Genomic DNA, 44,625 nt, shown 5'->3' with positions numbered 1-44,625 from the left:
CCAAGGTCGACGCCGCCCACCACCTCCACCACGCCACCAAAAACCTGAACCTCGCCCACTTCGTCCTCTACTCCTCCGCCGCCGGCACCCTCGGCAACCCCGGACAAGCCAACTACGCCGCCGCCAACACCTACCTCGACGCCCTCGCCCACCACCGCACCCACCACGGCCACCCCACCACCAGCCTCGCCTGGGGCTACTGGCAACAAACCACCAGCCTCACCAGCCACCTCACCACCCACCAGCAGAACCGCACCGGCACCCCCCTCACCACCGACCACGCACTCCACCTCCTCGACACCGCCCTCACCACCAACCAACCCCACCACCTCTGCACCCCCCTCAACCCCAGCACCCTCCGCACCACACCCCACCTCCCCCCACTCCTCCGCGACCTCGTACCGGCCCACCGCCGCATCGCCGCGCGGACGCACGGTGCGCAGCCTTCGGGGACGGGCCTGGCCGCCCGGCTCCAGGCGCTGCCGTCGGAGGGGCGGCAGAAGCTGCTGCTCGACGTCGTGTGCAGCGCCGTCGCCGCGGTCCTGGGGCACGGTGGCGCGGACGCGATCGATCCGTACCGCCCCTTCAACGAGCTGGGCTTCGACTCACTCACCGCCGTCCAGCTCCGCAACCGCCTCACCGACGCCACCGCGCTCCGCCTGACCTCCACGCTGATCTTCGACTACCCCACGCCGAACGATCTGGCCCGGTACATCGGCGAGAGCATCGGCATCGACGAGGTGAGCGCAGAAACCGCCTTCCTGGCGGAGATCGACAAGCTCGAACTGACACTGATCGAACGTTCCGCAGAGGACGCCGGGCGAGTGAAGGTGATGCGCCGACTCCAGGCACTCCTCACCCGCCTCAACGAGACCGCACGCACGGCGCCGGACGGCGAGGACATCGAGACGAAGCTCCGTTCCGCGTCCAACGACGAACTCTTCGACCTGCTCGACAGCGATCTCGACCTTTCCTGACCCCGGCGGCGCCCTCGCCGCCCCAGCAATTCCGTACAGAGGAGCGACGACCAATGTCGGACGAAGCCAAGCTTCGGGAGTACCTGACCCGCGCAGTCGCCGAGCTGCACCAGACGCGGCAGCGCCTGCAGGACGCCGAGACGGCAAGGCAGGAGCCGATTGCGATCGTTTCGATGGCCTGCCGGTACCCGGGCGGGGTGCGTTCGCCCGAGGATCTGTGGCGGCTGGTCGCCGAGGGCACGGACGCGATCTCCGGGTTCCCCGGAAACCGCGGCTGGGACGTCGAGAACCTCTACGACCCGGACCCCGACCACACCGGGAAGAGCTACGCCCGTGAGGGCGGTTTCCTGCACTCTGCAGACGAGTTCGACCCGGAGTTCTTCGGGATGAGCCCGCGGGAGGCCACGGCCACGGATCCGCAGCAGCGGCTGCTGCTGGAGACGGCCTGGGAGGCGTTCGAGCGCGCGGGCATCGACTCCCACTCTCTCAAGGGCAGCAAGACGGGAGTCTTCGCCGGGGTGATGTACGACGACTACACCGGCCGACTCATGCACCAGATCCCGGAGGGCTACGAGGGCTTCCTGGGCAACGGCGGTGCCGCGAGTGTGGCGTCGGGTCGGGTGGCGTACACGTTTGGTCTTGAGGGTCCGGCGGTGACGGTGGACACGGCGTGTTCTTCGTCGTTGGTGAGTATGCACTTGGCTGCGCAGGCGTTGCGTAATGGTGAGTGTGAGCTGGCTCTTGCCGGTGGTGTGACGGTGATGGCGACGCCGGGTGTGTTCGTGGAGTTCTCGCGGCAGCGGGGGCTGGCGCCTGACGGCCGGTGCAAGCCGTTCGCCGATGCGGCGGACGGCACGGGCTGGGGCGAAGGCGTCGGCCTCGTCCTCCTGGAGCGCCTCTCCGACGCCGAGCGGAACGGGCACGANNTCCTTGCGGTGCTGCGNGGNTCGGCNGTCAACCAGGACGGCGCNTCCAANGGNCTNACNGCNCCNAACGGNCCNTCNCANCAGCNNGTNATCGANCAGGCNNTGGCNAGTGCGCGGTTGAGTGCGGGTCAGGTTGATGCGGTTGAGGCGCACGGTACGGGTACGACGCTGGGTGACCCGATCGAGGCGCAGGCGTTGTTGGCCACGTACGGTCAGGCGCACACCGAGGAGCGCCCGTTGTGGCTGGGTGCGGTGAAGTCGAACATCGGGCACACGCAGGCCGCGGCGGGTGTCGCCGGTGTCATCAAGATGGTCGAGGCGATGCGCCACGGGGTGCTGCCGCGCACCCTGCACGTGGATGAACCCTCCAGCCACGTCGACTGGAACACCGGCCATGTCGCCCTGCTCACTGAAGCCCAGCCCTGGCCGGAGACGGGTGAGCTACGGCGCGCGGCGGTCTCGTCGTTCGGGATCAGCGGCACCAACGCGCACGTGATCCTGGAAGCCGGTCCCCAGCCCGGGCAGCCGGCCGGGCCCGGGCAGTCACCGAAGCTGGTCGACAAGTCGACCCCGGTGCCGGTGGTGGTCTCGGCCCGTTCGACGGCCGCGCTCACGCAGGTCGCGGGCCGGCTGGCGGACTACGTGGAGGAGCACCCGCAGGTTGAGGTGGGCGCCTTGGCGGCGCGACTGTGGTCTGGCCGGGCGAAGCTGGAACACCGGGCCGGTGTCGTCACCGCTGACCGCGACGAACTCCGCGAAGCGCTCACCGCTCTGGCCGCCGGTGCTACGCACCCGGCGCTGGTCACCGGCCCGGGGCCGGCCGATGCCCAACCCCACCACCTCTGCACCCCCCTCAACCCCAGCACCCTCCGCACCACACCCCACCTCCCCCCACTCCTCCGCGACCTCGTCCACCGTCCGGCCCGGCGCGCCGCCGCCGCTGCGGCGTCGGGCGCGGCGGGGCGCACCGCGCTGGCGGAGCAGCTCGCGGCGCTTCCCGAGACGGAGCAGCGGCACAAGGCCGTTCTCGACATCGTCCGCAGCAACGTCGCCGCGGTCCTGGGTCACAGCACCGCGGATTCCGTCGACCCCCACCGCCCGTTCAAGGAGCTCGGCTTCGACTCCCTGACGGCTGTCCAGCTCCGCAACCAGCTCACCACCGCCACCGCACTGCGCCTCCCCGCAACCCTGATCTTCGACCACCCCACCCCCGAGGCGCTGGCCGGCCGGATCCTGACGGACCTGATGCCGGAGACGGTCAGTGCGTCGCGGCGGGTGATTGCGGAACTGGACGCGCTGGAGCTGGAGTTGAAGCAACTGGCGGCGGACGAGTCGGAGCGCTCGCGGATCACGCTGCGGCTGCAGACGCTGCTGTCGAACTGGAATGAGGCGCGGCCGGAGCCGGCCGAGGATGTGAGCAGCAAGATCCAGGAGTCGTCCACGGAGGAGATCTTCGACTTCATCGACCAGCAGCTTGGTCGTACGGACGGCAACGAGGGGGCAGCTTCGACGCCCGGGCAGTGACAAGCCGGTAAAGAACGAACCGCCCGCCGTGGTCACGGCGGGCGGTTCCTTTGTTGCTTTGTTTTCAAAGAGCGTCGGCTTTTTCTACGTCGCCGCCGCCCGCAGCACCGCCGCCTCCGCGTCCTTCAGCGGCGCAGCCGTCAGCGGCGGCCGGGCCGGCTGCCGCAGCGCCGCCAGGAATTCGGGCGTCTCCAGGCTGCCCAGCGGTGCGGTGAGCGTGGTGACGGCCGTGAGGGCATCGCAGACGCGCTCGTTGCCGAGCGAGGCGCTGGTGACCAGGTCGGCGAACCCCTGCCGCTGCGCGGCCTGGGTGGTCAGGCGGGGGTCGCTGACGGAGGCCCTGTTGGCGGGGTAGCACAGGTCCTGCGAGGCGGAGAGCAGCCATGGCGCGTCGGCGACGGCGGCGATGGCCTTCTGCGCCGTGCCGGCCAGGCCGGGCTTCAGTCCGCCCGCGCGGCTCAGGCAGGTCTCCAGGGCCTGGGCGGACTGGGCGGCGAGGCTCATGCCGTGGCCGTGGATGGGGTTGAGGGACGCCACGCAGTCGCCGAGCGCGACGAGCCCTTCGGGGCGGTCGGCGAGGCGGTCGAGGTGCATGCGGCGGTTGAGGGTGCTGCGGGTGGTGCGTACGGGCGTCAGGGGCTCCGCGGCGTAGATCAGGTCGGCGACGACGGGGTCGCGCAGGCTGCGGGCGAACGCGGCGAAGCGCTCGTCGTCGGCCGTCGGTTCGCCGCCGCGGGTGCCGGAGAGGGTGATGATCCAGCGGCCGTCCTCGATGGGCAGGAGCAGGCCGTTGCGTCCGGGCTGGCCGGTGCGGTGGTCGGCGTAGACGCTGACGACGGGGAAGGGCCGGGGGGCGCCGGCGGGGGCGCGGAAGACGCGGGTGGCGTAGGTGAGTCCGGTGTCGACGCTCTCCTCGGTGGCGGGCGGCAGGCCCAGGTCGGTGAGCCAGTGCCGCAGGCGGGAGCCGCGGCCGGTGGCGTCGACGACGATGTCGGCGCTCAGCTCGCGCGTGGCACCGTCGGAGGCGCGTACGCGGACACCGGTGACCGACTTGCGGTCGCCGAGCAGCCCGTGCGCCTCGGTCCGCGTCAGCACCTCGGTGTCCGGGTGGTTCAGCGCGGCCTCGCGGACGATGTGGTCGAGGAGGGGGCGGGTGCACGTGAGGGCGTAGTGGGAGCCGGGGAAGCGGTGCTGCCAGCCGTAGGCGCTGTAGAGGACCATGTCCTCCTTGACGCCGATGCGGTGGGCTCCGGCGGCGCGCAGCCGGTCCAGGGTGCCGGGGAGCAGCGCCTCGATGGCTTCGGCGCCGCCGGACCACAGGATGTGCGCGTGCCGGCCCTGCGGGACGCCCTTCCGGGGCTCGGGCAGGTCCGGGTAGGTGTCGCGTTCGACGACGGTGACGTGGTCGACGTGGTCCCGCAGGGCTCGTGCGGCCAGCACGCCGGCGAGGCCGCCCCCGAGTACGACTCCGTGAACTCGGGTGTTCGGGCCACGGGTTGCTTCCGCCATTGCTTGTTCCGCCCTTTCCGCATGGTCGGTGCCGGGCGGTTGCCGTATGCCGCCCGGTTCACCATGCGGGCTCCGGCTTGGGGGTGACTTGCCGGTTTCTAAAGCCTTTTCCGGCTACGAAGGCGGGCATGAATGGCCTTACGCTCGGGCCGGTTCAACGGATCCGAGTTTCCGGGAAGGATGCCCTCATGCGGGATTCCTCCATGCAGGTCGAGACCGAGATCGGGCGGTGCGTGTCGTCCGGCATGTGCACGCTCCTGGCCCCGCAGGTCTTCGACCAGGATGAGGTGACAGGTCAGGTCGTCGTACGGGAAAAGCACCCCGCCGAGGACCAGTGGGAGGTGGTGGACGAGGCCGTGCGTTCCTGCCCGGGGCAGGTCATCCGGTTCGAGGAGACGGCCCGGTCGGCCGAGGCGCCTTAAGCACGCCCAAGTCCGCCTTAAGGCCGTGAGCCGAGGGTGGACGCAAAGGCGTGGACCGGCAGTGCCGGCCCCGCGGCTTCGCATGCGGAGGAAGGAAACGCGTCATGTCGGACACGCTGTCCACGCCGCCCCGGCGGTTGCCGACCGAGCGCCCGCGCCCGCTGGACCCGCCGGAAGTGCTGGGCCGGCTGCGTGCCGAGGAGCCGGTGAGCCCGCTGCTGTATCCGGACGGGCACGTGGGCTGGCTGGTGACGAGTCATGCGGCGGCCCGGAAGGTCCTCAGCGACCAGCGGTTCAGCGCCCGGGGCGACATCAAGAAGGTGCCGTTCGAGGTGCCGTCCGGCAGCCGGCCCTGGGAGAAGGTGCCGCCCGGCTTCTTCATGCACATGGACCCGCCGGACCACACCCGCTACCGGCGGCTGCTCACCGGCCAGTTCACGGTGCGGCGGATGAAGGCGCTGGAGCCGCGGATCGAGGAGATCACCGAGCAGCACCTGGACGAGATGGAGCGGCAGGGGCCGCCCGCGGACCTGGTGCCGGCGTTCGCGCTGCCGATCCCGTCGCTGGCCATCTGCGAGCTGTTGGGCGTGCCGTACGGAGAGCGCCGGCGTTTCCAGGACCACTCGACGACGGTGATGCGCATCGGCTCGTCCGGCGAGGAGGTGGCGGCGGCCTTCGCCGCGATCTACGGGCTGATCCACGAGCTGGTGCAGCTCAAGCACAAGGAGCCCGAGGACGACCTGCTGAGCGGACTGATCGCCACCGGCGAGCTGGACGACGCGGAGCTGACCGGCATCGGGATGCTGCTGCTGATGGCGGGGCACGAGACGACCGCCAGCATGCTGTCGCTCGGCACGTACGCGCTGCTGCGCCACCCCGAGGAGGTCAAGCGGCTGCGCGAGGACCCGACGCTGTTCGGCAACGCCGTCGAGGAGCTGATGCGGTACCTGACGATCGCCCAGTTCGGTGTTCCGCGCACCGCGCTGGAGGACGTCGAGCTGGAGGGCAAGCTCATCAAGGCGGGCGACGGGGTCACGGTGTCCCTGGCGGCGGCCAACCGTGACCCGGGGCGCTTCGGGGACGCGGACAGCTTCGACGTCGGCCGCTCCACCTCCGGGCACATGGCGTTCAGCTACGGCATCCACCAGTGCCTGGGCCAGCAGATGGCCCGGGTGGAGATGCGGATCGCGTACTCGGCGCTCTTCCGCCGGTTCCCGGACCTGCGGCTGGCCGTCGACCCGGACGAGGTGCCGCTGCGCGCGGAGGCCACGATGTATGCCGCGAGCCGGCTCCCGGTGGCCTGGTGATCACGTGCTCGTTCTGAACCCGGAGCGCGACCTGCGGGTCGCCGGCCTCGGCACGGCGTCCCCCGGCCCGCTGATCGACAACGCCACGCTCGGCCGCCGTATGGGCCTGGGCCCGATGTGGGAGCAGTGGGCGGAGGCGTTCGTCGGCACGAAGTCCCGCCATCTCGCGGTGGATCTGGAGACCGGTGAGCCGCGGTTCTCGCTCGCCGACCTCGGTGAGACGGCGGGCCGGCGGGCGCTGGCCGCGGCCGGCCTGGAGCCGTCGGACGTCGACGTGATGGTGATGGGCACCGCCATGCCCGACATGCTGATGCCGACGACGGTGAACGTCGTCGCGGACCGGCTGGGCATCGACCAGGTGCCGACGTACCAGATGCAGTCCGGGTGTTCGGGCGCGGTGCAGGCGCTGTCGGTGGCGGCGGGGCTGCTGCTGTCCGGCAGCCACCGCACGGCGCTGGTGCTCGGCGGCGACGTCTCGGCGAAGCTCGTCGACCCGGACATGGACGCCGCCGCGCTGCCGCCCGCGCAGTTGGTGAACCTCATGCTCTTCGGGGACGGTGCCGGCGCGCTGGTGCTGACCGCGGAGCCGTCGCCGGGGCCCGCGCTGCGGGCGGTGTTCACGAAGCTGGTGGGGCTGGGCCGCGAGCCCGGGCAGACACTCGACTGGTACGGCGCGAGCCGCCGGTTCGACGGCCCGCCGGTGAGCGAGGACTACAAGGCGATCGAGGCGGCGGTGCCTGAGATGGCCGCGGAGTCGGCCGAGGAGCTGCTGCACGAGCTGGGCTGGAAGCCGGACGAGCTGGCGTACGTGCTGCCGCCGCAGTTGTCGGGGCGGATGACGGCGCTGATCCGGGAGCGGATGGGCTCGCCCGAGGCGCAGGAGGTCTCCTGCGTCGACGAGACCGGCAACAACGGCAACGCGCTGGTGTTCTTCCAACTGGAGCGGCTGCTGCCGAAGCTCGCCGCGGGCGACCGGGCCCTCGGCGTCGCCATCGAGTCGAGCAAGTGGATCAAGTCGGGCTTCGCCCTGGAGGCGACCGCCTGACGGGATCGCAGAAGTCCAGTACGGGTGCCGCGCGCCGCTGTTCACGCAGCGGTGCGCGGCGCATCCGTGCACAGAAGGTCCCGGTGGGGGCGTCCTTCCAGGGGCGTACGGCAGCGGCGCAGGCGCGTGTGCGCCCACGTCCCGGCGCTCCCTCTGCCCGGCCGCGCCCGCCTCCGCGGCTTCGTCCGACCGCTTTAGCCGCCTCCAAGACCCCGTCAAGCCCCGCTGGCGAGGCTGAGGGCGGTCCGCCCGCGCCCCCTGTCGCCGCGACGTCCGGCGGCCCGCCGCGATGGTCCACCAGGAGGTGTGAGATCCGTGTCCGCTGCCCCCGCTCCCCCGCCCTCCGCGCCCGATCCCGTCGCGGAGCTGCACCGGTCCCAACGGCTGGTCGCGGAGTACCCGAGACTGCCCGCGCTGCTGGGTCAGCTCGGCCCGGACGAACGGCAGCGCGCCGGGCGGCTGCTGTCCCGCCTGTCCCCCGACGAGGTACTCGCCAGCCACCCCGGCATTCCAACCGTGTCCGTCGCGGTCACCGGGCACGGCACTACCGCCGGCATCGTGCCGCCGCTCACCATGGAGCTGTCCCGGCACGGCATGCTGCTGCGCCCCCACGTCGCGGACTACGGCGGCTGGCTGTTCGACCTGGCAGACCCCGCCAGCGAGGTCTACGCCGCCGGCACCGACCTCGTGGTGTGTCTGCTGGCCGCCGGGATCGTCTTCGACGAGGTCCCGCGCCCGTGGCGGCCCGAGGACGTCGAGCGGGTGCTGACCGAGAAGGTGCACCTTCTCGACAAGCTCGCCGCCACCCACGGCTCCTCCGGCTCCGGCACCCTCGTCTACACCACGATGCCGCTCCCCCGGGAGTTCACCGCCCAACTCGTCGACCACCGCTCCCGCGCCCGGCTCGGTGCCGTCTGGCGCGAGGGCAACGCCCGGCTGCTCGGGCTGATGGACGACCACCCGGGTCTCGTCGTCCTGGACCTCGACCCGGTGCTCTCCGGCCCCGCCGCACTGGCCGAGGCCCGTCTGGCGACCTACGCCGGCACGCCCTTCGGGTCCGAGCTGACCGCCGCCGTCGCACGCGAGGTCGCGCACCTCGCCCGCGGCCGGTCCGGGCGGGCGAAGAAGGTGCTCGCGGTCGACCTGGACAACACGCTGTGGGGCGGCGTGCTCGGCGACGACGGCCCGGAGGGCATCGAGGTGGCCGACGGCCGCACGGGGCACGCGTTCCAGCACATGCAGCGGGTGGTCAAACAGCTCGCCTCGCGCGGGGTGCTCGTCGCCGCCGTCAGCAAGAACGACGTGGATCCCGTACGCGAGGTGCTGCGCACCCACCCCGAGATGACCCTGCGCGAGGACGACTTCGTCCGGGTGGTCGCCAACTGGTCGCCCAAGCACGACAACCTGCGGGCGCTGGCGGCGGACCTCAACCTCGGCCTGGACTCCTTCGTCTTCGCCGACGACAGCTCCTACGAGTGCGGCCTGGTGACCCGCGAGCTGCCCGAGGTCACCGTGCTCCACCTCGACGGCGACCCCGCGCTGCACGCCGAGCGGCTGCTCGCCGACGGCTGGTTCGACGTGCGCGACCTCACCGAGGACGACGTCCGGCGCCCCGAGCGCTACCGCGAGGAACTGGTCCGCAAGGACTTCCTCGACTCCTTCTCCTCGCTGGACGACTACCTGCGGGAGCTGGACGTACGGGTCGAACTGGCCGCCGCCGCCGAGGCCGACGTGCCGCGCGTCGCCCAGCTGACCCAGCGCACCAACCAGTTCAACCTGACCACTTGGCGGCTCCAGCAGGACGAGGTCGGCTCCCGGGCCGGCTCGCCGGACACGCTGGTCCTGGCCATCCGCTCCGGCGACCGCTTCGGCGACAACGGCCTGGTCGGCGCGGTGTTCGTCCGGACCGACGAGCCCGTGTGGCACATCGACAACTTCCTGCTGAGCTGCCGGGTCTTCGCGCGCGGCATCGAGCAGGGCTGCCTCGCCGCGCTCCTGGCGCACGCCCGGGACAAGGGGGCCGAGGCCGTTACGGCGCGGTACGTGCCGTCGCCGAAGAACGGCAAGGTCAGGGACTTCTATTCACGGAACGGCTTCGACACCCACGAGCACGCCGAGGACGGGACCACCGGCTTCCGCCACGATCTGCGGCAGATCGACGCGGTGCCCGGTCACCTCGCCCTGACCGTGCGCTGGGAGCAGGAGGGATCACGATGAACGACGTCACCGAACTCAAGGAGTTCGCCCTCGTCCACGCCAAGGCGCTGCAACTGCCTGCCGAGCGCTACGAGAAGGTGCTCGACCGCATCACCAACGACGAGGACGGCGCCCCCGGCTCGTGGACGGCGGAGTGGTCGGCGGAGGCTGCGGAACTCGACGGCGACGGGGAGTTGCTGCGGGCGTTCCTGTGCTACACCATGGCCCGCTTCCCCGTCGTGGACGGGCCGGCGCGGCAGGCGGCGTACGAGAAGTGCCGGTCGGTGTTCGACCGCTGGCGCGCCGGTCAGGCGGGCATCGAGCGGGTCACAGCGCCGCTGGCCGACGGCGAGGTGGTGGCCTGGGCCGGCGGGCTGTCGGCCGCGGAGCCCCGGCCGGTGCTGCTGGTGACCGGCGGGATCGTGAGCCTCAAGGAGCAGTGGGCGCCGGTGACGCTCCAGGCGGCGGCGCTGAACATGGCCATCGTCGTCACCGAGCTGCCGGGCGTGGGCGAGAACACTCTGCCGTACGACCGGGAGAGCTGGCGGATGCTGCCCGCCGTGCTGGACGCGATCGCGGACCGGGCGGACGTGGCCGACACGTACGCGCTCGCGAACAGCTTCGGCGGGCACCTGGCGCTGCGCTGGGCCGGGCACGACGCCCGGCTGCGCGGCATCGTGACGTCGGGTGCGCCGGTGAGCGGGTTCTTCCGTGACGCCGACTGGCTGCGCGGTGTGCCGGGGATCACCCGGCACACGCTGGCGCGGCTGACGGGCACGGACGAGGGCGAGGCGGGCGGCGATGACGCGCTGCACAAGACGCTCGCCGACTGGGCGCTGACGCCGGAGGAACTGGCGGCGCTGGAGATACCCGTCTGCTACTCCGCCAGCCTGCGCGACGAGATCATCCCGCCCGGGGACCCGGCGTTCCTGCGGCAGCACGTCAAGCGCGTCAGCATGAACGAGTTCGACGACGTGCACGGCGCGCCGGCGCACGTGCAGCGCACCGTGGACTGGACGTTCGGGTCGCTGCTGGCGATGCGCCAGGGTCTCGCTCCGCGCTGACGCCGCCCGGCCGTTCACGCCCCTCGCGCTTCGCACGCCCCTCAACCCGCCTCCCCCGTCCAGGTCTGTCCGCCGGAACCCCGCTGCCGGTCCCGTGGTGCACCAGTGGTGTGCCACGGGACCGGCAGCGTCCGTTGTGCGGTCACCGGGACCGGACGGGCACATCCCGGTGCCGTCGGCGCTCGGATATCGGGCAGTGGATACGTCGCGGTGAATACCGGGCATTTGCCGGAACGGCGGATGATCACGGCGCCGGGGCGAGGGGCGTGAATGCCCCGCACACGCCCCCGGCCGGACAACGCAATACCCCGTACAGCACATAGGGGGGACTTAGGGGTGGGTAGGGGTTTCGGCACCCCCTGTGCCCTCCATTAGCCTGCAAAGGTCTCTACAGCATCGCCGCGTGACACACAAGCTCCCCTGCCTGAAGCGGCGGGAGAAATTGAACAAAAGTGCAATGAAAACTGAACACTTCGGTCAAGAAAAATTCATCGGGGGTTGAAAAGTGCAGTACGAAATACTCGGACCCGTCCGGGTGGTGGACAACCGCGGCAGCAGATTCGTGAGCGCCAAGAAGATGCAGGTGCTCCTCGTCCTGCTCCTGATCCGCGCCCGCCAGGTGGTCTCGATCGACGAGGCCATAGCCGAAATCTGGGGCCAGAACCCGCCGCGCCGCGCGACCGCGGGCATCCATGTCTACATCTCCCAGCTCCGCAAGTTCCTCGGCGAGCCCGGCAGCCGGAACAACCCGATCCTCACCCGGCCGCCCGGCTACCTCCTGCACCTGGAGGACGACGAGTTCGACGTGGACCGCTTCCAGGAGCTGCTGCACCGGGGCCGCCTGCACCTCAAGGAGGGCCAGCCGGAGCAGGCCGTGACCGCCTTCAAGAGCGGGCTGTCCCTGTGGCGCGGCCCGGTCCTCGGCGACCTGTGCGACGGGCCGGTCATCGCGGGCTTCGCCACGTGGCTGGAGGAGACCCGGCTCGAGTATCTGGAGTGGCTGGTGGAGGCGCAGTTGAGCCTCGGGCTGCACCGCGAGCTGATCGGCCGGCTGTCTGCACTGACGGCCGAGTATCCGCTGCGGGAGACGTTCTACCGCCAGTTGATGCTGGCCCTGTGCCGGTCGGAGCGGCAGGCCGACGCACTGCGTACGTACCAGCAGGCCAGAAACCGGCTCAACGAGGAACTCGGCCTGGAGCCCTGCCGGGCGCTGCGTGACCTGCAGCAGGCCATCCTCGTCGCCGACGAGCGGCTGGAGCTGCCCGCGGCGGTGTGAGGGGCCGCCCCGGTTGAGTGCGACGAGGGGCGGGCGAAGCCACCGGCTTCGCCCGCCCCTTCGGCTTGCCCGCCGCCGCGCCCGCGGCGAGCGAGCCGCGCCGGCTTCAGGCCCGTACCGGCTGCCGCAGCCGCGCGGTCATCTCCGCCAGAACGTGCGGGCCGCTCTGGTCGCCGTGGACGAAGAAGTGGTCGCCCGGTACGACCAGCAGCTCGAACCCGCCGTCCGTGAGCGGTCGCCAGCCGTCGGCGTGCTGTACGGCGACCACCGGGTCGTCGGCGCCGTGGAACGCGGTCACCGGCACCCGCAGCGGCGGCTCCGCCGGGTCGTGCCGGTAGCTCTGCACCACCCGCAGATCCGCGTAGCCGGCGCCGTCCATCGCCACGTCCGCCTTGCCCGCCAGGTGCTCGCCCAGCTCCGCGCGCAGCGCCGTGCCGTACAGCCGCGGCTGCTCCCGCCGGACCCGCGCCAGCTCCTCGTGCTCCGGCATCTGCTCGAAGCCGAGCCGCTGCGTCACCGCGCGCAGCCGGGCGCCGAGCGGGTTCTCCCCACCGGTCGGCGCGCTGAACGCGCCGACGAACAGGTGGCGCAGCAGATCCCCGTACTCCGCGCCCAGCCGGTGGGCCAGCCGGTACGCCAGGAGGGCGCCCATGCTGTGCCCGTAGAAGGCGAACGGCCGGTCCAGGTACGGCTTGAGGGCCTGCGCGACGGCGTCGACGGCGTCGACGGCGTCGACGAGGCAGCGCTCGTCGGCACGCTCCTCCCGGCCGGGAAGCTGTATGGGGAGCACCTCGACGCCGGCGTCCGCGCGGCCCGGCCAGTCCCGGTACAGCGAGGCGCCGCGGCCGCCGTACGGCAGGCAGAACAGCCGGACGGCGGCGTCGTCCTGCGGCGTGGACGGCAGCCAGAGCCTGCCGTCCACGTCGTACGGGCGGGGCGCGGCCGGCTCGTCGCCCGCGACGGACCCCGCGAGGCGCTCCACCACCTCATCCAGCGAAGGCCCGGCGATGAGCAGGTCGACCGGGAGGTCGACGCCGGTCTCGGCCCGTACCCGCTGCCGCAGCTCCAGCGCGGCGAGGGAGTCCAGGCCCGTCTCGGCGAGCGGCCGGCTGCCGGGGACCTCGGCGCGCGGCAGTTGCAGCAGTTCTGCGACCATGCCGGTGAGCAGGTCCCGCAGCGCGGCGGCGCCGTCCGCGCCGCGCCAGCGGCGCTGTGCCGCGTCGTCGCGTACGCCGTCGGCGGGCGTCTGGTACGTGCCGGCGCCCGGGCTGATGACGCTGATCTCGGTGCCGCGGCCCCAGCCGACCGCCGCGCCGTCCTCAGCGCACAGCAGGTGCTCGCCGACCAGCAGGTCGCCGACCGGCGCGGTCAGCCGCACATGGCACCACAGGGCGCCGTCCGCCGGGGCGCCGAAGCCCACCTCGCCGAGGCGGGCGGTCATGAACAGGTCCCGCTCGGCCAGTTGCGGGCCGGCGGCGAGCGCATAGAGCTGCACGCAGGCGTCCAGCATCCCGGCGGGCACGGGGAGTTCGCGGTCCGGCCGGCCGGCGGCGGCGCCGGTCTCGGCTGGTGCCGGCGGACGGAACCTCGCCAGCACCTCGCCCTCGCCGAGCCACGCCTCGTCGACCCACTCGACGGACGGGCCCAGCGGGACGCCGCGTTCGGCCATCTGCCGGTAGAACTCGGCACCGTCCACGTGCACGGGGCAGCGCTCACGGATCTCCGCCCGCGCCGCTGCCGGCAGCGTGCCGGCCGCCGCGCTGCCGTCGGGGCGCAGCCGGCCGGCGGCGTGCCGGTGCCAGCCCTCGTCGCCCGGCTGCCCGGCTGCCGGTGACGCGTCGCCGGCCTGTCTGCTGTGTACGGAGAACTCCGCCCAGCCGTCGCCGTCCGCCGGGCCGAGAACCAGGTGCACGGTGCGCTCCTGGCCGCGGGAGAGCGTCAGGGCCCGCTCGAACCGCACGTCGTCCAGCCGCAGCCCGGTGCCGGCGCGGGCCGCAGAGGCCAGCAGCTCCTGGTAGTAGCCGACGTGCAGCACCCCGGCGGTGTCGGCGAGTTCGGGCAGGACCGCGCGGCTGACGGCGGTGGTGTACTGGCGCTGCGCGAGCGGCGAGGCGACCTGCCGCAGTGCGAGCGCGCCCACGGGTGCACCGGCCCCGGACGCCGCGGGAGCGGCATCGACGAGTGCCGCGGCGTCCGGGCGGTGCCCACGGCGTCGGAACGTCTGGCCCGGCAGGTCCAGCCGGGAGCGTTCGTAGCCGTCGTCGACGGCGGACCAGTCGACGTCCTGGCCCGAGACGTGCCGCTCGGCCAGCCAGTCGAGGAGTTCGTGCCAGATGTCGCCGCCGGGCAGCCCCCGGATCTCGCCGGTGGCGGGCCGCGCCGAGGGGCCGCCGACGTGGACGAGGGTGTCGTAGCCGTGCGCGGCGAGGGCCGCCGCGGCGGCCTCCGGCCGGACGCTGGCGCCGGGGCGCAGCCAGAACGCGGGGTCGGCCGCCTGGTCCGCGCGCGCCTCGCCGGCGTCGGGTCCGTGCAGCAGCCGCAGCGCGCGGGGGCGGGCCGGCGGTGCGGGCGGCGGTGCCGCGGCGCCGTGGCGGGCCGCGAGCAGGGCGCCGGCGGTCGCGGCGTCGAGGGCGCCGCTGAGGACGGTGGCGGCGAGGTCCCCGGGGGCGGCGCCGCCCGCGACGGCGCCGGCGGTGATGCCCCAGTCGGCGAGCGTGCGCACCAGGGCGATCTGGCCGGCCACGGTACGGACGTCGGCGGCGAGAGCGGTGTCGCCGCCGACGTCGGACTCCGCGGCCGGGGGCCGCAGTTCGGCCGTGCACCTGTCGAGGTGTGCACGGAAGCCCGGGTGCGTGGCGTACAGGGTCTCGGTGATGCGCTCCGCGGCGGGCGCGGTGGCGTCGAGGAGGAAGGCGACCGGCGGCGCGGGGGCCCGGTCGCGGGCGCTGACCGCTTCGGCCGCGGCGGTCTGCCGCCGTCCCGCGGCCGGTTCCGGTCCGTCGCTGGCGGCGAGCGCCGTGAGCCGGCGTGCCAGGTCGTCGCGGGAGTCGGTGACGAACGCGGCGCGGTGGGCGAAGTGCGCGCGGCGGGCGGTGGCGGTGTGGCAGAAGTCCGCGAGCGTCGCATCGGGGTGCGTCGCGAGCCACTGGCCGTGGCGGGCGGCGGACTCGCGCAGGCCCTCGGGGTCGCGTGCGGAGAGCGCGAAGACGTGGGCGGGGCGCTCCGGCCCCGCGGTGCGCGGCGGTGCGGCGTCCGGCTCGGTGAGGACGACGTGCACGTTGGTGCCGGAGAAGCCGAAGGAGCTGACGCCCGCGGTACGGGGCCGGCCGTCGCCGCGGCTCGGCCAGGGCGCCGTCCGGTCGCACAGCGCCACCGGCAGCCGCTCGACGCCGAGCCGCGGGTTGGGCTTGTCCAGGTGCAGCCCGCCGGGGATCTCGCCGTGCCGCAGCGCGAGTACGGTCTTGATCAGGCCGGCCACCCCGGCGGCGGCCTCCAGGTGCCCGATGTTGGACTTGACGGCGCCGATGCGCAGCGGCGCCCCGGGGTCGCGGCCGGCGCAGAGCACGTCGGCGGCGGCGCGTACCTCGATCGGGTCACCCAGCGGGGTGCCGGTGCCGTGCGCCTCCAGGTAGTCCACAGCCCGCGGTTCGACTCCGGCCGCGGCGACGGCGTCGGCGATCAGCTCGCGCTGCGCGCGGCCGTTGGGGACGGTGAGCCCGCTGGTACGGCCGTCGTGGTTGACGGCGGAGCCGCGGATCAGGGCGAGCACCGGGGCCCGTACGGCGGCGGCGTCCGAGGCGCGCATAAGGGCGACCATGCCGCTGCCCTCGGAGCGTACGTAGCCGTCGGCGGCGGCGTCGAAGACCTTGCACTTGCCGTCCTCGGCCAGCGCCTCCATCCGGCACAGCGCGACCATCACGGCGGGCGACATCATGGCGCTGACGCCGCCGGCCAGGGCGGCGGTGCACTCGCCGCGGCGCAGGCTCTCGACCGCCAGGTGCACCGCGAGCAGCGACGACGAGCACGCGGTGTCCAGCGCGAGGGCCGGTCCGCGCAGCCCGAAGGTGTGCGCCACGCGGCCGGCGGCGACGCTGATCGCCGAGCCGGTGGCGGTGTACGGGCCCGCCTCGCGCGGCGACCGGGGCAGCAGGGTGTTCTCGGAGCCGGAGACGCCGACGAATACGCCGACGCGCCGCTCCGCCCTGGTGCCCGACAGCAGCCCGGCGCTCTCCAGCGCCTGCCAGCTCGTCTCCAGCAGCAGCCGGTGCTGCGGGTCCATGTCGCGGGCCTCGGCGTCGGTGATGCCGAAGAACCCGGCATCGAACGCGTGGGCGCCCTCGGCGAGGAACCCGCCGCGGCGGGTGTACGAGGTCCCGGGCTCGCTCCGGTCGGACGAGTACCAGCCCTCGACGGGCCACCGGTCCCGCGGTACGTCCACGACGCCGTCGCGGCCCTCGCGCAGCAGCTCCCAGAACCGCTCCGGGCCGTCCGCGCCGCCGGGGAAGCGGCAGCCGAGGCCGACGACGGCGATGGGCTCCGCGGCCCGCGCGCGCAGCTCGTCCACCTGCTCGCGCAGGGCGCGTACGGCATCCAGCGAACGCCTGAGCAGTGCCTTGTCCGTCATCACCGTTTCCTCTCCCCCGCGTGCCGTGTGCTAGAGCCCCAGCTCGGCCAGGACGCCCTTCAGCTCGATCTCCACCGTCGAATCGCCCGTCGCGGCGGCGGACACGCCGCCGGTCGCGGTGGCCGCCCCGGGTTCCGGCTCCCCGGCCCCGGCCGCCGGCGGCTCGATCCGCAACACCCGCTGCAGCTTGTCCCGTTCGGCGTGCACCACCCCGAACTCCGGCCGGGCGTGGTGCAGCGCCGCGTCGAAGGCCGCGGTGCCGACCGCGTTCTCCAGCGGCGTCAGGCCCAGGCGGCGGCGTACGAAGCCTTCGGTGGCCTCGTCGACCCGCATGCCGCCGTCGCGCCAGAACGGCCAGACCAGGGCGATGCTCGCGCCGGACCGCTCGCCCGCCGCGCACAGTTCGTCGCGGCGCCGGCTGAAGGCGTTCAGGAAGCGGCTGGCGAAGGCGTAGTCGACCTGGCCGGGGTTGCCCGCGAGCGCGGCGAGCGAGGAGAAGACCATGAAGAAGTCGAGATCGTCGCCGGCGGTCGCCGCGTCGAGGTGGACGGCGCCGTCGACCTTGCCGGCGAGCACCGTGCCGATCTCGTCGGCGGTCTTGTTGGGCAGCAGCCCGTCGCGCAGCACGCCGGCGGAGTGGATGACGCCGTGCACGCCGCCCCACCGGTCGCGGGCGGCGGCCAGGATCCGTTCGACGTCGCCGCGGTCGGCGACGTCGGCGCGCTCGTAGTGGACGTCGGCGCCGAGGGCGCGGATGTGCTCCAGCGTCTCCCGGCGCTCACCAGTCAGCGCCGAGCGGCCGGCGAGCAGCAGGTTCACCCGGGCCTGGCGGGCGAGGTGTTCGGCGAAGAGCAGGCCGAGGCCGCCCGCGCCGCCGGTGATGACGTACGTGCCGCCGGCCCTGACCGCGACGCCGGCCGGTGCCTCGGGGCGTACCGCGGGCAGTTCGCGGAGCCTGCGCACCCGGCGGCCGTCCGCGTCGTGGCGGACCTCGGCGTCGGCGCGGGCGTCCGCGGCGAGTTCGGCTTCGCAGGCGCGCAGCAGGGCGTCCGCGGGCTCCTCGCCGGTGGCGGTGCGCACGGCCACGGCCTGTTGGACGAGCCGCGGGTTCTCGTGGTCGACGCTGCGGGCGAAGCCGCCGAACGCCTCCGCGAGCGGATCGGGCCGGGCGCCGGCGTGGGCGTGGACGCGCAGCAGCCGTACGGGGGCGCGCAGGCCCTGCCGCAACAGCGCCTGGCTGAGGTGGAAGACCGAGGTGAGCGCGGTGCGCGGGTCGCTCCAGGCGTGCAGCACGGTGACGGGCGGGGCGTCGAGGCCGGCGAGGAGCGAAGCGTGGTCCTGGGCGGATTCGGCGCGTACGGTACGGCCGTCGCCGGCCACCTCGTACGCCTCGCCGGGCCGGACGCCGACGACGGGCGCGGCGCCGGTGTGCCGGCCGCGTACCCGCTCGGCGAGGGCGCCGTCGTCGTCGAAGACGAGCACGGGGCCGGTCAGCCACGAGGCGGGGCCCTCGGGGGCGGCGGCCGGCTCCCAGTCGGCGGTGTAGTGCACGACCTGCGGGGCGTCGGCGGAGTCGGGCTCCGGCGGCGCCGCGGCGAGGTCCGCCGGTGCCGTCGGGTCCGCCGGCGCCGGGGCCGCCGGGGCGGGGACGTCGTCGAGACTCAGCTCGTCCAGCAGGTAGGTGGCGAGGTCGTCGATGCACGGGTAGTCGAAGACCACTCCGGCGTACAGGACCAGGCCCAGCGCCTCTTCCAGCAGGTTGCCGAGGCGTACGGCCATGACCGAGTCCATGCCCAGCTCGAAGAAGCCGCGCTGCCGGTCCGGCGGGCTGTCGGGCGGGAACTCCAGCAGGCCGCCGAGGGTGTGCTGCATCCGCGCGGCCAGCAGGGTGTGGCGCTCGCTGGCGGGCGCGGCGGCCAGCGACGCCAGCAGGTCCGTCGCGGCGGCAGCCTCCGCCGCCGGGGCCGCCGCCGGGGCCGCCGGCTCCGGGGCGGTCCGCGGCGCGGGGACGGGGGCCGGCACGGCCGGTGCGGTCGGCCGTGCCGGGTTCGTGGCGCTCGGCTCCAGCCAGTAGCGCTCCTGCGAGAAGGGGTACGTCGGCAGCGACACCCGGCGTCCGCCGGTGGTCCTGGCCGCCCAGTCCGCCTCGCCGCCCGCCGCCCACAGCGCCGCGGCCTGCTCCGGCGCGGCGTCCGCGGGCACGGCGGGCGCGGCGCCGGACCGGCCGGGGCGGCGGCCGACGCTGACGTGCCCGTCGGCGTCGTCGCCGGCGGCCACGCGCGCGAACCGCTCGGCGGCCTCGGCGAGCGTACGGGCCGCGAACGCGGCGCGGTGCTCCATCGCCTCCCTGCCGTGCTGGAGCGTGTACGCGACGTCCGCGGGCCGCGGCGTCTCCGGGTCATCGGCGCCTGGCTCCGCGGGCAGCGCGCGCAGGAACGCCGCCATGCGGGCCGCGTACGCCCGCAGGTTCTCCGGCGTACGGGCGGACAGCGGGAAGACCAGCGGCCGGCCGGCGCCGGCGGCCGGGGCGGGCCGGGCCGGGGCCTCCTCCAGGATCAGGTGGACGTTGACCCCGCCGGCGCCGAAGGAGCTGACGCCGGCTCGGCGCGGCCCTGCGACTCCGCCGCCGGGCCCGGGCAGCACCGGCCGCTCCCAGGGCGCCCGTTCGCGCTGCACGGCGAACGGGGTGCTGTCGAGGTCGAGGTTCGGGTTGAGCTCCGGGGTGTGCAGCAGGGAGGGCACGAGCGTGCCGTGCCGCAACTGCAGGACCACCTTGGTGACCTGGGCGATGCCGGCCGCCGCCTCGGCGTGGCCCATGGTGGCCTTCACCGACCCGATGGCGCACGCCGGCCGGCCGTCGCGGCGGTGCGGGGCGACGGCGTCCGCGTACGCCTCGGTCAGGCCGCGGACCTCGATGGGGTCGCCGAGGCTGGTGCCGGTGCCGTGCGCCTCGACGTAGCCGATGGTGCCGGCGTCGACCCCGGCGTCGGCGAGTGCGGCGCGTACCAGCTCGGCCTGGGCGACGGGGTTGGGCACGCCGTAGCCGTAGGTGCGGCCGTCGCTGTTGACCGCCGAGCCCTTGATGACGGCGTGGATCCGGTCGCCGTCGGCCAGCGCCCGCTCCAGCGGCTTGAGGAGCACCGCGCCGACCGCCTCGGCCGGTACGTAGCCCGTGCCGCCCTCGGCGAAGGCGCGGCACCGGCCGTCCTCGGCGAGGAACCCGGCCTCGGCGAGCATCACGTACTTGCTCGGATGCAGCGACAGGTTCACCCCGCCGGCCAGCGCCATGGCGCACTCGCCGCGGCGGATGGCGGCGACGGCCAGGTGGACGGCGTAGAGGGAGGAGGAGCAGGCGGTGTCCAGGGTCAGGCTGGGGCCGCCGAGGTTGAGCAGGTGGGAGACGCGGTTGGCGATGGAGAAGGTCTGCGAGCCGACGATGCGCCAGACGCCCTCGTCCAGGTCGCTGCCCGCGTACATCTGGTAGTTGTTGTACGTCACCCCGGCGAAGACGCCCACCGAGCCGCGCTCGTCGCCGAGTCGGGGGTCCGCCAGCGAGGCGGGGGTGTAGCCGGCGTCCTCCAGGGTCTCCCAGGCGGTGGTGAGAAAGAGCCGCTCCTGCGGGTCGAGCAGCCGGGCGTCGCGCGGCGAGATGTGGAAGAACTGCGGGTCGAAGGCGTCGATGTCGTCCAGGAAACCGCCCCAGCGCGGCCACTTCTCGCCGAACCTCTCGCGTGCCAGCTCCGCGAAGCGGCGGTAGCCGGGGCGGTCGAGGGGGATCTCGTCCACGCAGTCGTCGCCGCTCAGCAGCCGCTCCCAGAAGTCCGCCAGCGTGGGGGCCTTGGGGTAACGGCCGCTGATGCCGACGATGGCGACGTCCCCGTTCCCGGCACCCGCGGGGACGGGCCGGGCGGCGGAGGCCGCAGGCGTCGTCGCGGCGCGCAGCTCCGTGGCGGGTATCACCGCGGCAGGCGTCGTCGCGGCAGGAATGGCCGCGGCGGGAACAGCCGCGGCGGGCAGGGTGCGTGCGCGGCCGGCCATGTGCCGGGCGAGCGAGTCGAGGTTCTTGTACGTGAAGAGCGTGGCGCTGTCGACCGGCCCGTAGTGCTCCTCCAGCCGTCGGCGCAGCTTCTCCACCAGCAGGGAGCTGAGCCCCAGGTCGTCGAAGCCGGCCCGGGGGTCGATCTCCTCCGGCCGCCACTTCAGCTCCTCGGCGAACAGCCGCACCAGGTGCGCCAGTACGGCGTCCTGCGTCGCTCCCGCACCGCTCGGCAGCGCGGCCGGCGCCGCGGCGGGGGCCAGGGCCGTGACCACGGGCGGCGCGGCGAGCGCCGGCTGCGCCCGGCCGGGGACGAGCGGGACGAGCGGCACGAGGTCCTGCGGGCGGATGCGGCGGCGCTCGAAGGGGTACGTCGGCAGGGGCGTGCGGCGCAGGGGACGGCCGCCGCGCAGCAGCGCCCAGTCGAAGTCCGCGCCGGCCGCCCAGAGCCGGGCCAGGGCCGCGGTCTTGCCCGCGGCGGCGAGGGCGTCGAGGTACGTGCTGCCCTCGGGGCCGGCGAGCAGCGCGCGGGACAGGTCCGCGGCGCCGGCGGCCTGCCCGCTCCACCAGGTGTCGCCCTGGCCCTCGCCGCGCAGGAAGTGCACCAGCGCGTCGTACAGTTCGTCGGCGTCGGCCGCGACGACCGCGAGCCGTGCCGCCATCGGCTCCCGGCCGAGCTGGAGGCTGTCGGCGAGCGCGGTGAGCGCGAAGTCGGCGGTGCCCTCTGCGGGCGCGTGCAGGTCGAGGTGGCGGGCCAGCTCGCGGGCGTAGTCGCGCAGCGCCTCGGGCGTACGGGCCGACAGCGGGATCAGCAGCGGAGCGCTCGGCGCCTCGTCGGCGGCGGGCTCGTGCGCGTACTCCTCCAGCACGACGTGCGCGTTGCTGCCGCCGAATCCGAAGGAGCTGACGCCGCAGCGGCGGGGGGTGGCGGGGCCGTCCTGCGGGGTGGGCCGCGGCCAGTCGCCGGCGCGGTCGCCGATGCGGAAGGGGCTGCCGTCCAGGCGGATGTACGGGTTGAGCTTCTCGAAGTGGCGCAGGGCGGGCAGCTTCCCGTACCGCAGCGCCTGCACCATCGTGACCAGGCCGGCCAGTCCGGCTGCCGCCTCCAGGTGCCCGATGGCGGTCTTGACCGAGCCGAGGGTGCAGTGCGGCGCCGCCGGGGCGTCGTGGCCCCAGGCCGCGTAGAGGCGGGCGAACGCCTGCTTGAGCCCCTCGATCTCGATGGGGTCGCCGAGGCTGGTGCCGGTGCCGTGGGTCTCCACGTGGGTCGCGGTCGCCGGGTCGAGTCCGGCGGCGCGCCAGGCGTCGACGATGACGTCGGCCTGCGCCTCGGGGCTGGGTGCGGTCAGCGAGGCGGCGCGGCCGGAGTGGCCGACCGCGCTGCCGCGTATCACGGCGTGGATGTGGTCGCCGTCGGCCTCGGCGGCGGCCAGCGGCTTGAGTACGACGGCGACGACGCCCTCCCCGCGTACGTAGCCGTCGGCGGACTGGTCGAAGGTCTTGCAGTGGCCGTCCGGGGCGAGCATCCCGGCCAGCTCGAAGCACTCGAACGGGGTGGGGCTGAGCATGAGGTTCACGCCGCCGGCGATGGCGAGCCCGCACTCACCGGCGCGCAGGCTGCGGATCGCGCGGTGCACGGCGACGAGCGAGGAGGAGCATGCGGTGTCGATCGCCTCGCTGGGGCCGCGCAGGTCGAGCTGGTACGAGACCCGGTTGGGCAGCACGGCGTGGGAGAGCCCGGTGGCGGTGTGCGCCTGGGGGCCCGCGGTGCTGTGGCCCAGCACCTCGGCGTAGTCCATCGAGCTGAGCCCGACGAACAGGCCGGTGCGGCTGCCGGCGAGGGCGTCGGGGCGGCGGCCCGAGTCCTCGACGGCCTTCCACACGGTCTGCAGGAAGAGCCGCTGGTGGGGGTCCATCAGCTCGGCCTCGTGCGGCGAGATGCCGAAGAACGAGCAGTCGAACGCATCGACGTCGTCGAGGAACGCGCCCCGGGCGCGGGCGGCGCGCTCGGGTCCGGCCCAGTCGCGCCAGCGGCCCTCGGGCACCGGGGTGACGAGTTCGTCGCCGGCCAGGAGGCGCTGCCAGAAGCCCTCCAGGTCCGCCGCCCCGGGCAGGACGGCACTGAGGCCGACGACGGCGACGGGGTACGGGTCCGGCAGCGGGGCGTCGTCCTCGGGTGCGCGGCCGGCGCCGCGGAAGACGGTGCGCGGGGTGTCGTCGCCGGCGTCGGGGTAGCGGGCGGAGACGAGGTCGTGGTGCTCGGTCAGCAGGTGGCGCGCGAACGCCTCCAGGGTGAAGTGCTCGAAGAACACCGACGGGGTGAGGTCGACGCCGAGGTCCCGGCGCAGCAGGTCGGCGAACTCGATCAGCCGGATCGAGTCGAAGCCCAGCTCGCTCAGCTCCGTCTCGCCGCGGACGACGGCGGGTTCGACCTTCAGCACCTGCGCGACGGTGGTGCGCAGGTCCTTCAGGAGTGCCTGGTGCAGTTGGACGGCCGGGGTGCCCGCGGGCCGGGCGCGGTCGCGCTCGGGGCGCCGCAGCCGCAGTTCGCCGCCGGTGTCCTCCGCCGGGTGGGGAGCCGGCGCGGCCTTCGCCGCTTCCGCCGCCTGAAGGGCACGGCGCTCCTCGTCGCGCCGGGTGGCCTTGATCAGCCCGCGCATGGCCCGGCCGGGCCCGACGGGTTTGATGTCCGCGACCCCCAGCGCGATGAGGTAGCGGACGGTGTCGGTCCAGCGCACCGGGTGGTCGAGCTGGCGCACCAGGGCGGCGGCGACGTCGTCCGCGTACGGCAGGGCGGTCACGTTCGAGATGACGGGCACACGGGGCGGCGCGAGGGTGAAGCCGGTCAGGAACTCGGCGAACTCCCCCTGGATCTGCGACATGTACGGGGAGTGGAACGCGCCGCTGACGCGCAGCACGGTGAACAGGCCCGCGCCGGCCTCCTCGAAGGCGGCGCGGGCGCCCGCCACGTCCTCGCGCGGGCCGGCGACGACGATCTGCGTGGGGTTGTTGTAGTTGGCGATCGACAGGTTCTCCAGGCCCGGGCGGGCCAGGAGTCCGGCGACCTGCTCCGCCGTCAGCCCGACGACCGCGGCCATGCCGCCGTCGGCCACCCGCGACATGAGTTCACCGCGCTTGGCGACCAGCCGCAGCCCGGTGGCGAAGTCGAAGGCCCCGGCGGCATGCAGAGCGTTGTACTCGCCGAGGCTGTGGCCGGCGAGATAGTCGGGCTCCGTGCCGCCGTCGGCGCGGTGGGCCAGGTGGCTCAGTGCGTTGACGACGAAGAGCGCGGGCTGCGTGTACTCGGTGTTCTGCAGCCGCCCGCCGGCGTCGTCGCGGCACAGCTCCTCGATCGAATAGCCGAGTATCTCGTCCGCACGGGCGACTTCCTCCGGGAACCTGCCGAAGAGCTGCGCACCCATCCCTTTGTGCTGCGAACCCTGACCTGGGAATGCGAGCGCAAACATCTCGAGTCGTTCCTTCAGTATGCGTCGGTGAAATCCCGGTTCGGGACCGCGGGTACTTTATGGCCACGCTGCCCTGGCTGCGCAGCACTATTCTGCCGTTACATCGTGATTGAGCGGACTAAGAGAGCTCTAGTGGCCCGCTAAAGCCTGGACCTGGGAATACCCGACTTGACGCGGCAGTTGCCCGCCGCCCATCATGACCCTACCTCAGCCAGCCCATAAAATGCCGCGACCGCGGCAGTCAATTCGGGGGTATGGAATGACAATTGCCGTTTCGACGACCGACGAAATCCACGGGGACCGCGCGGGATTTCAGCCCGACGCGGATCCGGCCCCGGTCGCGATGACGTCGGCGGCCACCATCGGTGCGGCACTGCTCGAGCTGGCGGACGGCGACCCCGACCGTCCGCTGGCGTACGTCGAAGGCTCCGGGGATCCGGTCCGGCTGACCGCGGCGGAGCTCGCCGAGCGCGCGGGTGCCGCCGCGACGACCCTCGCAGAGCACGGCGTGCGGCGCGGCGACCGCGTCGGTGTCTGCATGGACACCAGCGCCGACGCCTACGCCACGCTGCACGGCTGCTTCCTGCTGGGCGCCATCCCGTTCGTCAGCGAGCCGCCGCTGGCGACGATGCGCCGGCAGCGCTGGGCCGACCGGCTCCGGCTGCTGATCAGCCGCGCGGAGCCGCGCGCCGTGGTCGTCGCGCCGGAGTTCCTCGAGGCCGTGACCGAGCCGTGCAAGGAAGCGGGTGTCGCGATCGTCGAACCGCCCTTCGAGGGCGGCCTGGACCTGGCCACCGCACAGGCCAAGCCCGACGACATCGCGCTGCTGCAGTTCACCTCCGGCACCACGGGCGACAGCCGCGGCGTGACGCTGACCCACGAGTCGATTTTCGCCAACGCCACGGCCATCGGCGAGCGCTGCTACCGCCGCGGCGACCTCATCGTGAGCTGGCTGCCGATGCACCACGACATGGGCCTGATCGGGCTGAACCTCGCCCCGCTGCTGCACGGGCTGCCGGTGGCGAGCATGCCGCCGATGTCGTTCGCGGTACGGCCCGAGCGGTGGCTGTGGGCGATGCACCGCTACCGGGGCACGTTCACCTCGGCGCCCAACTTCGCGTACCGCATGTGCGCCTCGAACATCCCCGACGCCAAGCTCGCGGGCCTCGACCTGAGCGCCTGGCGGGTCGCCGGCAACGGCGCGGAGGTCGTCCAGGCGGGCACCCTGCGGCTGTTCGCCGAGCGCATGGCCGCGTACGGCTACCGCGAGCACGCGATGATGCCCTGCTACGGCATGGCGGAGATCACCCTCGCCGCCACCATGTGCGTACCCGGCGAGCCGCTGACGACGCTGACCGTCAGCCGCGACCGGCTGGCCGCCGACGGCGAGGCTGTGGCGGCCCAGCCCGGCGCCGCCGACGCGCAGGAGCTGGTCTCCTCCGGCACCCCGCTGACGGGGATGGAACTGCGCGTCGTGGACGACGCGGGCGCCGACCTGCCGGACCGCAAGCAGGGCACCATCCTGCTGCGTACCGCCTCGATGATGTCCGGCTACTACCGCCAGCCCGAGGAGACCGCGAAGGTCCTGGGCGACGACGGCTGGCTGAACACCGGCGACCAGGGCTTCACCGACACCGGGCAGACGTACGTCACCGGCCGCATCAAGGACGTCGTCATCATCGCCGGGTCCAACTACCACCCGTACGCCTTCGAGTCGGCCGCCGCGGCGGTGGAGGGGCTGCGGGCGAACGCCATCGCCGCGGTCGGCTGCCCCGACGAGGAGCGCAGTACGGAAGCGCTGGTGCTGGTGGTGGAGTCGAAGAGCCACGCGGACGCCGACGCCGTCGCGGAGATCCGCGAGGGCGTCATCCAGGCCGTCTCCGCCGAGACGGGACTGCGTCCCGACCGGGTGGAGGTGGTGCCGCGGGGCACGCTGCCGAAGACCCCGAGCGGCAAGCTCCAGCGGCGCCATGTGGTGGCCGCGCTCGTCAACGGCACACTCCCCACCAGCCACTGACACCGGCGCTGGAACACCGGCACGACGCCACGCCCCAGCAGGGGTCACGCACTCGGCCGGCCGGGCCGCGGGGAGCCGCCCAGCCGGCCGAGCAGCATGTCGTCGGCGTACGGGCCGTAGAGGCCGACGACGGTTTCCAGCTCCATCCCGGCCAGCGGTTCGATCGGCACCACATAGCGCCCGGTGACCAGGCCGACGAGCAGCGAGGCGACCAGCGCCGCGCGCAGTTCGGGGTCGGGGGCGGGGATGCGGCGGGCGAGGGGCAGCAGCAGTTCGCCGCCGGCGACCTCGCGGAAGAGCCGGGACGCCTCCGGGTGCTCCATCGCGGAGCGGAAGACCACGAGGAGCGAGGGACGGGTGGCGGCATCCTCCCAGCGGGTGAGGAAGCCGCGCAGCAGCCGGCTGCCGGGCCCGCCGGGGCCGGTGCCGTCCGCGGCGGGGTCGTCGGCGCTGTCGGTGTCGGCGACCTCGTCGAGCAGCCGGGGCAGTTCCGGCAGCAGTTCCCCGGCGCGCATCGTCTCCCGGATCACCGTGGAGAAGACGTTCTCCTTGCTGCCGAAGTGGTACATCACCAGCGCCGGGTCCACGCCGGCGCGGTCGGCGATGGCGCGCACGGTGGTGCCGCGGTAGCCGTGGCGGGCGAACAGCTCGACCGCGGCGAGCCGTATCAGCTCGCGGCGGTCCTGCCCGGCGTCCGGCAGCGGGTCGGCCGGCCGGTCTGTGGGCGCGTCGTGCCGCGCCATCAGGCCGTCCGGCCCGCAGCGGCCGGGGCCGGAGCCACGGCGGCCTGGGGCACGATGACCATCAGCGGACGGAAGGGCTTGATCCGCTCCCTCACCAGCGTGAGGAGCCAGGCGGCAGCCGCCCACAGCAGCAGCGTGAGCAGCGGTCCGCCGATGGCGTTGCCGTCGAAGTACAGCACGCGGCGCAGCAGCGTGACCGCGCTGCCCATGGGCAGGTACTCCGAGACGGCGCCGTAGAAGGCGGGCTGGAAGTGCGGGTCGACGACGCCGCCGGAGGAGGCGAGGCCGAGCGGGAGGACGAGCAGCGCGCCGACGGCGATGCCGAGCGCGCCCAGGAGCGCCTGGCAGGCGGCGACGACGCCGACGACGGTCAGCGACAGCAGCGTGGTGATGCCCAGCAGTTCGAGGAAGTGGCCCTCCAGGGTGCCGGTGACCGGCCCGGCGAAGAGCGCGCCGGCCAGACCGGCGAGGACCGCGTAGCCCACGCAGATGAGCCAGCGCCTGGCGGCCGGTGCGTGGGCGGCGACCAGGCTCAGGAGGAGCTGGAAGATCAGTGCGCCGATGGTGAGGGCGACGCACAGCAGCACGGCGCTGACCCCGCGGGAGTCGTTCTCGGGCAGCGGCGCGACGTCGTCGACCCGCGGCGGGGTGCCGAGTTGCTCGGTCAGTTGCTCGTACGCGGTCGTGGCCGCGGTCGTCGGGGGGTCGCCGGCGGCGCTCGCGATGAGCAGGCCGGGCGGCTCCTTCGGCGACGGTCCGACGACGATGGCGCCGAGCACGTCCTGCTCGCGCAGGGCGGTGCGGGCCTCGGCCTCGTCCGCGTACCGCGTGACCGCGAAGACACCGGGGGCGGCGGCGTCGAGCTGCGCTTCGACCTGCGCGACGGCCGGGCCGGGGCCGGCCAGGCCGAGCGGCATGTCGCTGGGGGTGGGGTTGCGCAGCCCGGGCATCATCAGCCCGGCGAACGCGAGGACGAGGAAGAGCCCGACCACCAGGGGACCGAACAGCACGCCGTTGCCGCCGGAGGGGCCGGCTGGCGTAGGTGGCCCGGTCTGCGCCGGGCCGTCGGGGGACTCTGTGGCCGGTGTGGTCACGATCTGCTCCTTGCCACTCGCAAACAGAACACTTCTGTTCAACGGACGTTGAGGATCCAGTCTGGCGCGGCTCCGGCAGCGCCCGCAACTCCCCCCGGCGCACTCGCGGTTCACCTCACGGAAAGAGCAGCTCGGCGGCCTTTTGGCGGGAATTTAGGTGGTGGCACCAGCCTGTCGGCGCACGCCTGACGCGCGGTTTCCGACGGATATCGCGGTCATGCCCTTGACAACTCCGTTCCACCGTCGCCGAATGATCGAATGGGCCTGATGCACGGAAGACTGCTGGCCGTCAGCGACCTTCACGTCGCCTACCGGGAGAACCGCGACATCACCGCCGGGCTGCGCCCCACCGCGCCCGGTGACTGGCTGATCGTCGCCGGCGACGTCGGCGAGCGCGTCTCGGACATCGAGTGGGCTCTCGGGCTGCTCAGCGAGCGGTTCGCCAAGGTCGTCTGGGTGCCGGGCAACCACGAGCTGTGGACGCACCCCGACGACCCGGTGACGCTGCGCGGCGAGGAGCGCTACCGGCACCTGGTCGGCATCTGCCGCCGCCTGGGCGTCGTGACCCCCGAGGACCCCTATCCCGTCTGGCGCGGGGAGGGCGGCCCGGTGACGGTCGCGCCGCTGTTCGTGCTCTACGACTACTCGTTCCGCGCGCCGGGCGCGGCGACCAAGGAGGAGTCGCTGCGCTTGGCCCACGAGGCCGGCGTCGTCTGCACCGACGAGTACTTCCTCCACCCCGACCCGCACGAGTCGCGCGACGCCTGGTGCCGGGAGCGGGTGGCCCTGACCGAGCGGCGGCTCGCGGAAGCCGACCCGGCGCACCCCACGGTGCTGGTCAACCACTGGCCGCTGGTGCGCCAGCCCACCGACGTCCTGCGCTATCCGGAGTTCGCGCAGTGGTGCGGGACCACGCTGACCGCCGACTGGCACCACCGTTTCCGCGCCGCCGCCGTCGTCTACGGGCATCTGCACATACCCCGCGTCACCTGGTACGACGGGGTCAAGTTCACCGAGGTCTCGATCGGTTACCCGCGGGAGTGGAAGCGCCGCCCGCCGCGCGAGCCGCTGCGCACGGTCCTGCCCCCGCCGGCGACGGCCGCGCTGACTTCCCCGGCTGTCCAGGCTGTCCCGGTTGACGTGACGGCCCTGGCGGCGCAGCCGCAGCAGGCCGCGGCTGCCGAACCGGCCCTGCTGCTCCGCGAACTCCTGCCCGGCGCGGTCGCCGCGGCCGAGACGTACACCGACCCGCCCGAGCCCCCGGCAGAGCGGCTGTACCCCGAGGAGGCCGAGGCCGTCGCCCGGGCCGTACCGCACCGGCAGGCGGAGTTCGCCACCGTACGGCAGTGCGCGCGCCGTGCCCTGGGCACCCTCGGCGTCGAACCGGCGCCGCTGCTCCCCGGCCGCCGCGGCGCTCCGCAGTGGCCCGCCGGTGTCGTCGGCTCCATGACGCACTGCGCCGGCTACCGGGCCGCCGCCGTGGCCCGCCGCGGCGGGGACCCCGGCGGCGATCCCCGCGGCATCCTCGGCGTCGGCATCGACGCCGAGCCCAACGAGCGGCTCAAGGACGACCTCCTGGAGGCCATCGCCCTTCCCGAGGAGCAGGAGCAGGTACGCGCCCGGCTGCGCGGCACGGCCGGCGTCTGCTGGGACCGGCTGCTGTTCAGCGCCAAGGAGTCGGTCTTCAAGGTCTGGTATCCGCTGACCAGCAGGGAGCTGGACTTCCACGAGGCCAGCATCGACATGGACCCGGAGAAGGGGACCTTCACCGCCCGGATACTCGTCCACGCGCCCACCGTCGACGGCACCTCCCTGGCGCGCATGACCGGCCGCTGGCTGTGCCGCAGAGGCCTGCTCGTCACCGCGGTGGCGCTGACCGCGGGAGCCGGCGGGCGGGCCGGGGACGGCGGGTAGGTGCGGTCGGAACGGGGGCGGGCCACGTGGCAGGCCGGGTGTCCCGGTCCTTACCGTACGCGCCGGGCGACGGCGTGAGCACGGTGGGCAGGGAGCGGATGGTGGGCGTCCTGTACGACGAGGGGTCGGCCGGCGCCGCGGAGGTCGCCGCTGCCGCGCGCGGCTGCGGTGCGGAGCTGTTCCTCGTCGTGGACCGGGCCTCGGACCATGTACGGGAGCTGCTGCCGGTGCTGCGGCGGCGGTTCACGCTGTGCGACATCACCGGGCTGAACGTGCAGGACGCGGCGCGCGCGGTGGCCGGGTTCGTACCGGACGGGCTGCTGACGTTCAGCGAGCAGCGGATGGAGATCACCTCCGCGATCGCGGCGGACCTCGGCATCCCGTACTGGCACTCCCCCGCGGTCACCGGGCGGCTGGTGGACAAGCTGCAGCAGCGCAGGACGTTCGCCCAGGCGGGCCTGGACGACCTGCCGTTCGCACCGGTGGCCGACATCGCGGACCTCGACGCCGCGCTGGACGCGGTGGGCCTGCCCGCGGTGCTGAAGCCGCGGCGCGGCGCCGGCAGCCGGCTCGTACACCGGCTCGACAGCGTCTCCGGGGCACGCGCCGCCGTGGCGGCGTGCGCGGACGCGGCGCCCGGCGCGGACCTGCTGGTCGAGGCGCTGCTCCCGGGCTCCTCGGCGGCGGCCGGGCCGCAGTGGGGCGACTACGTCTCCGTGGAGACCGCCGTGCACCGCAAGGAGTGCCAACCGCTCTGCGTGACGGGGAAGTTCCCCCTGGTCGAGCCGTTCCGGGAGCGGGGCTCCTTCGTCCCGCACACCCTCGACGCGCCGCTGGCGGAGCGCGCGGAGGACCTGGCGGAGGCGGCGATAGAGGCTCTGGACATCAGCGACGGGATCGTGCACACGGAGCTGAAGCTCACCGCGGACGGGCCGCGGCTGATCGAGGTCAACGGCCGCCTCGGCGGCCTCGTCGGCGACATCGTGCGGCGCGGGTCCGGCTTCGACATGGTGACGGCGGCGATACGGCTGGCGCTGGGGCTGCCCGTGCCGGACACGCCGCGGTTCGAGCAGGTCACGTACCGGTACACGCTGCTGCCGGCGGTCCGCGTGACCGCTGCCGCGCCACCCGGAGGCACGCCGGACCTGTCCGCCCGGCTCGACGCCCTGCGCCACCTGCCCGGCGTCGACCTCGCCGACGTGCCCACCGGCGCCACGCCACCGCGCGACCCCCGGGACGGGGCGGGAGGGCGCCTCGGGCATCTGCACGGACGTACCGCGGACCACGCCGAACTCGCCCGGCTGGCAACGGCGATCGACGAGCTGTGCCGCCCCGTCCTCGGCGTCGTGTGACCCGCCGCGGCCGGGGACCCCTACCGGCGGGGGCGGGATACAACAACAGGATGAAGCGAACGGTGATTCCGGCAGCGGCGGTCGTCCTGGCCCTGGTGGGCGGCTGTGCCGGGGAGGCGAGCAGTTGCGACGCCGCATACCGGCTGTCCGACGTGAAGGGCACGAAGCGGCCGGTGCGCATCGAGCCGAGCACGCACCACCCGGGGCTGCTCGACCGCGAGCTGGAAAAGGCCCTGCCGTCGCCGGACTTCGAGGCGGAGACGAACGAGAAGGTGCTCAACCATCTGCGCCAGGAGACCGTGCGGATGGCCGGCGTCATGGGCGAGACCGGCCCCGGCCGGTGCGCGGGCGAGGTCGACCGGCCGCGCGGCGAGACCGTCCGCTGCACCGTGACGTACGAGGGCGTGACCGTGCCCTGGCTGGTGACGAGCAAGGGCACGACGTCGGGCAGCGCGGGCGCGTTCAGCCAGGACTTCGTCTACACCGCCCGGCCGCTGAAGAGCGTGCACACCGCCCGGTCCGTCTACGACCGGTACGCCTGGGAGACGGGCAAGAACGGCACGACACAGGGCCCGCTGGCCCCCGTCGACCCCCGGTGCGACCGGCTGCCGGAGGTGTTCCTCGCCGAGCCCGGCGAGGAGACCGGCTACTACTGCCAGGACGTCTCGGTGACCTGCACCGACGACGTCCAGCACCTGGAGTGGGGCGACCATCCCATCCGGGCCGAGAAGAACGGCGACCTGTCGTTCCTCGCCTGAGGAACGCCGCCGGGCGGGCGCGGGGGCACGGTGGCGCGGTGGTGCGGAAGACCGCCGTCGCCGGCCGCGCCACCGTGCCCGCGGCTTCAGGAGTGGAGCGTCCACTTCTGGTTCGCGGCGCCGGTGCAGGTCCACAGTTGGGTCGGGGTCCCGTTCGCCGTCGCGCCGTCCACCGCGTCCAGGCACTTGTCCGCGGGCAGGTTGACGATGTCGTGGGTGGCGGAGTTGTACGACCAGCGCTGGGCGCCTGTGCCGTTGCAGTCCCATATCTGCACCCGGGTGCCGTTGGCGGTACCGGCGGCGGCTGCGTCGAGGCACTTGCCGAGGGCCCGGATCGTGCCGTCGGTGCCGACCGTCCAGTGCTGCGCGGCGGTGCCGTTGCAGTCGTAGAGCTGGACGGCGGCGCCGTTGGCGGTGCTCGCGCCGGCCACGTCGAGGCACTTGCCGGCCGGGCCGGTGAACGTACCGGAGGTACCGCCGCCGCCGTCGGAGGTGCTGACGCGCACGTAGTCGACGACGAGCTGCTGCGGGAAGGAGGTGCTGCCGTCGGGGTCGCCCGGCCAGTAGCCGCCGACCGCGAGGTTCAGGATGAGGAAGAACGGCTTGTTGAACACCCATTCGCGCCCGCCGAGGTCCGCGGGGGTGCGCCGCTGGTAGACGTTGCCGTCGACCGACCACGTGATCTCGTTCGGCGCCCAGTCCACGGCGAAGGTGTGGAAGGCGTCCGCGAACTGCTGCCCGCCGGGCAGCGTGTACCCGCCGCCGATGCCGCCGGAGCCGGAGTACCCCGGGCCGTGCAGGGTGCCGTGGACGGTGCTCGGCTCGAAGCCGACGTTCTCCATCACGTCGATCTCGCCGCTTGCGGGCCAGCCGACCTGGCCGATGTCGTTGCCGAGCATCCAGAACGCCGGCCACATGCCCTGTCCGCGCGGGAGTTTCATCCGGGTCTCGACGTGGCCGTAGGTGGTGGTGAAGCGGCCGGAGGTGTTGAGCCGGGCGGAAGTGTACTCGCACCGGCCGTACCAGCACTGGTAGTTGCCGGGGTTCTCCCGGCGGGCGGTGATGACCAGGTTGCCCTGGCCGTCGAGCGCGGCGTTGGCGTTGCCCGCGGTGTAGTACTGCCGCTCGTGGTTGTTGACGTTGTCGCCGGTCTCGATCAGCCACTTGCCGCTGTTGACCGCCGAGCCGGCCGGGCCGTCGAAGTTGTCCTCGAACGTGACGGCGTAGGGCGCGGCGCCAGCCGTCCCGTCCGGCTCGGGGGCCGGGGGCGGGGCCGCGCCGGCGGTGGCGGGCAGCGGGACGGCCAGCACGGCGGCGACGGCCGTGGCGACGAGCACGGCCTTGCGGAGCGGATTTCTGCGTCTGCGTAGGAACATGGAAGCTCACCTCGATGCGTGGAGGGGTCGAGCGTGGAGCATGGTCCATACCATTGCGCGAGGTGAGTGAACTCCCTTCACGTCATGCAGTCAATGGGTCCGGAAGGCACTCGCGGTGTTCAACTTCCCAAGGGCCGGCCGGGGCTCCCGGTCAGCCCCCCGCGAGGCCGGCCAGGACGTCGGCGGCGGGTCCGGGGTGCACCAGCCAGCGCAGGTGGCTGCCGGACAGGGTGTGCACGTCGAACGGGTTGCCGGGGGTGAGCGCGTCGGCCTCGCGGATCAGCCGGTCCTGGATGGCGGGCGGCACGCTGGCGTCGTCCGCCAGCCGCACGTAACTGCGCGGGATCCGGCCCCAGGTGGCCGCCTGCGCCCGGTCCGCGGACGAGCCGACGTCCAGGTTCTCGTCGGGCTGGAAGGTGTTGAGAACGGTCCGGAACTCGTCGTCGGTGAGGTCGGCGGCGAACGCCTGCCGGAAGGAGGCCAGCGCCTCGGGGTCCGCCGTGCGGAAGTTGGTACGGATCAGGCCGAGCGCGGCCGGGTCCCCGACGCCGGCGCGGGCGAGGCCGGCCACGTCCACGCCGGCCATCTCCGGCTCGCCGTAGTAGTCGCCCACGTCGAGGTCGACCGGGCACCAGGCGGAGACGTAGACGATCCGGTCGAACAGGTCGGGGCGGGCGTTGCTGGCGGCGGTGGCGGTGATGCCGCCGCGGCTGTGCGCGACGACGACCGTCGGCCCGTGGCGCTTCGCCCGCTCCAGCACGCCGACGAGGTGGGCCGCGTTGTCGGCGAGCGTGACGCCCTTGATCGCGCCGGGCGCGGTAGCGAGCCCGTCGGGGTCCTGCGGGGCCTGATAGGCCGCGGGGAACGTGGCGGCGAATCCGTGGCCCGGCAGGTCGACGGCGAGGGAACGGTGTCCGCGCAAGGCGAGTTCCGCCTGCAGCGGCGCGAAGGAGAAGGAGTTCGCGAACGACCCGTGGACGAGGACGAAGGTTGGTGTGAGGTGCATGGTGCCACCCTCACACAGGGCGGCCGGGCCGCCCCGTGGCCGGGAAGTCGCCTTCCCGGCCACGGGATGTGCCGTGCGTGCGGTCCGGTGCTCAGGGCGCGTCGACGATGATGCGTCCGTCCATCGGGGTGAAGCCCGCGGCACCGAAGCCGTAGTTGGCCTCCACCTGCGCCTGCTCGGCCTCGTTCGGCACGGGGTTGGTGCAGTCCACGCCGGCGGTGGAGCCGGACATCAGCGACGAGCACGGGCCGGGCTTCATGTCGGGCAGCCCGAGGCTGTGGCCCAGTTCGTGCGCGGCGATGCGAGTGGTGTCGTAGCCCTCGTTGACCGCCTGGCGGCCGAACCAGACCGTGGCGCTCCCGCCGGGGCGGACCGGGCCGAGGGTGGCCCGCGGCCAGCCGTCGTCAGCGATGATCCGGATCTCCGCACGGGTGCCCGCCGGAGCCTTCACGAGTTGCACGTTCTCCACGGTGGAATTCCACTGTTCGGCGCCCGCGGCGACGGCGCTCTGGAATTCGCCGGCCTGGCTGTCGTCGTAGTACAGCGTGGTGGCGGCCGTACGCTCCGGTGCGGGAGCGGGTGCGGCGGTGGCCCCGGGGGCCGAGGACAGGGTGACGATTGCGGCAGCGGCCATAATGCCGATACCCAGCTTTCGCAGCATGCGGGGAGCCCTCCTCTTGGTGTGAGAATCGAGCACTACTGCGCGGACCCTGGTAAGGGTCGGCCCGAGTGTAGGAGGGCGCTCCGGGGCCCACAAGGGGCGGCAATTGCCGGAGATTTCACCTTCTTACGGCATCTCGGCGCCGCCCGCGATAATCCGCGGAGCGGCGTACACGGCCGATTTCGTACGGGCGGAATCCGGCCGCGCGCCCGCGGTCATTCTTCCGGTGTAGCCGGGAAGTTGAGACGGATTGCGTCTTCCGGCCGATCCGCCGCGCCGGACGTCTTGCCAGACTGCCCCGGTACGCTGACCGCGGGCGGGCGGGGCCCGCGGTCCCCGCGAGGATTGCCGTGGAGGGGCCGTGGGCACGCAGGCAGGACCCGGCGGGGCGGACCGGCCCCCGCGGGTGGTGATCGCCGACGACCAGGCGCTCGTGCGCACCGGCTTCCGGATGATCCTCGCCGCGGACGGCATCGAGGTCGTCGGCGAGGCGGCCGACGGCGAGGAGGCGGTGGCCGCCGTCCGCCGCGCCCTGCCCGACGTGGTGCTGATGGACATCCGGATGCCGGGCATGGACGGCCTGGAGGCCACCCGCCGCATCCTCGGCGCGGACAGCGGAACGCCGGGGCCGGGGCCGGGCGCGCCGCGGGTCATCATCCTGACCACGTACGACCTCGACCAGTACGTGTACGCGGCGCTCGGCGCCGGCGCCAGCGGCTTCCTGCTCAAGGACGTCACCCCCGAGCATCTGGCCGCCGCCGTCCGCCTGGTGCGCTCCGGCGACGCGCTGCTGGCGCCGGCCATCACCCGCCGCCTCGTGGAGCGCTTCGCCACCCGCGACGACGGTGCGGCCCGGCTGCACCGCGACCTGTCCGCGCTGACCCGGCGCGAGCTGGAGGTGCTGCAGGCCCTGGCGCGCGGGCACAGCAACGCGGAGCTGGCCGCCCGGTTCCAGCTCAGCGAGGCGACGGTGAAGACGCACGTGGCGCGCATCCTCGCCAAGCTCCGGCTCCGCGACCGCGCCCAGGCCGTCATCGCCGCCTACGAAACGGGCCTGATCACCCCCGGCTCCCCGCAGCCCCCGGCCGGGCCGTGAGTCACCGCTGCACGAACACGCTGGGCGGCGGGCCGAGGTAGCTGTGGCGTACGCCGCCGGTGTCGACGACCAGCTTCTGCACCACCACCGTCGGGTCCACCATCCACAGCTTCAGCACGTGCACGCCCGGCCTGGTCACCCGGTGCTCCGTCACGGTGACGGCGGCGTTGTCGGAGGTGTTGCGCTCCCACTGGCGGTTCATCAGGCCGTCGTCGGCGCCCGTGACCCGCGTGACGTTCACCGTCTGCGGGGCGTCCTCGTCGAAGGCGAGGGCGTAGCGCAGCCCGTCGGGGGTGAGGACGCTGTTGCGCGGCGACAGGTACACGGCCGCGCGCAGGGTGCCGGTGGTGAACAGCGTCATCGTGTACTCCAGCCGCGGCCCCTGGCCGGCCGGCCGCGGGGCGGCCGTGACCGGGAACGGCGCCATGCCGCTGCCGGTGCGCCCGATCCCGGGGATGCGGCGCCAGCCGACGCCGGCGGAGGGGACGGCGCGGGTGTGGCGGTCGGCCTCCACCGAGACGCAGCCGCCCGCCTCGACGGATCCGGCGAGCGCGGAGTGGCGCACGGACGGGCGGTGCACGCCGGCGTGCACCTCCACGGTGCGGCCGGCGCCGCTGACCAGGATGGGCACGGTGGTGGTGCCCCGGGGGGCGCGGGCGAAGTCGACGCGCAGCCGGGCGCGGACCTGGGTGGTGACGCGCCCGCGGGGGCGGTCGAGGCGCAGCCAGGGCACGGCGGGCTCGATCTCGTAACCGAAGGGGGTGCGGCCCCGGTTGAAGACCTCGATGTACGGGGCGGGGCCGCTGTCGTAGGGGCTGACTGACGGCAGCACCGCGGGCTCGGGGGCGTCCGGCCACCACCTCTCGGAGCCCTCCACGGCCACGCCGAGCAGCGCGCCCGCGGCGGGGTCGATGCGCTGTCCGGCGGGGAAGACCTCGTCGGGCAGCGCCTCGTTGTCCTTCTCCGGCTGCTGCCAGGGGGCGTTGGGGCCGTAGCGCTCGACGTCGCCGTAGCCGATCTTCGGCTGGGTCTGGAAGCCCTGCCACTTCCCGCCGGAGAGTGTGTGGTTGTAGTAGTCGGCGAGCGCCTGGTCCTCGGCGAACAGGGCGTCGGTCTCGGCGGCGAGCTGGTTGGCGGCGGCGCGGCCCTGGGCGGCGTAGAGGAGGTTGGTGAACTCGGCGCGGCGCAGCGCGTAGACGACGGCGGTGCCGCGTACGGCGTAGCGGACGAGCTGGAAGTACGCCGCCCGGTCGGCGGGGTCGAGCCGGGCCTCGATGCGGTCCGCCGTACGCGCCAGCTCCTGCCATTCGTCGGTGACCCGGTCCAGCTCGCCGTAGTTGACGCGGCTGAAGGGCGTGGCCCGGTCGTCGTAGACGACGGCGGTGGAGTCGGTGGCGGGGTCCTTGGCCGGGTCGAGGGTGATGCGGCGGTTGAGCAGTTCGGGCTTGCGCCGGGCCTGGAGGCGGCCGTACTCGTTCAGGACCTGTGCGATCTCGGCGGCGTGCCGGGGGCCGAAGTTGTCGCCGGCGTAGCGGCGTTCCCACTCGGGCAGGTTCTCCGCCGGCCAGCGGTCGGGGTTCCAGGCGTAGTCCAGGAAGAACTGGGTGGGCAGCTCGTTGCCCTTCAGGTCGCCGACGTTGGCGACCCACAGGTTCCGGATGCCGTACGCGTACGTCTGGTGCAACTGCTCCCACGTGCTGGCGAGGTTGGCGGTGTCGACCCACTTGTAGTTGCGCCCGCCGCCGACGTAGTCGAAGTGGTAGTACAGCCCGTAGCCGCCGGAGCGCGGCGGCAGCGAGGCGTCCGGAACGCGCCGCAGATTGCCCCAGTTGTCGTCGGTGAAGACGACGGTGACGTCGTCGGGCGCCTGCATGCCGCTGTCCCAGTAGTGCTGGACCTCCTTGTACATGGTCCACACCTGCGGCACCGCGGTCGCGTCGCCCAGTTCCTCGGCGAGGATGGCGCGCTCGGTGGCGATGATGCGCTCCATCAGCTCGATGCCGTCGCCGTCTGGCAGCGAGGTGTCGCCGTTGCCGCGCATCCCGAGGGTCACCACGCCCTCGGAGCCCTCGGCGGCCAGCCGGCGGATGCCGTCGCGCCAGTAGCCGCGGATGGCGTCCTCGTTGCGTAAGAAGCTCCACTCGCCGGTGCCGCCGTACGGGTCGTGGCCCTCGGTGACGACGTTCCCGTCCTCGTCGCGCACGGCGGGGACGGCGTGCCGGTTCCACTCCTCGATGCCGCGCATCATGGGCGCCTCGTGCGAGGTGCCCATGACGATGCCGTACTCGGTGGCGGTGGCGTGGTTGGCGGGGTCGTCCTCGGCGAAGGCGCGGCCCCAGACGGCCGGCCACAGGTAGTTGGCCTTGAGCCGCAGCATGGCCTCGAAGACCTTGGCGAAGAAGGCGCTGTTGAAGCCGCCGGGGTGGCCCTCGGCGTGGCCGGCGCCGAAGAAGGCCGGGGCCCAGCGGCCCAGGGCGGGGTTCTCGTCGTTGATGAAGATGCCGCGGTACTTGACCCCCGGGGTGCCCTGCGAGAACCGGCCGGGCAGCACGTAGAGCGCGTCGTGGCGGCGGGGCGGGACGTCGGCCCAGAAGTGCCAGGGGGAGACGCCGATGCCGCGGGAGACGTCGTAGATGCCGAAGATGGTGCCGCGCTGGTCGCTGCCGGCGATGACGAAGGCGTGGTCGAGGCCGGGCAGGGGGTCGGCCACGACCTGCTGGAGCGAGGTCTCCCACCGGCCTTCAACGCCGGTCACGTCGAGCTTGCCGGCGGCGATCAGGCCGTCGATCAGCGGGCTGCGCCCGATGGTGCCGACGAGCACCGCGGTACGCCCCGACGGCGCGCGGCCCCGGGTGAGCGCGGGGCGTACGCCCGTGACCCGCTCCAGGTCCGTGCGCAGATCGCCCAGCGCGCGCAGTACGCCGGGGAAGTCGTCGCCGTCGGCCACCAGCGGCACGGCCCGGCCGCCGGCGACGAGCGGGAACCGGCCGCGACCCGGGCCGTGGGCGATGTACGCTCCGGGGTCCGTCGGCCGCGGCGGGTCCGGCTGCGGCGCCGCGGCGGCCGTGCCCGGCAGGGCGAGGACGCCGCCGGCGGTGGCGGAGAGCGCCCCGAGGCCCAGACCGGCGCCGAGGACGCGGCGCCTGCTGACGCCGTCGCCGGCCGCGTCCTCCGGTGGCGTCCCGCCGGCCGGGGAGCCGGACACGGAGGACGGGTCGTGCCGGGGGTCGTTGCTGTCCATACCGGGCCTTCCTTCGCCGGACCACCACCGGGCGAGCGGCAATATTTCGTAAAGCGTCGCGAATATTTCTGCGCAACCTAGGGTGAGGCCACAGGAAGGTCAAGACATCGCGCAGCGCCGGGCGGCGGGGCTACCATCCCGGCATGAGTGGTGCTGGAGTCCAGTTCGACGGCGAAGCCCCCGCAGCCGGCGGGGAGCCGCAGGCCACCGCCACGCTGGCGGCGATAGCGGAGGCCGCCGGGGTGTCGGCGTCGACCGTTTCGAAGGTCCTCAACGGCCGCTCCGACGTCTCCCCCGGCACCCGCGCCCGGGTCCAGGACCTGCTGCGCGAGCACGGCTACCGGCGGCGCGGCGGCGGCGCGCGCCAGTCTCCGCTGCTCGACCTCGTCTTCCACGAGCTGGAGAGCGCGTGGGCGATGGAGGTCATCCGGGGAGTGGAGAACGTGGCGCGGGCGGAGCGGCTGGGCGTGGTGCTCTCCGAGAGCGCCGGGCGGCTCACGCCGGGACAGACGTGGGTGGAGGACGTGCTCGCGCGCCGGCCGGCGGGCGCCATCCTGGTGCTGTCGGACCTCTCCGCCGACCAGCGGGCGCAGTTCACCGGGCGCGGCATCCCGTTCGTGGTGCTGGACCCGGCCGGCGACCTCGCCGAGGACGTGCCGTCCATCGGGGCCACCAACTGGCAGGGCGGGCTGGCCGCCACGCGCCACCTGGTGGGTCTGGGCCACCGCCGGATCGGCGTCGTGGGCGGGCCGCCGGCGATGATGTGCAGCCGGGCCCGTATCGACGGCTACCGCGCGGCGCTGGGCGTCGCGGGGCTGCCGGTGGACCCCGAGCTGATCCGCGAGGGCGACTTCCACCACGAGGCGGGCTACGCAGCCGGGCGCGAGCTGCTCGCCCTGCCCGACCGCCCCACCGCGGTGTTCACCGGCAACGACCTGCAGGCCCTCGGCCTGTACGAGGCTGCCCGCGAACGGGGCCTGCGCATCCCCGACGACCTCAGCGTCGTCGGCTTCGACGACCTGCCGGTGGCCCGCTGGATCGGCCCGCCGCTGACCACCGTGCGGCAGCCGCTGACGGAGATGGCGGAGGCGGCGGCCCGGCTGGTGCTCGACCTGGGCCGCGGCCACGAGCCGGTGACGCGCCGCGTCGAGCTGGCGACGAGTCTGGTCGTACGCAACAGCACGGCCCCGCCGCCCGGCGGCTGACGACGCCCCGAGGATTCCGAAACTTTCGAAGCGAGAACGCGCCGGCCCTCGCCCTCACACCCGCACGGCCGCCTTCTCCGGATCCGGCCCTGGCCCTGCCTCCGACTCCGGCTCCGGCTCCGGCCCGCGAGCGCCACCGGGGTCGTACGGGGCGGCCGGCACCGGCCGCGCAGGGGGCGCCGGCCTGCGGCGCCCCGGACTCACCGCGAGCGCGTAGCCGACGAGCACGCCGACCGACAGCACCACCAGCCGGCCCGCGGCCGGCGGGCTGTCCGGCGGCGGGTCGTAGCCCCCGTCCTCCAGGCCGGCCGCCTGCTCGAAGTGGTTGTACGCACCGGGGAAGAACACCTCGTCGAGCGCGTACAGCGCGGGAAACGCGGCCGGCCCCGCCAGCAGCGACCCCAGCGCCCACTGGTCGGAGTGGCGCGCCTCGTGCTCCGACAGCTTCCGCATCCGCGGCGACTGGGACTCGGCCCGCTGGTCGGTGAGGAAGACCGTGCCGTACATCGTGCCCGCGCGGGCGAACCCGTCGTCGAGGACGACCACCGTGGTGCCGTTCGCCGCGCAGTGGAACCTCTCGCCGCCCTCCCCCGCGGCGTACAGCAACGCGGCACCGGAGACGGGCGCGTTGAGCACCGTGCGGGCCGCCTGCCACACCCCGCCGCCCTCCCCGGCGGCCGGGCACGCCCGCGCCTGACCGCCGGGGCCGAGGAGGGCGAACGCGACGGCGAGCACCGCCTGGACCCCGGCGCCGCACAGGACGGCCCGCACCCGCAGCCGCGAGGGGCGTGCGCCACGCCGCGTGCCGACGGCCGCGAGGAGCAGGCCCGTCAGCCCGCCGCAGATCAGGCAGGCCGCCCACCAGAGCGCCCACGGGACCGCCCGGTACCCGACCGGTCCCGGCGGGGCCGGTCGGACGGCCGGGGCCGCCGGGGCGGCGGGCCGCTCCAGAGTCGCTGTGCCGGCCGCCATCCGTCACCCCTGTCCTCGCGCCGACGCACTGGGCCCTGCGCGCAGCCGCGGACCCGGCCACGGCCGAACCCCGCCGTCGCGCGGCGGGGTTCGGCAACCCGAGTCGTTGCATGCAGTCGCAGACAAGTTCTCAGATTACGGTACCGTAACGAATTGACGTCGAACTGGCCTCGAATTCCGGCCGCTTATGGCGGGAAGGGTGTGAATGGCTGAAGACGGGATCCGGCAGGTGATCCCCTACGGAACCGGGAGGGCGCTGATGGGCGGCGAGGACGAGAAGGAGCCCGCGTCGACGCCCGAGCCCGCCGCTATCGGCGCGGCCGAGCCCGCGGGCGGGGAGCCGGTGTGCTGGCTGGAACGCGTCTGCCCGGAGTGCGGGCGGCTGGCCGACACCGCACCCCCGGTCCGCTGCACCCGCTGCGGCACGCTGCTCACCGGCTGAAGCGGGGCCCGCGGGGCTGCGCGTCTATCTCCAGGAGCCTCCGGTCAGCACCACACCCAGAGCGGCCAGCCCCAGGACGACCCAGCCGAACCAGAGCCATCCGCTGCTGCCAACCGACACTGTGTACGCCGTGATGACCACGAGACCGGCCACGGTAGTCACGACCATGGCCTTCGCAGAACCGGGCTTGTCCATGCCGCCTCCAGCCGCCAGCCGGCGGCCGTCCCCGCGCGACCGCACGCAACCTGCCTCCATGGTCCCTCGCCGGGGACCGTGGCGATAGTCGAAGGAGCGCCGGGTGTCCGTCCGGCTACGGCTTGCGGCTGCCGAGCGAGGCCAGATAGGCGTTGTACGCGGCCAGCTCCTGGTCTCCGTCGCGGTCCGCGGTGCGGTCGCTGCGCTTGGCGCGGCGCTGCTCGGAGTTGTACCACTGGTACACCAGCGCGATGAGGACCAGCACCGAGGGGATCTCGCTGAATGCCCAGGCGATGCCGCCGGCGGACTGCTGGTCGTCCAAGGCGTCGATGCCGAGGGACGCGGGCGGGTTGGTGTAGACGTCCACCATGGGCTCGCTGCCCATCATCAGCGCGATGCCGAAGAAGGCGTGGAACGGCATGCCCGCGAAGAGCGTCAGAATCCGCATCACGTACGTGGGCCGGTTCGGCCCCGGGTCGACGCCCATGATCGGCCAGAAGAAGACGAGGCCCACGGCCAGGAAGTGGACCATCATCCCGACGTGCCCGGCCTCGCTCCCCATCAGCCAGTCGAAGAGCGGGGTGAAGTACAGCGCGTACAGGCTCGCGATGAACAGCGGGATCGTGAACACGGGGTGCGTGATCACCATCAGATAGCGGCTGTGCAGCAGCGAGACCACCGCGGAGCGGCTCCTGCCGGTCGGCAGGGCCCGCAGCAGGAGCGTCATGGGAGCGCCCAGGAGCAGCAGGATCGGCGAGAGCATGCTGATCACCATGTGCTGCACCATGTGCACGCTGAACATGACCATGCCGTAGTCGTTCAGGCCCGTGCACATGACCAGGACGACGGTCAGCACACCGGCCGTGAAGGCAACGGTCCGCCCCAGCGGCCAGTCGTCCCCGCGGCGGCGCAGCCGGAAGACCCCGTAGCCGTAGAGAGCGAGGGCCACCAGGGAGCCGATGAGGAAGACCGGCTCGCCGGTCCACTCCAGCCCGCGCCCCAGGGTGAATGGCGGAAGGTCCAGGTGGCCGCCGTGCCCGCCGTGGTCCATGTCGGTGCTGCTCCTCGTGCCGGTGATGCCCTGACTCAGGCTAGCCCCGGCCCGTCGCGGCCCGTCGCCGGGGTGCCCCGGAGAAGCGGGCCGCGTGCGGCGGCGTCAGCGGGAGGCGCTGGCGGCGGCGATGCGCTCGTTGCGCAGGGCCTCGTACCAGCGGTCGTCGACCGGTGCCAGGCCCGGGGACTCCAGCGCCAGCCTGATCAGCAGGTCGGCGATCTGCGGGTTGCGGGCGAGCACGGGGCCGTGCATGTACGTGCCGAAGACATTGCCGTTCCACGCGCCCTCGGTGCCGTCGCCGGTGCCGTTGCCGTGGCCGAAACGGACCCGGGCGAGCGGCTTGGCGGTCGGGCCGAGGTGGGTGACGCCCTGGTGGTTCTCGAAGCCGGTGAGCTGGGGCAGGCCGAGCTGCGGGTCGATGTCGGCGAGCACGTCGCCCACGCAGCGGCCGGCCTGGCCGCGCCCGCTGGTGACGTCGAGCAGGCCGAGGCCGGGCTCCTGCTGGTCCAGGTCGTTGATGAACTCGTGGCCGAGGATCTGGTAGCCGGCGCAGACGGAGAAGATGATCGCGCCGTTGCCGGCGGCCCGGTTGAGCCCGCCGTCGCGGCGCAGCCGCTCGGNGGCGAGCCGCTGCGGGCGGTCCTCGCCGCCGCCGATGAGGTAGATGTCGGCGGAGGCGGGCACGGGCTGGTCGGAGCGGACGTCGACGCGCGTGACGTCGTAGCCCCGCTGCCGGGCGCGGCGCTCGACGACGAGGGCGTTGCCCTGGTCGCCGTAGGTGGACAGCAGGTCGGGGTAGACCCAGACGACACGCAGGCTGTTGTCGTTCATCAGGCGGTCCTTTACGTCTCGTACGGGATGCTCTTATGGATGTCAAGCGGCGGTGGTGAGCTGTTCGGCAGTGGTGGTGGTGGTGTTGGCCGGGGTGGTCAGGACTTGGTAGATCTCGCGGGCGATGTACCGCTTGAGGCAGCGGATGATCTCCTTCTTGGACAGGCCGTCCTTGGTGCGCCGCTGCGTGTACTCCTTGGTTCGCTGGTCCCAGCGCAGGCGGCAGAGCACGATGCGGTAGAGCGCGGAGTTGGCCTGCCGGTCGCCGCCGCGGTTGAGGCGGTGGCGGTGGGTG

Annotated in this window: 29 protein-coding genes and 2 pseudogenes; 17 read left to right on the top strand and 14 right to left on the bottom strand. The window is 73.6% G+C overall.

The features are described from left to right. The 3 genes and pseudogenes from B124_RS31535 to B124_RS31525 form a co-directional block, all read left to right on the top strand. Positions 1–977: acyl carrier protein (locus B124_RS31535; protein WP_496506421.1), on the top strand; the 977-nt coding region annotated here is incomplete at its 5' end. A 53-nt stretch (positions 978–1,030) separates the two neighbouring features. Then, positions 1,031–2,719 (top strand): annotated as a pseudogene (locus B124_RS31530) (type I polyketide synthase); the annotation flags it as partial. Beyond that, positions 2,702–3,427: an acyl carrier protein gene (locus B124_RS31525; RefSeq protein ID WP_496506423.1), complete on the top strand. Its 726-nt coding sequence runs from the start codon at positions 2,702–2,704 to the stop codon at positions 3,425–3,427. The pseudogene B124_RS31530 and the gene B124_RS31525, both read left to right, overlap by 18 nt. An 84-nt stretch (positions 3,428–3,511) precedes the next feature. On the opposite strand, the gene B124_RS31520 is transcribed toward B124_RS31525, so the two are convergent. After that, positions 3,512–4,936 (bottom strand): NAD(P)/FAD-dependent oxidoreductase, encoded by a 1,425-nt coding sequence (locus B124_RS31520; protein ID WP_496506420.1) that lies wholly within the window; start codon positions 4,934–4,936, stop codon positions 3,512–3,514. A 188-nt stretch (positions 4,937–5,124) separates the two neighbouring features. Here B124_RS31520 and B124_RS31515 point away from each other — a divergent pair, with 188 nt between their 5' ends. From B124_RS31515 to B124_RS31490, 6 genes are all read left to right on the top strand, one after another. Then, a complete protein-coding gene (locus B124_RS31515; RefSeq protein WP_496506419.1) occupies positions 5,125–5,358 on the top strand; it encodes a ferredoxin in 234 nt (77 codons plus the stop codon). Positions 5,359–5,462: 104 nt separating this feature from the next. Continuing rightward, positions 5,463–6,665: a cytochrome P450 gene (locus B124_RS31510; RefSeq protein WP_496506418.1), complete on the top strand. Its 1,203-nt coding sequence runs from the start codon at positions 5,463–5,465 to the stop codon at positions 6,663–6,665. Between the two features lie 4 nt (positions 6,666–6,669). Then, positions 6,670–7,710 (top strand): 3-oxoacyl-ACP synthase III family protein, encoded by a 1,041-nt coding sequence (locus B124_RS31505; protein WP_496506417.1) that lies wholly within the window; start codon positions 6,670–6,672, stop codon positions 7,708–7,710. 315 nt (positions 7,711–8,025) lie between these two features. After that, positions 8,026–9,927, top strand: coding sequence for an HAD-IIIC family phosphatase (locus B124_RS31500; RefSeq protein ID WP_496506416.1), 1,902 nt, complete (start codon positions 8,026–8,028; stop codon positions 9,925–9,927). Beyond that, entirely contained in the window at positions 9,924–10,970 is a 1,047-nt protein-coding gene (locus B124_RS31495) for an alpha/beta fold hydrolase (RefSeq protein ID WP_496506415.1), read from the top strand. Before B124_RS31500 ends, B124_RS31495 begins: the two co-directional genes overlap by 4 nt. Before the next feature lie 505 nt (positions 10,971–11,475). Further along, positions 11,476–12,246, top strand: coding sequence for an AfsR/SARP family transcriptional regulator (locus tag B124_RS31490; RefSeq protein ID WP_496506414.1), 771 nt, complete (start codon positions 11,476–11,478; stop codon positions 12,244–12,246). A 106-nt stretch (positions 12,247–12,352) separates the two neighbouring features. Here B124_RS31490 and B124_RS31485 read toward each other — a convergent pair whose 3' ends face one another. After that, positions 12,353–16,870, bottom strand: a complete 4,518-nt coding sequence (locus B124_RS31485) for a beta-ketoacyl synthase N-terminal-like domain-containing protein (RefSeq protein ID WP_496506413.1) — start codon at positions 16,868–16,870, stop codon at positions 12,353–12,355. A gap of 30 nt (positions 16,871–16,900) precedes the next feature. Continuing rightward, on the bottom strand, positions 16,901–24,373 hold the full coding sequence (gene fabD, locus B124_RS31480) for an ACP S-malonyltransferase (RefSeq protein ID WP_496506412.1): 7,473 nt from the start codon (positions 24,371–24,373) through the stop codon (positions 16,901–16,903). Positions 24,374–24,632: 259 nt separating this feature from the next. Here fabD and B124_RS31475 point away from each other — a divergent pair, with 259 nt between their 5' ends. Continuing rightward, on the top strand, positions 24,633–26,390 hold the full coding sequence (locus tag B124_RS31475; RefSeq protein WP_496506411.1) for a fatty acyl-AMP ligase: 1,758 nt from the start codon (positions 24,633–24,635) through the stop codon (positions 26,388–26,390). 44 nt (positions 26,391–26,434) lie between these two features. Here B124_RS31475 and B124_RS31470 read toward each other — a convergent pair whose 3' ends face one another. Together B124_RS31470 and B124_RS31465 are read right to left on the bottom strand one after the other, a co-directional pair. Continuing rightward, on the bottom strand, positions 26,435–27,133 hold the full coding sequence (locus tag B124_RS31470) for a TetR/AcrR family transcriptional regulator (RefSeq protein WP_496506410.1): 699 nt from the start codon (positions 27,131–27,133) through the stop codon (positions 26,435–26,437). Continuing rightward, entirely contained in the window at positions 27,133–28,227 is a 1,095-nt protein-coding gene (locus B124_RS31465; protein ID WP_496506409.1) for a hypothetical protein, read from the bottom strand. The genes B124_RS31470 and B124_RS31465 overlap by 1 nt, the downstream gene beginning before the upstream one ends. 258 nt (positions 28,228–28,485) lie before the next feature. Between B124_RS31465 and B124_RS31460 the strand changes: the two are divergent. The 4 genes and pseudogenes from B124_RS31460 to B124_RS31445 all read left to right on the top strand — a co-directional run. Next, positions 28,486–29,328: pseudogene (locus B124_RS31460) on the top strand (metallophosphoesterase family protein); the annotation flags it as partial. A gap of 39 nt (positions 29,329–29,367) precedes the next feature. Beyond that, a complete protein-coding gene (locus B124_RS31455) occupies positions 29,368–30,141 on the top strand; it encodes a 4'-phosphopantetheinyl transferase family protein (protein WP_496506422.1) in 774 nt (257 codons plus the stop codon). A gap of 74 nt (positions 30,142–30,215) precedes the next feature. Then, a complete protein-coding gene (locus tag B124_RS31450; protein WP_496506408.1) occupies positions 30,216–31,493 on the top strand; it encodes an ATP-grasp domain-containing protein in 1,278 nt (425 codons plus the stop codon). Between the two features lie 50 nt (positions 31,494–31,543). Beyond that, complete coding sequence (locus B124_RS31445; protein WP_496506407.1) at positions 31,544–32,251, top strand: hypothetical protein; 708 nt, start codon at positions 31,544–31,546, stop codon at positions 32,249–32,251. An 86-nt stretch (positions 32,252–32,337) separates the two neighbouring features. Here the strand turns inward: B124_RS31445 and B124_RS31440 are convergent, their stop codons facing one another. The 3 genes from B124_RS31440 to B124_RS31430 all read right to left on the bottom strand — a co-directional run bounded on the left by B124_RS31440 (position 32,338) and on the right by B124_RS31430 (position 35,294). Then, positions 32,338–33,627 carry a ricin-type beta-trefoil lectin domain protein gene (locus B124_RS31440; RefSeq protein ID WP_496506406.1) on the bottom strand — a complete coding sequence of 430 codons (1,290 nt, stop codon included), beginning with the start codon at positions 33,625–33,627 and terminating at the stop codon, positions 32,338–32,340. Between the two features lie 151 nt (positions 33,628–33,778). Further along, the gene (locus tag B124_RS31435; protein WP_496506405.1) at positions 33,779–34,633 is read right to left on the bottom strand and encodes an alpha/beta fold hydrolase; all 855 of its coding nucleotides are present in this window, start codon (positions 34,631–34,633) and stop codon (positions 33,779–33,781) included. Between the two features lie 91 nt (positions 34,634–34,724). Continuing rightward, the gene (locus B124_RS31430) at positions 34,725–35,294 is read right to left on the bottom strand and encodes a snapalysin family zinc-dependent metalloprotease (protein ID WP_496506404.1); all 570 of its coding nucleotides are present in this window, start codon (positions 35,292–35,294) and stop codon (positions 34,725–34,727) included. A gap of 361 nt (positions 35,295–35,655) precedes the next feature. Between B124_RS31430 and B124_RS31425 the strand changes: the two genes are divergently transcribed. Next, positions 35,656–36,390, top strand: a complete 735-nt coding sequence (locus B124_RS31425) for a response regulator (protein WP_496506403.1) — start codon at positions 35,656–35,658, stop codon at positions 36,388–36,390. Position 36,391: 1 nt separating this feature from the next. Here the strand turns inward: B124_RS31425 and B124_RS31420 are convergent, their stop codons facing one another. After that, positions 36,392–39,631, bottom strand: a complete 3,240-nt coding sequence (locus tag B124_RS31420; RefSeq protein ID WP_496506402.1) for a glycosyl hydrolase 115 family protein — start codon at positions 39,629–39,631, stop codon at positions 36,392–36,394. A 143-nt stretch (positions 39,632–39,774) separates the two neighbouring features. On the opposite strand from B124_RS31420, the gene B124_RS31415 reads away from it, so the two are divergent. After that, positions 39,775–40,836 (top strand): LacI family DNA-binding transcriptional regulator, encoded by a 1,062-nt coding sequence (locus tag B124_RS31415; RefSeq protein WP_496506401.1) that lies wholly within the window; start codon positions 39,775–39,777, stop codon positions 40,834–40,836. A 54-nt stretch (positions 40,837–40,890) separates the two neighbouring features. Here B124_RS31415 and B124_RS31410 read toward each other — a convergent pair whose 3' ends face one another. Next, positions 40,891–41,808, bottom strand: coding sequence for a hypothetical protein (locus B124_RS31410; protein WP_496506400.1), 918 nt, complete (start codon positions 41,806–41,808; stop codon positions 40,891–40,893). 205 nt (positions 41,809–42,013) lie between these two features. On the opposite strand from B124_RS31410, the gene B124_RS31405 reads away from it, so the two are divergent. Continuing rightward, positions 42,014–42,250 (top strand): hypothetical protein, encoded by a 237-nt coding sequence (locus B124_RS31405; RefSeq protein WP_496506399.1) that lies wholly within the window; start codon positions 42,014–42,016, stop codon positions 42,248–42,250. Positions 42,251–42,274: 24 nt separating this feature from the next. On the opposite strand, the gene B124_RS31400 is transcribed toward B124_RS31405, so the two are convergent. From B124_RS31400 to B124_RS31385, 4 genes are all read right to left on the bottom strand, one after another. Continuing rightward, on the bottom strand, positions 42,275–42,490 hold the full coding sequence (locus tag B124_RS31400) for a hypothetical protein (RefSeq protein ID WP_496506424.1): 216 nt from the start codon (positions 42,488–42,490) through the stop codon (positions 42,275–42,277). A gap of 70 nt (positions 42,491–42,560) precedes the next feature. Beyond that, on the bottom strand, positions 42,561–43,496 hold the full coding sequence (locus tag B124_RS31395) for a cytochrome c oxidase assembly protein (protein ID WP_496506398.1): 936 nt from the start codon (positions 43,494–43,496) through the stop codon (positions 42,561–42,563). A 105-nt stretch (positions 43,497–43,601) separates the two neighbouring features. Beyond that, positions 43,602–44,330 (bottom strand): type 1 glutamine amidotransferase, encoded by a 729-nt coding sequence (locus B124_RS31390; protein ID WP_496506397.1) that lies wholly within the window; start codon positions 44,328–44,330, stop codon positions 43,602–43,604. A gap of 42 nt (positions 44,331–44,372) precedes the next feature. Further along, the coding region (locus tag B124_RS31385) for a transposase (protein WP_496506396.1) at positions 44,373–44,625 on the bottom strand (253 nt) is incomplete at its 5' end.

This window comes from Streptomyces sp. CNP082 (assembly GCF_059570535.1).
The sequence above is the reverse complement of the archived record's forward strand: the minus strand, read 5'-3'. Positions and strand labels throughout refer to the sequence as shown.

Coding starts and splice junctions, on each gene's coding strand:
- B124_RS31520 (WP_496506420.1), bottom strand. CDS start 4,936: ATGGCGGAAGCAACCCGTGGCCCGAACACCCGAGTTCACGGAGTCGTA.
- B124_RS31515 (WP_496506419.1), top strand. CDS start 5,125: ATGCGGGATTCCTCCATGCAGGTCGAGACCGAGATCGGGCGGTGCGTG.
- B124_RS31510 (WP_496506418.1), top strand. CDS start 5,463: ATGTCGGACACGCTGTCCACGCCGCCCCGGCGGTTGCCGACCGAGCGC.
- B124_RS31495 (WP_496506415.1), top strand. CDS start 9,924: ATGAACGACGTCACCGAACTCAAGGAGTTCGCCCTCGTCCACGCCAAG.
- B124_RS31485 (WP_496506413.1), bottom strand. CDS start 16,870: ATGACGGACAAGGCACTGCTCAGGCGTTCGCTGGATGCCGTACGCGCC.
- fabD (WP_496506412.1), bottom strand. CDS start 24,373: ATGTTTGCGCTCGCATTCCCAGGTCAGGGTTCGCAGCACAAAGGGATG.
- B124_RS31475 (WP_496506411.1), top strand. CDS start 24,633: ATGACAATTGCCGTTTCGACGACCGACGAAATCCACGGGGACCGCGCG.
- B124_RS31470 (WP_496506410.1), bottom strand. CDS start 27,133: ATGGCGCGGCACGACGCGCCCACAGACCGGCCGGCCGACCCGCTGCCG.
- B124_RS31445 (WP_496506407.1), top strand. CDS start 31,544: ATGAAGCGAACGGTGATTCCGGCAGCGGCGGTCGTCCTGGCCCTGGTG.
- B124_RS31440 (WP_496506406.1), bottom strand. CDS start 33,627: ATGTTCCTACGCAGACGCAGAAATCCGCTCCGCAAGGCCGTGCTCGTC.
- B124_RS31435 (WP_496506405.1), bottom strand. CDS start 34,633: ATGCACCTCACACCAACCTTCGTCCTCGTCCACGGGTCGTTCGCGAAC.
- B124_RS31430 (WP_496506404.1), bottom strand. CDS start 35,294: ATGCTGCGAAAGCTGGGTATCGGCATTATGGCCGCTGCCGCAATCGTC.
- B124_RS31420 (WP_496506402.1), bottom strand. CDS start 39,631: ATGGACAGCAACGACCCCCGGCACGACCCGTCCTCCGTGTCCGGCTCC.
- B124_RS31415 (WP_496506401.1), top strand. CDS start 39,775: ATGAGTGGTGCTGGAGTCCAGTTCGACGGCGAAGCCCCCGCAGCCGGC.
- B124_RS31410 (WP_496506400.1), bottom strand. CDS start 41,808: ATGGCGGCCGGCACAGCGACTCTGGAGCGGCCCGCCGCCCCGGCGGCC.
- B124_RS31405 (WP_496506399.1), top strand. CDS start 42,014: ATGGCTGAAGACGGGATCCGGCAGGTGATCCCCTACGGAACCGGGAGG.
- B124_RS31395 (WP_496506398.1), bottom strand. CDS start 43,496: ATGGACCACGGCGGGCACGGCGGCCACCTGGACCTTCCGCCATTCACC.